This window comes from Candidatus Poriferisodalis sp. (assembly GCF_965198245.1).
Lineage (GTDB): Bacteria > Actinomycetota > Acidimicrobiia > Acidimicrobiales > Poriferisodalaceae > Poriferisodalis.
This window is the reverse complement of record NZ_OZ240249.1, coordinates 3,040,001-3,097,671: the sequence shown is the minus strand read 5'-3', so window position 1 is coordinate 3,097,671 and position 57,671 is coordinate 3,040,001. Positions and strand designations below refer to the sequence as shown.

48 protein-coding genes (2 of these 48 running past the window's edge) are annotated in these 57,671 nt (G+C 66.6%); 33 read left to right on the top strand and 15 right to left on the bottom strand.

What is annotated here, in order from left to right; genetic code table 11:
- Positions 1-5,214: the 3' portion of a choice-of-anchor R domain-containing protein gene (locus ACOCMM_RS13910; RefSeq protein ID WP_419553733.1), read on the top strand. Its footprint begins 1,062 nt before the window's first position; only the last 5,214 of its 6,276 coding nucleotides appear in the window; its start codon lies off the left edge, out of view; it ends in the stop codon at positions 5,212-5,214.
- Positions 5,215-5,326: 112 nt separating this feature from the next.
- Here ACOCMM_RS13910 and ACOCMM_RS13905 read toward each other — a convergent pair whose 3' ends face one another.
- Both ACOCMM_RS13905 and ACOCMM_RS13900 read right to left on the bottom strand, forming a co-directional pair.
- Complete coding sequence (locus ACOCMM_RS13905) at positions 5,327-5,596, bottom strand: hypothetical protein (protein ID WP_419553732.1); 270 nt, start codon at positions 5,594-5,596, stop codon at positions 5,327-5,329.
- The gene (locus ACOCMM_RS13900) at positions 5,593-6,273 is read right to left on the bottom strand and encodes a hypothetical protein (protein WP_419553731.1); all 681 of its coding nucleotides are present in this window, start codon (positions 6,271-6,273) and stop codon (positions 5,593-5,595) included. The genes ACOCMM_RS13905 and ACOCMM_RS13900 overlap by 4 nt, the downstream gene beginning before the upstream one ends.
- A gap of 280 nt (positions 6,274-6,553) precedes the next feature.
- On the opposite strand from ACOCMM_RS13900, the gene ACOCMM_RS13895 reads away from it, so the two are divergent.
- Positions 6,554-6,787, top strand: coding sequence for a hypothetical protein (locus ACOCMM_RS13895; protein ID WP_419553730.1), 234 nt, complete (start codon positions 6,554-6,556; stop codon positions 6,785-6,787).
- Between the two features lie 5 nt (positions 6,788-6,792).
- Positions 6,793-7,131 carry a hypothetical protein gene (locus ACOCMM_RS13890; RefSeq protein ID WP_419553729.1) on the top strand — a complete coding sequence of 113 codons (339 nt, stop codon included), beginning with the start codon at positions 6,793-6,795 and terminating at the stop codon, positions 7,129-7,131.
- A gap of 470 nt (positions 7,132-7,601) precedes the next feature.
- Here ACOCMM_RS13890 and ACOCMM_RS13885 read toward each other — a convergent pair whose 3' ends face one another.
- Together ACOCMM_RS13885 and ACOCMM_RS13880 are read right to left on the bottom strand one after the other, a co-directional pair.
- Complete coding sequence (locus ACOCMM_RS13885) at positions 7,602-8,018, bottom strand: hypothetical protein (RefSeq protein WP_419553728.1); 417 nt, start codon at positions 8,016-8,018, stop codon at positions 7,602-7,604.
- 90 nt (positions 8,019-8,108) lie between these two features.
- Entirely contained in the window at positions 8,109-9,272 is a 1,164-nt protein-coding gene (locus ACOCMM_RS13880) for an amidohydrolase family protein (protein ID WP_419553727.1), read from the bottom strand.
- Positions 9,273-9,366: 94 nt separating this feature from the next.
- Between ACOCMM_RS13880 and ACOCMM_RS13875 the strand changes: the two genes are divergently transcribed.
- The 5 genes from ACOCMM_RS13875 to ACOCMM_RS13855 all read left to right on the top strand — a co-directional run bounded on the left by ACOCMM_RS13875 (position 9,367) and on the right by ACOCMM_RS13855 (position 13,577).
- Positions 9,367-9,873: a hypothetical protein gene (locus tag ACOCMM_RS13875; RefSeq protein WP_419553726.1), complete on the top strand. Its 507-nt coding sequence runs from the start codon at positions 9,367-9,369 to the stop codon at positions 9,871-9,873.
- Positions 9,874-10,030: 157 nt separating this feature from the next.
- Complete coding sequence (locus tag ACOCMM_RS13870) at positions 10,031-10,552, top strand: MogA/MoaB family molybdenum cofactor biosynthesis protein (protein WP_419553725.1); 522 nt, start codon at positions 10,031-10,033, stop codon at positions 10,550-10,552.
- Complete coding sequence (ribD, locus tag ACOCMM_RS13865; protein ID WP_419553724.1) at positions 10,552-11,667, top strand: bifunctional diaminohydroxyphosphoribosylaminopyrimidine deaminase/5-amino-6-(5-phosphoribosylamino)uracil reductase RibD; 1,116 nt, start codon at positions 10,552-10,554, stop codon at positions 11,665-11,667. Before ACOCMM_RS13870 ends, ribD begins: the two co-directional genes overlap by 1 nt.
- A gap of 11 nt (positions 11,668-11,678) precedes the next feature.
- Positions 11,679-12,284 (top strand): riboflavin synthase, encoded by a 606-nt coding sequence (locus tag ACOCMM_RS13860; protein ID WP_419553723.1) that lies wholly within the window; start codon positions 11,679-11,681, stop codon positions 12,282-12,284.
- 6 nt (positions 12,285-12,290) lie between these two features.
- A complete protein-coding gene (locus tag ACOCMM_RS13855) occupies positions 12,291-13,577 on the top strand; it encodes a bifunctional 3,4-dihydroxy-2-butanone-4-phosphate synthase/GTP cyclohydrolase II (protein ID WP_419553722.1) in 1,287 nt (428 codons plus the stop codon).
- An 81-nt stretch (positions 13,578-13,658) separates the two neighbouring features.
- On the opposite strand, the gene hisG is transcribed toward ACOCMM_RS13855, so the two are convergent.
- Both hisG and ACOCMM_RS13845 read right to left on the bottom strand, forming a co-directional pair.
- Positions 13,659-14,534, bottom strand: coding sequence for an ATP phosphoribosyltransferase (gene hisG / locus ACOCMM_RS13850; protein ID WP_419553721.1), 876 nt, complete (start codon positions 14,532-14,534; stop codon positions 13,659-13,661).
- Between the two features lie 103 nt (positions 14,535-14,637).
- Entirely contained in the window at positions 14,638-15,123 is a 486-nt protein-coding gene (locus ACOCMM_RS13845; protein WP_419553720.1) for a hypothetical protein, read from the bottom strand.
- A gap of 205 nt (positions 15,124-15,328) precedes the next feature.
- On the opposite strand from ACOCMM_RS13845, the gene infC reads away from it, so the two are divergent.
- The 7 genes from infC to ACOCMM_RS13810 all read left to right on the top strand — a co-directional run bounded on the left by infC (position 15,329) and on the right by ACOCMM_RS13810 (position 22,899).
- Positions 15,329-15,937, top strand: a complete 609-nt coding sequence (gene infC / locus ACOCMM_RS13840) for a translation initiation factor IF-3 (RefSeq protein ID WP_419553719.1) — start codon at positions 15,329-15,331, stop codon at positions 15,935-15,937.
- Between the two features lie 106 nt (positions 15,938-16,043).
- On the top strand, positions 16,044-16,238 hold the full coding sequence (gene rpmI / locus ACOCMM_RS13835) for a 50S ribosomal protein L35 (RefSeq protein ID WP_419553718.1): 195 nt from the start codon (positions 16,044-16,046) through the stop codon (positions 16,236-16,238).
- A 45-nt stretch (positions 16,239-16,283) separates the two neighbouring features.
- Positions 16,284-16,682 (top strand): 50S ribosomal protein L20, encoded by a 399-nt coding sequence (gene rplT, locus ACOCMM_RS13830; RefSeq protein WP_419553717.1) that lies wholly within the window; start codon positions 16,284-16,286, stop codon positions 16,680-16,682.
- A gap of 56 nt (positions 16,683-16,738) precedes the next feature.
- Positions 16,739-17,500, top strand: a complete 762-nt coding sequence (locus tag ACOCMM_RS13825; protein ID WP_419553716.1) for a TrmH family RNA methyltransferase — start codon at positions 16,739-16,741, stop codon at positions 17,498-17,500.
- A 156-nt stretch (positions 17,501-17,656) separates the two neighbouring features.
- Positions 17,657-18,709 carry a phenylalanine--tRNA ligase subunit alpha gene (gene pheS, locus ACOCMM_RS13820; RefSeq protein WP_419554886.1) on the top strand — a complete coding sequence of 351 codons (1,053 nt, stop codon included), beginning with the start codon at positions 17,657-17,659 and terminating at the stop codon, positions 18,707-18,709.
- Between the two features lie 52 nt (positions 18,710-18,761).
- The gene (gene pheT, locus ACOCMM_RS13815) at positions 18,762-21,158 is read left to right on the top strand and encodes a phenylalanine--tRNA ligase subunit beta (protein ID WP_419553715.1); all 2,397 of its coding nucleotides are present in this window, start codon (positions 18,762-18,764) and stop codon (positions 21,156-21,158) included.
- A gap of 205 nt (positions 21,159-21,363) precedes the next feature.
- On the top strand, positions 21,364-22,899 hold the full coding sequence (locus ACOCMM_RS13810) for a Fic family protein (protein WP_419553714.1): 1,536 nt from the start codon (positions 21,364-21,366) through the stop codon (positions 22,897-22,899).
- A 61-nt stretch (positions 22,900-22,960) separates the two neighbouring features.
- Here ACOCMM_RS13810 and ACOCMM_RS13805 read toward each other — a convergent pair whose 3' ends face one another.
- The 3 genes from ACOCMM_RS13805 to ACOCMM_RS13795 form a co-directional block, all read right to left on the bottom strand.
- Positions 22,961-23,881: an NAD(P)-dependent oxidoreductase gene (locus ACOCMM_RS13805; protein ID WP_419553713.1), complete on the bottom strand. Its 921-nt coding sequence runs from the start codon at positions 23,879-23,881 to the stop codon at positions 22,961-22,963.
- A gap of 46 nt (positions 23,882-23,927) precedes the next feature.
- A complete protein-coding gene (locus ACOCMM_RS13800) occupies positions 23,928-24,797 on the bottom strand; it encodes an SDR family NAD(P)-dependent oxidoreductase (protein ID WP_419553712.1) in 870 nt (289 codons plus the stop codon).
- Between the two features lie 64 nt (positions 24,798-24,861).
- Complete coding sequence (locus ACOCMM_RS13795) at positions 24,862-25,671, bottom strand: SDR family NAD(P)-dependent oxidoreductase (protein ID WP_419553711.1); 810 nt, start codon at positions 25,669-25,671, stop codon at positions 24,862-24,864.
- Between the two features lie 17 nt (positions 25,672-25,688).
- Between ACOCMM_RS13795 and ACOCMM_RS13790 the strand changes: the two genes are divergently transcribed.
- Positions 25,689-25,970: a hypothetical protein gene (locus tag ACOCMM_RS13790; protein ID WP_419553710.1), complete on the top strand. Its 282-nt coding sequence runs from the start codon at positions 25,689-25,691 to the stop codon at positions 25,968-25,970.
- Between the two features lie 120 nt (positions 25,971-26,090).
- Here ACOCMM_RS13790 and ACOCMM_RS13785 read toward each other — a convergent pair whose 3' ends face one another.
- On the bottom strand, positions 26,091-29,099 hold the full coding sequence (locus ACOCMM_RS13785) for a cytochrome P450 (RefSeq protein ID WP_419553709.1): 3,009 nt from the start codon (positions 29,097-29,099) through the stop codon (positions 26,091-26,093).
- A gap of 81 nt (positions 29,100-29,180) precedes the next feature.
- Between ACOCMM_RS13785 and ACOCMM_RS13780 the strand changes: the two genes are divergently transcribed.
- Both ACOCMM_RS13780 and ACOCMM_RS13775 read left to right on the top strand, forming a co-directional pair.
- Positions 29,181-30,026, top strand: a complete 846-nt coding sequence (locus ACOCMM_RS13780; protein ID WP_419553708.1) for a DUF192 domain-containing protein — start codon at positions 29,181-29,183, stop codon at positions 30,024-30,026.
- A 142-nt stretch (positions 30,027-30,168) separates the two neighbouring features.
- The gene (locus ACOCMM_RS13775) at positions 30,169-30,825 is read left to right on the top strand and encodes a GOLPH3/VPS74 family protein (protein ID WP_419553707.1); all 657 of its coding nucleotides are present in this window, start codon (positions 30,169-30,171) and stop codon (positions 30,823-30,825) included.
- A 47-nt stretch (positions 30,826-30,872) separates the two neighbouring features.
- On the opposite strand, the gene ACOCMM_RS13770 is transcribed toward ACOCMM_RS13775, so the two are convergent.
- Positions 30,873-31,637 carry a nitroreductase family protein gene (locus tag ACOCMM_RS13770; RefSeq protein ID WP_419553706.1) on the bottom strand — a complete coding sequence of 255 codons (765 nt, stop codon included), beginning with the start codon at positions 31,635-31,637 and terminating at the stop codon, positions 30,873-30,875.
- Positions 31,638-31,679: 42 nt separating this feature from the next.
- Positions 31,680-38,324 carry a cell wall-binding repeat-containing protein gene (locus tag ACOCMM_RS13765; protein WP_419553705.1) on the bottom strand — a complete coding sequence of 2,215 codons (6,645 nt, stop codon included), beginning with the start codon at positions 38,322-38,324 and terminating at the stop codon, positions 31,680-31,682.
- Between the two features lie 315 nt (positions 38,325-38,639).
- Between ACOCMM_RS13765 and merB the strand changes: the two genes are divergently transcribed.
- The gene (gene merB / locus ACOCMM_RS13760) at positions 38,640-39,131 is read left to right on the top strand and encodes an organomercurial lyase (RefSeq protein WP_419553704.1); all 492 of its coding nucleotides are present in this window, start codon (positions 38,640-38,642) and stop codon (positions 39,129-39,131) included.
- Between the two features lie 6 nt (positions 39,132-39,137).
- A complete protein-coding gene (locus ACOCMM_RS13755) occupies positions 39,138-39,785 on the top strand; it encodes a hypothetical protein (protein WP_419553703.1) in 648 nt (215 codons plus the stop codon).
- A gap of 39 nt (positions 39,786-39,824) precedes the next feature.
- On the opposite strand, the gene ACOCMM_RS13750 is transcribed toward ACOCMM_RS13755, so the two are convergent.
- The 3 genes from ACOCMM_RS13750 to gltB all read right to left on the bottom strand — a co-directional run bounded on the left by ACOCMM_RS13750 (position 39,825) and on the right by gltB (position 47,406).
- Positions 39,825-41,129 (bottom strand): M20 family metallo-hydrolase, encoded by a 1,305-nt coding sequence (locus ACOCMM_RS13750; RefSeq protein ID WP_419553702.1) that lies wholly within the window; start codon positions 41,127-41,129, stop codon positions 39,825-39,827.
- A gap of 74 nt (positions 41,130-41,203) precedes the next feature.
- Positions 41,204-42,661 (bottom strand): glutamate synthase subunit beta, encoded by a 1,458-nt coding sequence (locus ACOCMM_RS13745; RefSeq protein ID WP_419553701.1) that lies wholly within the window; start codon positions 42,659-42,661, stop codon positions 41,204-41,206.
- Positions 42,662-42,717: 56 nt separating this feature from the next.
- Positions 42,718-47,406, bottom strand: coding sequence for a glutamate synthase large subunit (gltB, locus tag ACOCMM_RS13740; RefSeq protein WP_419553700.1), 4,689 nt, complete (start codon positions 47,404-47,406; stop codon positions 42,718-42,720).
- A gap of 261 nt (positions 47,407-47,667) precedes the next feature.
- On the opposite strand from gltB, the gene argC reads away from it, so the two are divergent.
- From argC to tyrS, 13 genes are all read left to right on the top strand, one after another.
- Positions 47,668-48,705: an N-acetyl-gamma-glutamyl-phosphate reductase gene (gene argC, locus ACOCMM_RS13735; protein WP_419553699.1), complete on the top strand. Its 1,038-nt coding sequence runs from the start codon at positions 47,668-47,670 to the stop codon at positions 48,703-48,705.
- Positions 48,702-49,667, top strand: a complete 966-nt coding sequence (gene argB / locus ACOCMM_RS13730) for an acetylglutamate kinase (protein WP_419553698.1) — start codon at positions 48,702-48,704, stop codon at positions 49,665-49,667. Before argC ends, argB begins: the two co-directional genes overlap by 4 nt.
- Before the next feature lie 46 nt (positions 49,668-49,713).
- On the top strand, positions 49,714-50,967 hold the full coding sequence (locus ACOCMM_RS13725) for an aspartate aminotransferase family protein (RefSeq protein ID WP_419553697.1): 1,254 nt from the start codon (positions 49,714-49,716) through the stop codon (positions 50,965-50,967).
- On the top strand, positions 50,967-51,884 hold the full coding sequence (argF, locus tag ACOCMM_RS13720; RefSeq protein ID WP_419553696.1) for an ornithine carbamoyltransferase: 918 nt from the start codon (positions 50,967-50,969) through the stop codon (positions 51,882-51,884). Before ACOCMM_RS13725 ends, argF begins: the two co-directional genes overlap by 1 nt.
- A complete protein-coding gene (argR, locus tag ACOCMM_RS13715; RefSeq protein WP_419553695.1) occupies positions 51,881-52,342 on the top strand; it encodes an arginine repressor in 462 nt (153 codons plus the stop codon). Before argF ends, argR begins: the two co-directional genes overlap by 4 nt.
- 11 nt (positions 52,343-52,353) lie before the next feature.
- The gene (argH, locus tag ACOCMM_RS13710) at positions 52,354-53,805 is read left to right on the top strand and encodes an argininosuccinate lyase (protein WP_419553694.1); all 1,452 of its coding nucleotides are present in this window, start codon (positions 52,354-52,356) and stop codon (positions 53,803-53,805) included.
- A complete protein-coding gene (locus ACOCMM_RS13705) occupies positions 53,805-54,404 on the top strand; it encodes a DNA-3-methyladenine glycosylase (protein ID WP_419553693.1) in 600 nt (199 codons plus the stop codon). The genes argH and ACOCMM_RS13705 overlap by 1 nt, the downstream gene beginning before the upstream one ends.
- A complete protein-coding gene (locus ACOCMM_RS13700; RefSeq protein WP_419553692.1) occupies positions 54,401-55,015 on the top strand; it encodes an NUDIX hydrolase in 615 nt (204 codons plus the stop codon). Before ACOCMM_RS13705 ends, ACOCMM_RS13700 begins: the two co-directional genes overlap by 4 nt.
- A 76-nt stretch (positions 55,016-55,091) precedes the next feature.
- Entirely contained in the window at positions 55,092-55,340 is a 249-nt protein-coding gene (locus ACOCMM_RS13695) for a hypothetical protein (RefSeq protein WP_419553691.1), read from the top strand.
- A 51-nt stretch (positions 55,341-55,391) separates the two neighbouring features.
- Positions 55,392-55,661: a hypothetical protein gene (locus tag ACOCMM_RS13690; RefSeq protein WP_419553690.1), complete on the top strand. Its 270-nt coding sequence runs from the start codon at positions 55,392-55,394 to the stop codon at positions 55,659-55,661.
- The gene (locus ACOCMM_RS13685; protein WP_419553689.1) at positions 55,661-56,623 is read left to right on the top strand and encodes an ABC transporter ATP-binding protein; all 963 of its coding nucleotides are present in this window, start codon (positions 55,661-55,663) and stop codon (positions 56,621-56,623) included. The genes ACOCMM_RS13690 and ACOCMM_RS13685 overlap by 1 nt, the downstream gene beginning before the upstream one ends.
- Complete coding sequence (locus ACOCMM_RS13680; protein WP_419553688.1) at positions 56,620-57,387, top strand: ABC transporter permease; 768 nt, start codon at positions 56,620-56,622, stop codon at positions 57,385-57,387. The genes ACOCMM_RS13685 and ACOCMM_RS13680 overlap by 4 nt, the downstream gene beginning before the upstream one ends.
- A gap of 83 nt (positions 57,388-57,470) precedes the next feature.
- On the top strand, positions 57,471-57,671 hold the 5' end (the start) of the coding sequence (gene tyrS, locus ACOCMM_RS13675) for a tyrosine--tRNA ligase (RefSeq protein WP_419553687.1). Its footprint extends 1,071 nt past the window's final position; only the first 201 of its 1,272 coding nucleotides appear in the window; the start codon lies at positions 57,471-57,473; the stop codon falls past the right edge of the window.

Here is a 57,671-nt window from a genome sequence, read left to right as displayed (position 1 = left end):
ACCCGCAACGGGGGCTTCACCAACCCGTGGCAGGTGCGCTCGGGAGGCGACGAGCTGTTCCGGCTGACCAGCACACGCCAGATATTCGGCGTCAACGAGTTCACCGCCCCCCAGGGCGCGACCGTTGCGGGAGGCGGCTCGTACGACTTGTTCCAGGACATCGGCACCGTCGAGCGGATGGGAGGCGTCATCCTGGGCCGCCACGCCTGTACCACCTCCGCCGCGGTGGACGAGCCGGCCGCAGCGGGGGTGAGCTTCGACGGCAACACCGGCGTGTTCGCATGCGACCCGCCGATCATGGCCGTCTTCGGGGAGCCCCTCGCCGCGATGGCCCAGAACCTCGCACAGACCGCCAACGGCTATTCCGCCGCCGACACCACCGACACAGTCCTCGCCCAGGGCTTCGCCACCGGCGCGGACTCCGACGGCTATGAGCTTTTGGGCGTCGGGGTCGGCATCGAGGGCTCGGGCAGTTCGTTTCCCGACGGGCCGTCGTCGGTGGCCGTGTCGGTGCACGCGGACGTGGGCGGGCTGCCGGGCGCGAAGCTGTTCGACCTGCTCAGCCCGGCCGAGTTCGCGGCGGGCCACAGCTTTTTTGAGGCGCCGCCGGGAACGACGCTGGACCCCGAGACGTCCTACGTGCTGGTGTGGACCCACCTGGGCGGCACCGCGCATCGGCTGGCCAAGACCGCCAGCAACAGCGCCGACGCCGGCGCGCTGGCCGGGTTCAGCCTGGCGGACGCGTTCCACCGCGGCGCCGACCTGGACAGCCTGACGGTCGACCCCGGCGGCGACGCGCTGAAGATCGCGGTGTACGGCAGGCACACCCAAAACGCCACCGGCGTGCCGCGGGTGGTGGCCTCGGCGGAGGATGCGGGCATCTTGGCTGTGGACGCGTCGCGTGTGGGCGATCCCGACGGGCTCCCCAATGTGGGCAGCGTGGACACCACCGGCATCCAGCCCGACTTCTCCTATCAGTGGATCCGCGTGGACGCTGATGACGGCACCGAGACTGTGGTGGGCGACGGGTCGGCGCGTTATCGGCGCGTGGCGGCCGATGTCGGCCATCTGGTCAAGGTGGTGGTGTCGTTCACCGATCTGGGCGGCACCCCCGAGGCGGTGGCCAGTCTGCCGTTCGGGCCGCTTGCCGCGTTGGCGCCGCGGCTGTCGGCGTCGGCGCTGGTGGCCAACACCGCCCAGACGCCCGTTGCCGCCAAGAACATCACCGGCGAGTACGCGATGGGTTTCGAGCTGGGCGCCCACGGGCAGGGCTATGAGATCTCGGGCGTGTCGATCGATCTGGCCGCGGCCCCCACGGATTTGACGGTGTCGCTGTGGGCGGGGCCCCCGCCCGGGTTCGGCCGCGCCGCGGCCGCGCACACCAAGCTGTTCGAGTTCGAGAACCCGGGCTCGTTCGCGGCAGGCCTCAACGAGTTCGCGGCCCCGCAGGGGACGTTCGCGTACCAGGGCGCCGACTACTTCGTGGTGCTGTCGGGCTTCGGCGCGTCTTTGTCGATCAACGAGACCTCATCGGACAGCGAGGACGCCGGCGGCGAGACCGGCGCGGCGCTGGCCGACAAGGGCTCGGGCAGCGGCGTGCTGCGCATGGCCGTCAACGGCGCCCGGCGCCCAAGCGGCATCCTGGTCTCGACCTATACCCAGTCAGGCGACGGCCAGGAGATCGTGTCGGTCGGCGACAAGATCGGTGTCGCGTTCAGTGTCGGCACCGCTGACCGCTACCTGGTGCGCGGCGTCACGTTCAGCCTCGACGACTCGACAACCCGCAACGGGGGCTTCACCAACCCGTGGCAGGTGCGCTCGGGAGGCGACGAGCTGTTCCGGCTGACCAGCACACGCCAGACATTCGGCGTCAACGAGTTCACCGCCCCCCAGGGCGCCACCGTCGCGGGAGACGGCTCGTACGACTTGTTCCAGGACATCGGCACCGTCGAGCGGATGGGCGGCGTCGTGCTGAGCCGCCACGCCTGCACCACCTCCACCGCGGTGGACGAGCCGGCCGCGTCGGGGGTGAGCTTCGACGGCAACACCGGCGTGTTCGCATGCGACCCGCCGATCATGGCCGTCTTCGGCGAGCCCCTCGCCGCGATGGCCCAGAACCTCGCCCAGACCGCCAACGGCTATTCCGCCGCCGACACCACCGACACAGTCCTCGCCCAGGGCTTCGCCACCGGCGCGGACTCCGACGGCTATGAGCTCTTGGGCGTCGGGGTCGGCATCGAGGGCTCGGGCAGTTCGTTTCCCGACGGGCCGTCGTCGGTGGCCGTGTCGGTGCACGCGGACGTCGGCGGGCTGCCGGGCGCGAAGCTGTTCGACCTGCTCAGCCCGGCCGAGTTCGCGGCGGGCCACAGCTTTTTTGAGGCGCCGCCGGGAACCACGCTGGACCCCGAGACGTCCTACGTGCTGGTGTGGACCCACCTGGGCGGCACCGCGCACCGGCTGGCCAAGACCGCCAGCAACAGCGCCGACGCCGGCGCGCTGGCCGGGTTCAGCCTGGCGGACGCGTTCCATCGGGGCGCGAGCCTTTCGGGCCTGACGGTCGACACCGGCGGCAATGCGCTGAAGATCGCGGTGTACGGCAGGCACACCCAAAACGCCACCGGCGCGCCGCGGGTGGTGGCCTCGGCAGAGGACCCGGGCATCTTGGCTGTGGACGCCTCGCGCGTGGGCGATCCCGACGGGCTCCCCAATATCGGCAGCGTGGACACCACCGGCATCCAGCCCGATTTCTCCTACCAGTGGGTGCGCGTCGACGCGGTGAGCGGCGCCGAGACCGAGGTGGGCGACGGGACGGCCCGTTATCGGCGCGTGGCCGCCGATGTCGGCCATCTGGTCAAGGTGGTGGTGTCGTTCACCGACCCCGGCGGCACCTCCGAGGCGGTGGCCAGCCTGCCGTTCGGGCCGCTTGCCGCGTTGGCGCCGCGGCTGGAGGCGTCGGCGCTGGTCGCCAACACCGCCCAGACGAGCTCGGCCACCAAGAACATCACCGCCCAGTACGCGATGGGCTTCAAGCTGGGCACCCACGGCCAGGGCTATGAGATCTCGGGCGTGTCGATCGACTTGGCCGCGGCCCCGTCGGACCTGACGGTGTCGTTGTGGGCGGGGCCCCCGCCCGGGTTCGGCCACAGCGCGGCCGCGCACACCAAGCTGTTCGACTTCGCCAACCCGCCCTCTTTCGCCGTGGGCCTCAACGACTTCGCCGCCCCGCCCGGCGCGTTCGCGTACCAGGGCGTCGACTACTTCGTCGTGCTGTCGGGCTTCGGCGCGTCGTTGTCGATCAAAGAGACCGCCTCCGACAACGAGGACGCGGGCGGCGAGACCGCAGCCACGCTCCAGAACAAGGGCTCGGACACCGGCGTGCTGCGCCTGTCCGTCAGCGGCGCCCAGCGCCCAAGCGGCATCCTGGCCTCCACCTACACCCAATCAAGCGACGGCCAGGACGTCGTGTCGGTCGGCGACGAGCCCCGCGTCGCGTTCACCGTCGGGACCGCGGACCGCTACCTCCTGCGCGGCGTCACCTTCACCGGCGACGACACCACAACCCGCAACGGGCTGTACACCAACCCGTGGCAGGTGCGCTCGGGAGGCGACGAGCTGTTCCGCATGACCAGCACACGCCAGATATTCGGCATCAACGAGTTCACCGCCCCCCAAGGCGCGACCGTGCCCGGAGGGTGTACGACGGACGAAATGACGATGGCAGAGACCTGCAACTCATACGTGCTCTTCCAGGACATCAGCTCGTTCGAACGCATGGGCGGCACCGTGGTGGGCCGCCACGCCTGCACCACCTCCACCGCGGTGGACATCCCGGCCGCGGCCGGGGTGAGCATCGACGGCACAACAGACGCAACCAAGTTCGCATGCGACCCGCCGATCATGGCCGTCTTCGGCGAGCCCCTCGCCGCCATGGCCCAGAACCTCGGACAAACCGACAACGGCCACGCCACCGCCGGCGGCGCCGACACAGTGCTCACCCAGGGCTTCACCACCGGTTGCTGCGAGACCGATGATTCCGAGTCCGATGCCGCGTTGTACGGGTACCGGCTTCAGGGGATCGGCGTCAACATCGAGGGCTCTGACGGCAGGCTCCCCGACGACCCGTCGTCGGTGTCGGTGTCTGTGTACGCCGACGCGGGCGGGCTGCCGGGCGCCAAGCTGTTCGACCTCCTCAGCCCCAGCGAGTTCGCGGCCGGCCACAGCTTCTTCGAGGCGCCGCCTGACACGCATCTGGCGCCTGACACCTCCTACGTGCTGGTGTGGCGCCACAACCGCGGCACCGCGCACCGGCTGGCGAAGACCTCCAGCAACAGCGAGGACCCGGGCGCGGTGTCGGGCGCCAGCTTGGCGGACGCGCTCTACCGGGGCAAGGGCCTCGACAGCCTGTCGGCGGACACAAACGGCGATGTGCTGGAGATCGCGGTGTACACCGTGGTCAACGACAATGCCCCCTTCGTGGCCCGCGGTGTCCCGGTGACCACGAGCTGGCTGCACATCCCCGACGGTGCCGAGGTGGGAGACCAGTTCAGGCTGGTATTCGTCACACAACGCGGAATACTGCCCACGTCGGGGGACATAGAGGACTACAACGCGTTTGTGCAAAAGGAAGCTGCGGGGACCCTTGTGCGGGGCGAAACAGTCGCCGTGCCGTACACCGATCCGGTCATCCACAGGGTCGCTTCGCAGTTCACAGCGGTGGTGTGCACTGCTGGGGTCGACGCGGTGACCAACACCAAGATCGCCGAAGCGGGCGCCCCAGGCGTGCCGGTCCACTGGCTCGACGGCGGCTGGGACGACCATCCCACCCCCACCCTCATCGTGGAGCAGTACGCCGACTTCTACGGCAACGGGTGGGAGAACACCACCTACGGCGCGTATGCCACCGGGAACTCCGCCCATTTCGAGAAGAATGCGATGGTGTGGACCGGATGCGACGCTCTTGGGGACGCGGACCCGCTGTTCCCCATGGGCAGCAGCATGGGGATGGTGGCCGCGGGCTCGCCGAGGAGCTATGACAGCCTGCTGAATAGGCATCCGCTCATCGTGAACGGGAATGAGCAAGAGCGAGAGCGAAAGTCGAATTCCAACTTTGGCCCTGTCGGCGCCGTCGATCTCGATGAGGGGCGTTTGACCGGCAACGACACTGAGTTCAGGCCGATCTACGCCATCTCGCCGATCTTCACCCTCGTCCGCTAGCACGGCGTTGGCCGGACGATCCCACGGTTCCCGATTTGATGTTCGATGCGCATGCTCTGAGTGGCGGAGTCTGTGCAGGTGTGCGTACACCTGCCGGTCTGCGGAGTTGGGCTCAGCGCTGCTCGGTGAGACCGGTGCTTTTCTCGGCGCACTCGATGGCGAGCGTGAACAGTGTGCTGACGGCGTCGTGGGGGCGGTAGACGAGGTAGCGCTGCACCCGCTGGGCCACCGGCCCGGCAGGCGATCTCCGAATCTCGGCGAAGATCGGCTGCCAGTCGGGCACCGTGCCCCGGTCGATGGCGGCCACCAGCGCCTCGTAGGGCCATGCGCCGACGGGGTCGGCAGGGTCGGCGTCGACATTGCGAAACCGCAGCGCGCTCACACCGCACCTGCCAAGTGCAAGGCCAACCCTTGGCAGGCCTCCACCACATCGTCCCAGCGGTGCCAGCGCCGGTCGAGTCCCTTGTAGCGAGGCAACTCGTCGATAACGTCGGTGTCTCGCGGCGACGGCTCAGCGAGTGCCATCACCAGCGAGGTCAGCACCGATGCCCGATCGCCCGACCGGTCGACATAGAAGTCGTCGATCGCCGACAGCACTCCGATCGCCGTGTCAGACCCGAGGTGGTCGGCCAGCGCCACCACATCGAGGTAGTCGCGCACCACGTTGCGCTGCACCACCAGGAACGCCTTCACCCGCAGCGCCTCCGGCTCGGTCGGCGCCACGACGACCGCGCCGGGGCCGACATCGATCTCGACGGTCTCGAGCGGCCGGCTGCGGCGCATCTGGCGCAGACCGGCCTCGACCCCGTCGAGGCTGCCCATGATCGTGAACGGCGGCTTCGATGCGCGCACCGAGGTCGCCCAGCCCTCAGTTGCCTCGACGGCGTCCAGGATCATCTCGTAACGATCGACCAGATCGGCCAAGACATGGTCATGGTCGAACGAGTCTCGATGCCCTGCATGCAGCGCCGCTGCCGAGCCTCCCACCAACACCGCATCGGGGACAACCGACTGCAAGCGAGCGGCCGACTGCAACACCCGTCGCAGCGTTTCGCTCATCTCGGCCACCTCCGAAATCCTAACGACAGCCTTGGCTTCGAGCGGCGAGGACATGCACATGTCCGAGCCGATGGCGCGGACCGCTCAATCAGGCACGTCAGAGGCGGGCCAGTGCCTCCTGCACCGCAGTGGCGACCAGTCGGCCGTCTTGCCAGAAGCGGGCCTCCGATACCGGGTGATAGCACTCGCCCGCACTGATCGGCTGTTGCGTCCGAGAAACCACTGGCGGCGCGAGTGCGCCGGGCCGTTCGCCCTCAACTGATGCACCTACACTGCCGTAGTGGATCCGGTCGTTCGGCACAGCGCGCGACGGCACGGCATCAGCGACGAGGACATGCTTCACGCCTACCGCAACCCCATGCGTGCTTTCCGTGACGAGGACGACGAGAACTTCATCATGTACATCGGCGGTGACCGCAGCGGTCAACCGCTCGAAGTCGGCGTCGTCGCCGACGAGGAAGGCCGCGAGACCGTCGTCCACGCTATGCCAGCGCGGCCTCGCTATCTGGAGTAGAACGCATGGGCTGGACGTCTGGGGAGATTGAGGAGCGAGCCGACGAGCTGGCGGATTGGTTCGAGAACGAGTTCCCGGAGCGGGCTCGCGAAGTGCCCGTGGCCGAACTGCTTCTCGAGCGCGCGGCGCGCGCCCGTGCGCAATGCGAGCAAGCGGTCGCCGATGCGGTGCGCTCGGCGCTCGCTGCCGGCATGCCCTGGTCTCGAGTCGGAGCGATACTTGGCATCGACGCTCTCGATGCGCGCCGCACGTACGGGCCTGGAATCGCGGGCGAGTCGATTGGCATTCCCGCAGAACTCGAAGTCTCCGCAGAAGACGACTCGGGCTTGGCGATCGACCTTTAGCAGGGTGCTGAAGTAGTCGGTGGTTGGTGCTCACGTTGGGCGGGCGGGCGCGGGACACTGTCGGCATGCGTGGAACCGTTGATGCCCAGATGGCGCACCGTGGGCGGCGACAAGAACCAACGACACCACAGGATTCGTCGCCGACGCCCGCACGGCGGGGTTCACGCCCCACGTCGGCCAGGTTCGCACCGCCCGCTTTCCGGCTCGGTTCGCCAAGACGCCCACACGACTGGAGCGCATGGCACCCGACAAGGGCGAGCACACCGATGAGATCCTCGCCGAGCTCGGCTATGACGAGGAGCAGATCCTCGAACTCAAGGCTGCCGGCGCCGTCTGGTAGGGGCTGTCGTCAGGCGAAGCGGCTGCGCCAAGCCTTCTCTGCGCAGATTTGCCGTCTGTGGCGGCAAATCTGCGCAGAGTCGAGGAGGACCGGGGCTGTCCGCTGATGCGCAGTCGAAATGAGCGGTCTCCTAGAGCATCACGCCGAACAGCAGCGCTGTCAGACCGAACAACAGCGACACACCGGCGCTGATGCCTCGCTTGGCCACGTTGTCGCCGGCGTTCTGATGCACCAGCGCGCCGACACCGGAGATGAGCACCAGCAGCATCTTGATGCCGAGCAGCATCGCCCAACCCGAGCTCGTCTCTTCGCTCGGAATGCTGAGCATCGACCACAGCCCGGTCGCGACCGCGATGCCGAACGCCGGCCACGCCACCCGCGAGAAGGCTTTCGCAGCGACCTTGCCGGAGCCCGGGTAGGCACGGCTGACGACGGGCACCACTGCGCCGACCACGATCTGACCGCCGATCCACACCGTCACGGCCAGCACGTGCAGCACGATGCGGACGGTGTCGAGATCAAAGGCGACTTCACGGACTTCGTTCATTGGCGGTCTCGATTCTGGGTCAGGTCGGGGGCAGGTCTCATCGCGGGGTTACCACGAATGGACCCATCAGTGGTGTCAGGGCTGAATTCGCTAGGACTGGGCTTCGAGCAGGTCCGCCATGTTGTCGGCGAAGAAGCGGTCGAGCACTCGGTCGTCGAACCCTTCCAACGACGAGTTGAACCGCCCGAGGGGATTGCGGCCGCCCTCGATGTGCGGGTAGTCGCTGGAGAACAGGTAGAGGTTCTCGTTCGAGTCGCGGATCATGGCGCCGACATCCTCGAACGGGTATGGCGTGAACGCCATCTGCCGGGTGATCTGGTCCGATGGCGCCTCGCCCAGCGCCGCAAGATCCGGCTCGGATCGCTTCCAGATCTCGACGATCTGATCCAGCCGGCGCAGCATCTGGGGCACCCAGGCGGCACCCAGCTCGATGACACCGCCACGCAGGCTCGGGTGCCGGGCCAGCACACCGTCAAGCACCATCACGCCGACGAAGGTCTCCGCAGCGTGATGGAGGGCAACCATGTCCTTGCCGCGAACGTTCTCGCCGCCGCCGAGCCAGTCTGTCGGCACTGGGCGGCCGGTGTCCATCCACTCGGGCTTGATCTGCAGCGGATCCCCGCCGACGTGCAGCACGAACGGCACGCCCGCATCGGCCATCTGCGCCCAGACCGGATCAAGGTCTGAGTGCCCGGGCGACGCACCGCCTGCGGGACGGTGGGGGATCCACATCGCGCCCAATCCCAGTTCGAGCGCGTGCTCCATTTCAGCTGCAGCCATCTGCGGATCGTCCAGCGGCAGCAGTGCCACGCCGATCAGCCGGTCGTCGTCGGCACAGAACTCGGCCATGCCCCGGTTGTGTGCCCGGGCTGCCCCGTAGCGCACGTCGAGATCGGTTCGGGGATCAAACGCCACGCCGACGCTGAACGTGGCGAAGACGAACTGCCGGGCAAACCCGAGCAAGTCCAGCGCCGTGGAGCGCTCCGCGGAGTTGAAGGCACCCAGCGCCTGATACCCCTTGGGCCCCGCGATCAGGTCGTCTCCCAGAGCCGTCAGCTCCGCGACGGTCTCGGACGGGTGGGCGCGGGTTCGCGCTGCGAGCTCCATGTCGTCGGTGAGACGCCCACCATTGGCGAAGTCAATGTCGGGGATGCGATCCCGGATGCCCGGGTCCGCATGAGCCCGCAGAAAGTCCGGCAGCTCCATGAGGTGGCTGTCGGCATCGAGGTAAGTCCGATTGCGCGCATAGGCCATGCCCGCAGGTTAGTGACGGGCTGCGCACAGTGACCGTTTCAGGTGGTCGGAAATTCCTGGCTGGCTGATTGGGCTGCCGAGTTAGGTTGCGTCCATGGTGGCTTTCGGGGACGCTGACGGATACAAGCTCGCCTACGAAGCGGGTCTCAACGCCGTGGGTGAGCAAGCATCAACACTTCGCGACACCCGCGATCGAGCGGGTGCGTTGCTGTCCATCGCGGCGGTGGCAGGTGGGCTAGCGGCGGGGCTCTTCTTCGTCGAAGGCCGGCCAGTTGGAATGAGTTGGCTCGGTTTGGCAGGAGCCGTCCTTGCCGTCGCGGGACTTGCTGGAGTTGTGGTGGCAACGGTCATGATCTGGCGTCCTGGCGAGAGTCAATTCGTCCACGACGCCGGTGTGATCGTAGGCTCATATGTCGAAGGAGATCCTCCGGCTGACTTGCCGGAACTGCACTGTGAGCTGGCCCTCTGGCTCGGTGACCAGACCAATTTCAATCGTCAGCAGCTGAGCGCCAGGTCGAAGTGGTTCGACCGAGGCTTGTTACTGTTGCCTGTAGAAGTTGTCGGCGTCATCATCGCTTTGGGAGATGCAGCCCGTGTTTAGGAAGAGACGACGGAACCGGAAGAAGGTACAGCAGCCACAAGCGGGGAGGCCGGCTGCGCCGCCCCGGCCGACTCGTCCCAATCCCGGTGTGTCGGAGAAGCGGGGGGCGCGCTAGTCGCCAGCGTCACGCTCTGCGGACCGTCGGTAGCCTGCCGCGATGGCCGGATCGCATGCGGGGCATCATCATGGCCACGATCAGCCCGACCCGGCGCACGGGCTCGCGGCGAAGGTGCTGACGGTCTCCGACGGCGTTGTCGCTGGCACTCGGCAGGACCGCAGCGGCGAAGCGCTCGGCGAGACGTTGGCTGCCGCGGGATACGAGGTGGTCGAACGCCGTGTGGTTGCCGACGGCATCGAGACGGTGGCCGAGGCGCTGCAGGCCCTGTCCGATGGGTTTGAAGGCCTGATCGTCACGACCGGCGGCACCGGCTTCACCGAACGAGATCTCACACCCGAAGGGACCCGCGCCGTCATCGAGCGCGAGGCGCCGGGGCTCGCCGAGGCGATGCGGCTGGTGAACCCCCTGGGCCGGCTGTCGCGGGGCGTCGCCGGCATCATCGGTCGCTCGGTCGTGCTGAACACGCCCGGCTCCACCAAGGGATGCGTGGAGTGCTTCGAGGCAGTGGCCGATGTGTTACCGCACGCGCTGGCCCTGCTGGCAGGCGAACGGCTTCACTGATGTGCCCGGATGACCCGGCTCCCCACAGCGAGCCGGTGAGCTTGGTGAACCCGGCGACGGAGTCTGACGCTGCGCAGATGGCGGCGGCCATCGATCTGGGCGAGAGCGTCCGGGGCACGACAGCGCCGAATCCGTGGGTGGGCGCCGTGCTCGTCACGGCGAACGGCGAGGCGTTTGACGGGGCCACCGAGCCGCCTCCGCGACGACACGCCGAGATCGTGGCGCTGGACGCGGCGCGCGAGGCCGGCACGGACCCCGCAGGGGCCACGCTGTACACGACGCTGGAGCCCTGCTCGCACACCGGACGCACGCCCCCGTGCGTCGAAGCGATCATCGACGCCGGAATCGCCCGCGTCTTCATCGGCGTCGCCGACCCCGATCCGCACGTGTCAGGCCGGGGAACGCTTGCGCTCCGGTCCGCAGGAATCGACGTCATCGAAGGTCTCGGCGATGTCGAGGCCTCGCTCGGTCCCTACCTGCAGCAGCGCCGCACCGGCAGGCCCTGGGTGGTGCTCAAGCTGGCCGCCACCCTGGACGGCCGCATCGGGGCGCCCGACGGTTCATCGCAGTGGATCACCTCGCCCGAAGCCCGTGCCGATGTCCACGCGCTGCGCGCACGCTGCGATGCGGTGCTGGTGGGTGCTCGCACTGTGCGTGCAGACAACCCGTCACTGACCGTCCGCGATGCACCGGGTACCAACCCGCGCCGCTTCGTGCTCGGCTTAGCGCCGGCTGGCGCAAACGTGCAACCCTGCACCGAGGTAAGCGGGCCGCTGCCCAGAGTGCTGAGGGATCTGGCCGCGGAAGGCGTCGTCGAGCTGCTGGTGGAGGGCGGTGCCCACGTCGCGGGGGAGTTTCACCGGTCTGGCTTGGTCGACGAATACGTCGTGTATCTCGCGCCTGCGCTCGCAGGCGGCGATGACGGGCTCCCGTTGCTCGCGGGCGCTGGCGCATCCACGATCAGCGAGTTCTGGCGTGGCCACATCGCTGAAGTCCGCCACGTCGGCGGGGACCTGCGCGTCAGATTGCACCCCGTCGGGCACCCCGTGCCGCAGTCCAGCGACGATCCCGCCAGTACCGTTACTCCCGATCCGCGCCCTAGCACGGCGCGCTGAAGGGACCAGCGATGTTCACCGGAATCGTCGAGGAACTCGGCAGCCTCGCCGGCAGCGGTAGTGAGCGATACCGATTCAATGCGGCCGTCGTGCTCGCTGACAGCGCCATCGACGATTCGATCGCCGTGAACGGCTGCTGCCTCACCGTCGTCGCAATGGGGGATGGCTGGTGGGAGGCCGACGTCACCGCCGAGACTGCCAGTCGCACTGCGCTCGGTTCGCTGGCAGCGGGCGATTCAGTGAACCTCGAGCGCGCAATGCGCTATGCAGACCGGCTCGGCGGCCACATCGTGCAGGGTCATGTGGACGGTGTGGCAACGATCACGCGACCTGGCCCTGACCTGCGCGTCGCTGTGGGTTCCGACGGGGGATTGCGCCGATACCTGGTGGAGAAGGGGTCGATCACGCTCGACGGCGTCAGCCTCACGTGTTTCGACATCGACGACGACGACACCGGTGGATGCGAGTTCTCGGTGGCACTCATCCCGCACACGATGGCGATGACCACCATCGGCACCGCGCAGCCCGGCGACCCCGTCAACGTTGAGGTTGACGTCCTCGCTCGTTACGTCGAGCGTCTGCTGGGGCAGAATGGTCCCGGAACCAACGATGACTAGTCCGGCATGACCGACCACAACACAGCCGAAGGGGCGCCCGCCCAATCGCCGTTCGCTGCCATTCCCGATGCGATCGACGCCATCGGACGCGGCGAGATCGTCGTGGTCGTCGACGACGAGGACCGTGAGAACGAGGGCGACCTCATCATGGCGGCTGAGCACGCCACGCAAGAGGCGATGGCGTTCTTCGTCCGTTACACATCGGGGGTCATCTGCGCTCCCTTGATGGGGGAACGACTCGACGAGCTGGCATTGCCGCTGATGGTGACCGTCAACACCGAGTCGATGCGCACTGCCTACACGGTCACCGTGGATGCAGCCGAAGGCACCACGACCGGAATTTCAGCGGGAGACCGGGCACAGACCCTGAGCCTGCTGGCCGATCCCAAGTCGAGCGCAAACGACTTCAACCGGCCTGGCCACGTGCTGCCGCTGCGCTATCGCCCCGGTGGCGTGCTCAAGCGGGCCGGACACACAGAAGCAGCGGTGGACCTTGCCCGGCTGGCGGGGTGCCATCCCGCCGGGGTGCTCTGCGAGGTGGTCAACGACGACGGGTCGATGGCCCGCCTGCCGGATCTCGTCGAGTTCCGCGATCAACACGGGTTGCTGCTCATTTCCATCGCCGATCTCATCCGCTACCGGCGCGCCAACGAGCGCCTCGTGGATCCGATCGCGCAAGCCCGCATCCCCACCATCTACGGCGAGTTCATGGGGCACGTCTTCCGCGACTTCGACGACACCGAGCACCTGGCGCTCACCTACGGGGTCGTCATGGGCTCCGAGCCGGTGCTGGTGCGCGTCCACAGCGAATGCCTGACCGGCGACATCCTGGCCTCGATGCGCTGCGATTGCGGGGCACAGCTGCACGGCAGCCTGGAGGCCATCGCCGAGTCGGGCGCCGGCGTGCTCGTGTACCTGCGCGGCCACGAGGGCCGCGGCATCGGCATCGGTCACAAGATCGCTGCGTATTCGCTGCAGGACCTGGGTCGCGACACCGTCGACGCCAACCTGGAGCTGGGCCTGCCGGTGGACAGCCGGGAATACGGCATCGGGGCGCAAATCCTGGCGGAGCTTGGCGTGCACCGGATGCGCCTCATGACGAACAACCCGAACAAGATCGGCGGTCTGTCCGGCTACGGACTCGAAATCGTCGAGCGGGTGCCGACCACGGCGCCAGCCAACCCGCACAACCAGGCCTACCTGCGCACGAAGAAGATGCGCATGGGCCACCTCATGGACGACGAGGCCCAGGGCGACCTGGATCTCGAACAGACGCCCCCGCTCGCGGACTAGAGGACAGGGTTCAGGGGACGATCACGGAGATCGGCATCTCGCCCGGCTTGATGTCGTCGAGATGCCCGAACTGCGGTGCGCTCAGGGGACGATCTTGGAGATCGGCATCTCGACGATGTCCGTCGCACCCCGTTCCAGCAGCTCCGGGATGAGCACGTTGATCTCGTGCTTCGGTGCCACGGTCTCGACTGCGTAAGCGTCGCCGCCCCACAGCTCGTTCACCGTCGGCGCCTTCATCGACGGCAGTACGTCCACCACCGCATCGAGGTGCTCGCGGGCCACATTTAGCTTCACCAGCACCTTGCCGCGGGCGTCGAGCACCCCGTCAAGGAGCGTCTTGATCTGCGTCATCGCTCGGCGCTTTGCCGGGTCGTCGTAGGCAGCGCGGTTGGTGAAGATCTCGGTGTAACTCGTGAGGATCTCGTCGATGATCCGAAGACCGGCTGCTCGCAGGGCCCGCCCCGTCTCGGTGAGGTCGACCACGGCGTCCACGATCTCGGGTGCCTTGGCCTCGGTTGCGCCGTAGCTCAGCCGCACATCGGCATCGACGCCGCGCTCGGCGAAGTGGCGACGGGTGAGTTCGGGATACTCGCTCGACACCCGTACCCCGTCAGGCAGGTCGGCGAGCGCCTGGTAGCTGCTGGCTTCGGGCACTGCCACCACGATGTGCACCGGTCGCGAAGTGGCCTTCGAGTAGCGCAACTCGCCTAGGGAGATGACGTCGCTGCCGGTCTCCTCGATCCAATCGCGTCCGGCGATGCCCAGATCGAACAGACCATCGGCAACGTAGGACGGGATTTCCTGGGGCCGCAGGATCCGCACGTCGTCGATGCGCGGGTCGTCAATCGTTGCGCGGTAGTCCACCGCTGAGCCCCTGCGAACTGGCAGGTCGGCATCAGCAAAAAGCTGCAGGGTCGCCTCTTCGAGCGAGCCCTTTGGGAGCACGAGCTTGAGCACGGGCGGTAACGGTACCCGCGCCACCGCTGCGAGCTGTGCTGGTTATTGCCGTGCTAGTTCTTGACGTGCCGTGCGGGCTGTCGCCGTGTGCCGACTCGACAGCTCAGGCTTCGGATTGGCGCTTGTGGATTTCCACGTATGCAAGGCGGATCTGCTGCAAGGCGCCCCGCAGCGTCTCACCGGCGGGCAGCTGGTCGGCCAGATGGTCCACGAGCAGTCCCAGCGCATCAATGGGCAGGCGCGCCTCGGTCAGGTCAGGCGGATCCCGCTGCAGGTGGAGTGCCGCCAGCTCGAACAGTCCCATCATGTGGTTCTGCACGATCTCGGCCGCCGGCACCGACACCAGCTGTTCCTGGGCCTCGCGCAGCCGCTCCTGCATCTCGGCCAGCTCTTCGGGATCGAAGGGCTCGCCGGTACGCGGATCGATCGGCAAACCCGTCTCGGGGTCTATGTCAAATGCGCCGCCGTCGTCATCAGCGGAGTACGCACCGCCATCGTCATCAGCCTCGCTGGGCGGAGCCTGCGACGGCTCGCCGGTGCCCTCGCGAGGTACGCGATGCTCACCCTCCGGTGTCCACAACGTGCTCATCGGCGACCTCTCCAGCTCGTATCACTGCGCTGGCCTGTAACGACCTCGCCTCGGCGCTGTGTCGGACTGCGCCGGTGTCTCCGCACCGCCACTGTGCCGCCCATAGCCAGCGCTGTTACCCTACGGCCCCTACAACTGAAACAAGCGGGGTCCTGACCCCCACCGAACCGCCGGAAGGCGCGTTCCGGTACCGGGTTCGCAACGGATGCCGCGTGGACGAGGAGCGTCCTTTGGACAAGCGAGTACGGCCATAGCACGCGCAAGTGATGGTGACGCCCGGATCAACGAGGACATCAGGGTCCGCGAGGTCCGTCTGGTTGCACCCGACGGCGAGCAGATCGGCATCAAGTCGGTGCCTGAGGCCCTGCAGATCGCACGAAACATGGACTTGGACCTCGTTGAGGTGGCTCCGAACGCTGCCCCTCCGGTCTGCCGGATCATGGATTACGGCAAGTACAAGTACGAGGCGGCACAGCGGGCGAAGGAGTCGCGGCGCAAGACGTCGCATGCGGGGCTGAAGGAGATGAAGTACCGGCCCAAGATCGGCTCCGGCGACTTCGGCACCAAGACAGCCAAGGTCTGCAAGTTCCTCGAAGACGGCCACAAGGTCAAGGTCACCGTCATGTTCAGAGGGCGTGAGGTGTTCCATCCCGAACTGGGCGGCCAGATCCTGGAGCGTGTCGCCGAGGCAGTTGCCGACATCGGGAAGGTCGACCAGTTCCCCCGGCTGGACGGGCGCAACATGACCATGTTGTTGAGCCCAGACCGCATCTCGCGCCAGCGCCGCAAGGCCGCAGACTCGCCCAGCGACTGACGCCCCGCCGGCCCGCGCTGCAGCCGTCGGACGCAGTTCCACAGACTCACGCACCTAGAACGTGTGAGCCAGACCGAGTGAGCCAAGAGAGCAAGGCACTGAAACCATGCCCAAGATGAAGACCCACAGCGGCGCCAAGAAGCGCTTCAAGACCACGGGCTCCGGCAAGCTCGTTCGCCGCAAGCGGAACCGCAATCACCTGCTCGAGAAGAAGTCGTCGGCGCGCAAGCGGCGCTTAGCACTCGAGGGCGAGGTGTCCAGCGCCGATCGCAAGCGAGTCAACCGGATGCTGGGCCGCTGAGCCCCGTTTCCGCAGACCCGATCCCAGAGAAGCGAGAGGATCCACATGGCACGAGTCAAGCGATCCGTGGCTAGTCGCACCCGTCGCAAGGCGACGCTCCAGAAGGCGAAGGGCTACTACGGCAACAAGAGCAGGTCATTCAGGGCCGCCAACGAGCAGGTCATGCATAGCGGGCAGTACGCGTTCCGCGACCGCAGGGCCCGTAAGGGCGAATTCCGCCGCCTGTGGATCCAGCGCATCAACGCTGCTGCACGCCAGAACGGCACCACCTACAGCAGGCTCATACACGGGCTGGATGTGGCAGGCATCGTCGTCGACCGCAAGAACCTGGCAGACCTCGCCGTGAGCGATCCCGCAGCATTCGCTGCGATCGCCGAGCGTGCCGAGGTTGCCCTCACCGACACAGCCGCCGGTAACGGCGGCCAAGTCGACTCAGCCGCCTGAGCACAGCCCACCCGCTGCCGCCTTCGAAGGCCGCGCTGTCGCGGCTGTCTCGGCTGGTGCGCGACCGGCGCCAGCGCGACGCAACGGGCTTGTCCGTCGTGGAGGGCCCCAGAGCCGTCGACGGGGCTTTGGCCAGCGGCGCGACGCTTGAAGCCGTCTTCGCGCGACCCGAGTTAGTCGACCGCTACGCGCCTTCCGGCGCGTCCGACGAACACCCGGATGCAACGCGCCTGGGGGCCGGGTTCCGGGAACGGATCGGTGCGGTCCACCCCGTTCCTGCCGAGATTCTCGACCCGCTCGCCGATGCGATGAACCCCCAAGGGGTCCTCGCGATCGCACGTTTCGCAGATTCGCCGCTCAAGGCGGCAGCGGCAGCCGCGCGGGTCGTGGTGCTCGAAGCGGTGCGCGACCCAGGCAATGCCGGCGCCGTGGTCCGCAGCGCAGTCGCAGCTGGTTTCGGCGCAGTCATCGCCACCGAGGGCACGACCGACCTGTGGAGCCCCAAGGCGCTGCGAGGCGCAGCGGGGCTCACATTCGGGCCCATCGTCTGCCGCGGGCGCTCCACAATCGACGTGCTCGATGCTCTGGGAGACGCCGGGCACGTGCGGGTGCGTGCGACCCCCAACGGCGATGTCTCAGTGGACGAGCTGCTGCGTGCTGAACGCATGACCCTCGTGATCGGCAACGAGGCGCACGGTCCGTCGGCCGAAGCGGTGGCAGGCACCGACGTTGCCGTCACGATTCCCATGCAGCATCCCGTCGACTCGCTCAACGTGGCCGTCGCCGCCGCCGTGCTGATGTATGCCCTGCGGCGGTGAGCCCGAGGGTGCGTCGTCCATGGCGGCTGACGCTCCCGCATGCACGTCGTTGGAGGTCGATGGCAAATTGAGTTCGCGATTGCACCGCGGACTCGTACCCTGCCTGCCGTGAACGGCCCAGCTTCCGCAGGGGGACTCGACACGCTGTTGGCGGATATCGACGCAGCGCGCGCCGAGGGTCTGGCAGCGGTGACCGCAGCGACGGAAGCCGAAAATCTGGCACGTGTGGAGTCGGGACTCTTCGGGCGCAAGTCGACGCTCGGCCAGATCAAACGAGCTTTCGGCTCGCTCGCGCCCGAGCTGCGCGCCCCAGCCGGCCGAGCGCTCAACGAGGCCCAGCAGGAGCTGCGTGCCGCGTACGACCGAGCCGCCGACGCAATCGCTGCCAGAGCACGTCGTGAGCAGCTGCAACGAGAGTGGCAGGACCTCACCGAGACGCCGCCGGGGCCAAACCGGGGGCACCTGCACTTGGTCACACAGACCACCGAGCGACTCGAGGACGTGTTCGTCGGCATGGGCTTCACGGTGTCCGAGGGTCCCCAAGCCGAGACCGACTGGTACAACTTCGAGGCGCTGAACCTGCCCGCTGCGCACCCCGCCCGTTCCATGTGGGACACGCTCTACCTGGACTTGGGCGAGCGAACCGAACTTGGCGACGGCGAGGGCGGCGAGGCGTCCAACGTGCTGCTGCGCACCCACACGTCGCCCGTGCAAATCCGGGTCATGGAGGTTCAGCCGCCGCCGATATACACAATCTGCCCAGGACGAGTGTTTCGTCGCGATACCGCAGATGCCAGCCACATGCCGGTGTTCCACCAGATCGAAGGCCTGGTGGTGGACCGGGGCATTTCGTTCACCGATCTTGCGGGCACGCTGGAAGAGTTCACCTCGGCCTATTTCGGCAAGTCGATCTCGTCACGGCTGCGCCCCTCGTACTTCCCGTTCACCGAGCCATCTGCCGAATTCGACATCACCTGCGTGCTCTGCGAGGGCTCTGGCTGCCAGACCTGTCAGCGAACCGGCTGGATTGAGCTGGGTGGCTGCGGCATGGTGCACCCCAACGTGCTCGCCAACTGCGGTATTGACTTCGAGGAATGGACCGGGTTCGCATTCGGCTTCGGCATTGACCGGTTGGCGCTGATGCGCCACGGCATCGACGATCTGCGAGACATGTACACCAACGACATTCGATTCCTCAGCCAGTTCTGATGCGGGAAGTCACACCGATGAGTGTTCGCGCACCCGTGGGAGGCATGTCGCGATGAAGGTGCTGCTGAGCTGGCTGCGCGAGTTCGCACCCATCGAGGGCGATCCCGCCGAGCTGGCCGATCACTTGAGCGATCTCGGCATGGCGGTCGAGGGCATGCGCATCCTGCCGCCGCTTGACGGTGTCGTGGTGGCGCGAGTGGCGGGTTTGCGACCGCATCCGGAAGCCGACCGCATCCAGTTGGTTGATGTAGAGCTGCCCGGCGCTACTGGGGAGGGCACCGACGGTGCGCTGCAGGTCTGCTGCGGTGCGTTCAACATGTCAGTCGGTGATCTGGTGCCGCTCGCGACGATCGGCACGAACATGCCGGGCGGCCTCGAGATTGGCAAGCGGCGCATGCGCGGCGAGGTGTCCGAAGGCATGTGCTGCTCGGCCGCCGAGCTCGGTCTGGGCGCCGACGCCGAAGGCATCATGATCCTTCCCGACGGGTTGGAGCTGGGCGCTCCGCTGATGGACCAGATCGGTCTTGCCGGCGATGTGCTGTACGACCTCGAGGTCAACCCGAACCGACCCGATGCCATGTCGGTAGCCGGCGTGGCTCGTGACCTGGCCGCACGCCTCGGCGTCCCGTTTCAGATACCGGAGCCGACCGTTGCCGAGACCGACGAGGACATCTCGACGGTGGCGTCAGTGGAGATCATCGACGCCGATCTGTGCGGCCGCTTCGGCGTCCGTGTCATCCGGGACACCTCGATCGGCCAGTCGCCGCTGTGGATGCAGTTGCGCCTCACCCTGTGTGGGATGCGGCCCATCAACTCGGTCGTGGACGTCTCCAACTACGTGATGCTCGAACTGGGCACGCCGAACCACACTTACGACCTGGCGCTCGTGCCCGAAGGTCACTTGGCGACGCGGCGCAGTACTGGTGGCGAGAGCTTGGTGACGCTCGACGGCACCGAACGCGAGATGCTCCGCGGAGAGGGCCTGATCGTCGATCGTCATAACCGACCCATCGGCATCTCGGGCGTCATGGGCGGCGAGAACACGGAGATCAGCGACGGCACCTCGGCGGTGCTGCTCGAGCTCGCTTGGTGGGATCGCCTGTCGATTGCCCGCACGTCCCAGCGGCTCGGTCTGCGCTCGGAAGCTTCAATGCGCTTCGAGCGAGGCACTGATCACGAGCTGGTGTCGATCGCGTTGGATCGGTTCTGCGAGCTGCTGGACGGTGTCACCCCCGGCGGGGTGTCGGTGTGCCGTGGTCGCCTCGACGGCCGAGGCGCCCTGCCCCCCATATCCCATGTCCATGTCCGCCCTGCCCGCATGGGCCACCTGCTGGGAAGGCCATTCACCGCAGCCGAGCTGCGGGATCTTCTCGATCCCATCGGCCTGCGCTGTGCCTCTGGCACTGACGGGGCGCTGGAGGTGACCATTCCGAGCTTCCGGCCTGACGTCGTCACCGAGACCGACGTGGCCGAGGAGGTCGCCCGCCACTACGGCTATGGAAGGCTCGGACGCACCGTCCCACGCTCACCCGAGCCAGGCAGGCTGACGCCAACCCAGCACCTGCGCAGGGATCTTCGTCGTGTGCTGGTCGGGGCCGGCCTGTCCGAGGCCATGCCCAACCCATTCCTGGCGCCCGATGCACTGCGCCGCGCCGGCATCGACAACGCCGAGCCCGTCCGCCTGCTGAATCCGCTCGCCACCGAGGAATCCGTGCTGCGCCCGTCGCTGCTCCCCGGACTGCTGACGGCAGCCGCATACAACACATCTCACCGCAACGACGCCGTGTCACTGTTCGAGATGGGCGTTGTGTTCGCATCTCCCCCCGGCGATTCGTCTCCCAGCACGCTGCCGACAGAAACTGAGCAGCTCGGCGCCATCTGGGCCGGGGGAGAGGCGGCAGAGGCCGTCCGCCTGTGGAATCTCATGTTGACGGCATTCGGGCTTGACGCGTCGTTAGCGAACGCCGGCGATCTCGAAGGCATGCATCCGGTGCGCGCAGCCCAGGTACTGCTGGGCGGGCAAGCCGTCGGCGTCGTCGCCGAGATCGACCCGATGGTGTGCGAGCGCCACGGTCTCGCCCAGCGCTGCGCTTGGCTGCAAGTCGACATGGAGCCGCTGCTCGAAGCGGCGGCCGCCATCGCAGACCACCCCTACCAACTCGTCTCCACCTACCCGTCAAGCGACATCGACCTGGCGTTCGCCGTCGCCGACGAGATTCAGGCATCGCAAGTACGAGACACACTGCAAGCCGCAGGCGGCGATGAGCTGCGCTCTGTAGAGCTCTTCGACGTCTACCGAGGGGATCAGATGACCCCGGGCACGCGATCGCTGGCATACCGCCTGCGACTGCAGGCCGACGACCGAACGCTCACCGACGACCAAGTAGCCCAGATCCGCCAACGCTGCATAGACGAAGTCGAAAGCACCCACAACGCCCATCTCCGCTAGCCGGGGCCGAACGTGTCACGAGACGAGGGGTGCATGGGGCGCGGGATACCCACGCGCAGTTCGCGGCGCCCCGATCCAATGTCTCCTACATGCGTCTAAACACGCGCAATACGCTAGTCAGCGCACAGCACAATATGCTAGTTGCAGCACGGGCACGGCGACATGCGCCGCGAGAGTGACAACCCCGATCATGCCCGGAGGAATTATGCCTGCCCCCAACGAGAAGTTGGCAGCTTCGATGGAGCAGTTGCAAAGCGTCCAAGGTGAGCGGCGTGTCCTGCGCTCCGCAGAGCTGTCGCGTACTCATCGAGACCGCTTGGTCCGAAGCGGTCTCCTGCGGCGTGCCACCAAGGGATGGCTCTTCGTCACGAACCCGGCCGACTCGCCTGACAACGCGACGGGATGGTATGCGTGCTTTTGGGAGTTCTGCGCCAGCCTATGCGAACACCGATTCGGCGATTCATGGCACCTCTCATCAGAAGCCTCGATCCTGCAACATGCCGGCGTTGATGCAATTCCCACCCAGGTGGTCGTCTGCTCACGTCTCGCTGGGAACCACGCTGTCCAACTGCCGCACGGCACGTCGCTGCTCGACCTGAGACTCAAAGAAGAGGTCAACCCTGACGATGTGACCGTCAACGAGGACGGGCTCCGAGTCCTGACCCCATCGGCAGCTCTCATCGGATCGTCGGCACACTCGTTCAAGACGCAACGCATCGCAGTGACAACGGTGCTGGCACGAATGGACGATCACCGCTATCTCCTGGGGCGGCTTCTCGACGGAGCGCACACGACGATCGCTGGGAGGTTGGCCGGGTCCTTCAGATCAATCGGCCGCGAAGACGTCGCTGACGACGTGATCCGCGGGATGAGGAGCGCAGGTTTCGATGTGCGCGAAACCTGCCCCTGGGAATACACCACAACAGTGGGACTGCACACACCCGTCGGGCATCCGGCTGCCATCAGGATTCGGATCATGTGGGAGAGCCTTCGGGATGTGGTCATCGCGATCATGCCGCAAGCAAGCGGGCCGCCTACCAACACCAGCGCCTACCTCTCTGCCGTCGACGACCAATACCGGCTCGACGCCTACCATTCGCTGTCGATAGAGGGGTATCGGGTTTCTACTGAGCTCATTGAGCGAGTCCGAATGGGAACATGGAGTCCGCGCTCCAACCCCGGCGACTCTTCAGATCGTGACGCGATGGCCGCACGGGGCTATTGGCAAGCATTCCAGCAGGTCCGTGACACCGTGGAAGAGGTCCTGTCAGGCGCCAACTCAGCTCGACTGGTGCGCGACCGGCATCAAGACTGGTACCGGGAACTGTTCGGTCCATCAGTGGACGTAGGGCTTGTCACGCCAAGCGATCTCAGCGGCTATCGAAGACATCCCACATATCTCAGGGGCTCGCGTCATGTGCCGATGCGATGGGAAGGGGTACCGAGCGCCATGAAGGAGCTCTTCGAACTGATGGACGAGGATGAGGAACCAGCTGTTCGAGCAGTCCTCGGGCACTTCTTGTTCGGGTTCATTCATCCCTACGCCGACGGCAACGGCCGCATGGCCCGTTTCATCATGAACACCATGCTCGCGTCAGGCGGCTACCCGTGGACAGCCATACGTGTCGCAGACAGGAAGATGTACATGGATTCGCTGGAAGCTGCGAGCCTGGACCAGATGATCGAGCCATTCGCAGAATTCATCGCTGCACGCATAGCGGCAACCCCGACCGGCAGGTAGCCGACATCCGCCAGTAGTGCATCAATGTGCAGCCCTTCATGCACCCCGGGGCAACGCCAGATCAGTAACCCAAGTCCAAGTACACCGGCCCGACCAACGGCTCGCCAGCGATCTTTCGGGCCACGTTGGTGGTGACACGTTCTGCGAGCAGCACTAAGCCCATCTCCGGTGTGTTGCCGATGTGCGGAGTGATGAGGCAGTTGGGCATGGCCCAGAGCGGATGATCGTCCGGCAGCGGCTCCGGATCGGTCACATCCAGCGCGGCGCCGCCGACCTGATCCGTGCTCAGGGCCTCCACAAGGTCGTCAGTGACGATGTGGCGGCCGCGGGCCACGTTGATGATCCAAGCGTGATCGGGCAGGGCCGCCAGCTCCACCGCGCCGATGATGCCGGCAGTGTCGGGTGTGAGTGCGAGCGCCAGCACCAGCACATCGGTGCCCACAAGGACGTCGGCGAGCGCATCGGGACCGACCACCTGCGCCGCACCGTGCATCGGTTGAGGACGATTGCGCAGCACGGTCACCTCGCAGCCGAACGGCGCGAGCAGGCGCAGCAACGAGTCGGTGATGCCGCCTCCGCCCAGCACCGTCACCGAAGCACCCAGCAGGTTGCGCCCCTCGGGTGCGCTCCACTGTCCCGCTCTTGCGTATGTGGCCATTCCGCGCATTCCGGCCAGCGCCAGCATCAGCGCGTGCTCGGCGACGGGTTCTGCATATACGCCCTTGCCGCAGTACCACTCAATGGCTGGCCGGGCAGTCACGACGTCAACCACCGGCTCGATACCGGCGTAGGGGAGCTGCACCCATTCGATGCCGGGATTGGCATCCACCATTTCCCCGATCAACTGGGCCTGGGTGGGTTCGGCCCACACGAGCGCTGATGCCCCATCCGGGGCGCTCACCGTGCCCCCGCCCCGCATGACAGCCTCAGCCAGCACTGGACGCCGCCAGCAGTCGGGCTCGACGGCGACGAGTACGCTCATCGTGTCGCCCTCCGTCCGCTTCTCATGCGACTCACGTCCAAATCCCTCAACGAATGTCGGCGGCCAGACCGCCGTCGGGAGCGATGATCTCGCCGGTCACGAAGCTGGCTTCGTCGCTGCACAGGTAGAGGCAGGCATTGGCGATGTCGGCGGGCTCGCCCAGGCGGCCCAACGGGGTCTCCCGCTCGCGTTCACGCACCCACTCGTCGCTGTCGGTCATGGAGGCCGTCATGGATGTACGGATGTACCCGGGTGCGACCGCGTTCACCCGGATGCCGTAGCGGCTGAGTTCAAGGGCTGCGCAGCGGGTCAGCATCCACACGCCGGCCTTGGACACGCAGTAGTCCGATCCGCCCTGCAGCGCCATCAAACCCGCCACCGAGGCGATGTTCACGATGGCACCGCCCCCGCTGTCACGCATGCGGCGCGCGACCGACTGGTTCGTGAGCATGACACCGGTCAGGTTCACATCGATTACTCGCTGCCACGATTCCAGTGACTTCTGGAGTAGCCACCGGTCGCCCCGTTCATAGAAATCCTGGCCGACTTGCTCGGGGATCTCCCGGCTGACGTAGCCGGCGTGGGAGATGCCCGCAGCGGCCACGCAAGCGTCGAGCCGCCCGAAAGCAGCCACTGCGGCTTGCGCCATTGCCTCGTTCTGTTCCTCATCGGCAGTGTCGACCTGGGTCCAGGTCGCCTGACGTCCACGGTTGGTGAGCTCGGCCGCCACGGCTTCGGCCCGGTCAGGGTTGAGGTCGGCCACCACGACCGAAGCACCCTGCTCGGAGAAGCGCAGCGCGCACTCACGGCCGATGCCGGAGGCGCCGCCAGTGATCACAGCGACCTTGCCTTCCATGCGACCCACTGCTTCGCCTGATGCCGCTCCATATGGCGCTGTGCCTTCGTTGTCTGCCATCTCCGTAGTCCTCTCGTCGTGCTCCGGTTGTGTTCTTGCCGGTCTGTGTCGCTGGAAGCGCCCCTCAGCGGCCGGCGGCCATGACGCCGCCGTCAGGAAAGATGATCTCGCCGGTCACGAAGCTGGCATCGTCGCTGCACAGGTACAGACACGCATTGGCGATGTCGTCAGGTAGGCCGAGCCGCCCCAGCGGCGTCTCGCGTTCACGTGCGGCCACCCACCGCTCATTGCCCAGCACGGCACCGCTCATCGACGTCTGGATGTAGCCGGGACCCACGGCGTTGACGCGGATGCCATAGCGACTGAGCTCCAGCGCCGCGCAGCGCGTCAGCATCCACACGCCGGCCTTGGAGACGCAGTAATCCGAGCTGCCCTTGAGCACATTGGTGCCGGCAATGGACGAGATGTTGACGATCGCGCCGCCGCCGTTGTCCTTCATCTTGCGGGCCACGGCCTGATTGGTGAGCATGACGCCGGTCAGGTTGACATCGAGCACTCGCTGCCACGATTCGAGCGATTTGTCGATGAAGAACATGTCCCCGCGGTCAAAGCGGTCCTGCCCCGCCTGCTCGTCGATCTCGCGGCTGACGTAGCCGGAATGAGAGATCCCTGCCGCAGCCACGCACGCGTCGATGCGCCCGAAGGCCTCAACGGCGGCGTCTGCCATCTCATCGTTCTGTTCTTGCTGCGAGGTGTCCACCTGCACGGCGATGGCGTCTTGGCCCAACGCGTTGATCTCGTCGACGACGGTCGCAGCGCGTTCGGGGTTCAGGTCGGCGACCACGATGGACGCGCCTTCGGCAGCAAAGCGCAGCCCACATGCTCGCCCGATCCCTGACGCTCCGCCGGTGATGACGGCCACCTTGCCCGCCATGCGACCCTCTGGGCTGCTTGACGCCGCTCCATGCGGCGCTGGGCTGCTTGATGCCGCTCCATGCGGCGCTGGGCTGCTTGATGCCGCTCCATGCGGCGCTGGGCTGCTTGATGCCGCTCCATGCGGCGCTGGGCTGCTTGATGCCGCTCCATGCGGCGCTGGGCTGCTTGATGCCGCTCCATGCGGCGCTGGGCTGCTTGATGCCGCTCCATGCGGCGCTGGGCTGCTTGATGCCGCTCCATGCGGCGCTGGGCTGCTTGACGCCGCTCCATGCGGCGCTGGGCTGCTTGATGCCATGATCCCTCCCGCTCTCGCGTTGATTGCGACGGTCCCGCTGCGGCATGGCTTCGAGGCCCTACCCGCGATGCGTCCAAGATCATGCCCCACCGGCACGCAGCAGGTCGTCTGAACGTAGCCGTTCAGTCGGCGTTGCTCACCCGGGACTTCAGACTCTCGCGTCGTCCCCGGATGAGCCGCCAGGTGACGCGTTCGTGACGGGGCGAGATGCCCATGGCTTGGCGGATGATGCGTTCGTCGACGGCGTCGGGGGCTGGCGAGAAGCCGATCTCGGTGGCCATCCGGACCCCATTGCGGGCGAAGAACGACGAGGCGATGCGCTCGAATTGGGCCAGCACCTCCATCTCGGGTTCCAGCTCGCCGGCCACCGAGCACAGGTAGGCGAAGTTCTTGATGAACAGCATCAGCTCTTTGGGGATGCGTGCGCCGTTGGCCAGCAGGCCCGAGATCAGCGCACGGAATTCGGAGGTGAACTCGTCCTCAGTGAGTTCGAGCGGGTCGAAGCCCGGCCGATCAAGGCGCAGGTCGGCGATGACTCGTTCGGGACTGCTGCCGGGTCCGAAGGCTCCCAAGTCGATCATCCCGGAAATCTGAGACTGCAAGTCGCCGGTGAGCAGCCCGACCACGTAGCGAAGGAAGGCAACCCGCTTGTGCCCTTCGAGCCGGCCGGTAATGCCGAAGTCGACCAGCCCGATGACGGGCGGCTCGCCGGGCGACGTCCCCTCGGTGTCGATGAACACGTTCCCGGCGTGGAAGTCGCCGTGGAAGACGCCCGTCATGCAGGCACCGTGGAGCAGGGCGTCGTTCATCTGGCGGAAGATGGCTGCAGCTTCGCCGTCGGCGAGGTCTTCGGGCCGCAACTCGCTGAGCGGGCGCCCGGCGACCGGGCTCATCACGATCACCCGCTCGGTGACAGCATCGAGGAGCGGTTCGGGCACCTCCCAGCGTCCGGTGGTGGTGGCGCGGAGCGCACGATCCACCTCGAAGAGGTTCGCCACCTCGACCCGGAAGTCGAGTTCCTCAGTGATGGTCTGGGCGAACAGTTCCACGAGCGCCGGCGGATTGGCCAGCGCGGTGATCGGGATGCGGCCGACCAGCTTCGGCGCGATCCACGCCAGCACCGCCAGGTCGCGTTCGACACGCCGGCGGATACCGGGTCGCTGCACCTTGACCATGACACGTGTGCCATCACCAAGCCAGCCCTCGTGCACCTGGGCGACGGAGGCTGCTGCGGTCGCCTCGGTGTCGAAGTGAGAGAAACGCTCGTCGAGCGGGCCCAATTCGGCCTCGATGACCTCGCGGATCGCGGCCCACGGCTCGGCAGGCACTTGGTCACGGCACAGCCGGCACTCGGCCACGAGCGCATCGGGGAAGACACCCTCGCCGGCGGCGATGAGCTGGGCCAGCTTGATGTAGGCAGGGCCGAGCTTGGTTGCCGCCACCCGCAGCCGCCGGTAGATCTGCTCTCGCCGCTCCTCGGGATCAAGCCGTCGGTCGAGCAATCGACCGGCGTAGGTGGCCCAGCCGATACGAGCTGCAGTGACCATCAGTCGAAACACGGGCGGGAAGCGCGGCTGTGCGATCAGCTCGGGAACGCTGTCGTGGATCGCGCGGCGCAGCGGTGCCACCGTGGCCAAGTAGCGATCGCGCTCCGGCGAGGTCCCGACGTCGGCGTGAGCGCTGGCCGGCGGCAGCGTTCTCGCCGGTATCCGTGTCGCCAATGGCGCCGTGTTGAGTCGCAGGCGCATGCGGGACGGTCCCCAGATCCCCAGCGAGAGCGGCTTCCACTCGACCGGCTCGTCCAACTCGAAACTCTCGACGTGCTCGACGAAGACCCGCAGTGCTTCCTGCAGCTCTGCCCGGGCCAGGAATGCCCCGAGGCAGTGGTGCGCACCGCTGCCGAAGGCCAGGTGCGGATGTTCGTGGGGGACAGCTGGATTGAACTCGTAGGGATCGAAGCTGTGCTCGTCGGGGGGAGACTCTTGCGAGGCTGGGCGATTGGCGTCGGGCGGTGTCCCAGCGTGGGCCGGGCAACCGCCCGAAAGGCTGGCCGCGTGCAGGCCGATCATGACGACGGTGCCTGCGGGGAACAGCAGACCATTGACGACCACGTCGGTGGTGGCGATGCGCATCGCCGTGCGCACTGCCCCGATGTAGCGCAGCGATTCCTCGACGTATGCCGGTATCCGGTCGGGATCGGACCGCAGCGCCGCATATTGCTCCGGCCTGTCGGCGAGCACCGCCAAGGTGGCCCCGAGCTGGTTGCGTGTGGTGTCGGTCCCGGCGATCAGCAGTGCCTCGACCATGCCGATGAGCTCGTCTTCGCTCAGCCGGTCACCCTCATCAGACACAGTGATGAGTTCCGACAGCAGATCGTCGGCTGGTTCGAGGCGTCGGCGCTCGATCAGGTCGACCACATACGCGCCCAACTCAGCCTGTGCTGCGGCGATGTCGCCGAGCCTGCGGACCACGGCCTCGGTATCGCCGTCGAAGAGTCCGAATATGGTTTCGGCCCACCGGCCGAACTGACCCCAGTCATCGTCGGTCACACCGAGCAAGCGGCAGATGACCGGCACCGGATACGGGTCGCACAGGCCCGAGACGACTTCGCCGCCACCTGCAGACACCAACGGATCGATCAGCCTTGCTGCGTGGGCTGCCATGAACGGTCGCAGCCGGTCCGCCGCCGCGGGCGTGAAGGCACGGCCGAAGAGCCTCCTCAGGCGGCGGTGATCATCACCTTCGAGTGACAGCACGTTCGGTCGGGCCCTCATCGCCTCGTCGCCAGCGCTGACGGGTGCATCCCGGCGGGCCCGCACCATGAAGGCGTTGAAGTTCACCGGTGTGCGCCCGGCGCCATCGAGCGCTGCTCCGTCGAGCATCGCAACGCCGGCCAGCATCGAGATCCATGCCGGGCCGCGCAGGATCGCGCGCGCTTCGTCGTATCCGTGAACGAACAGTCCGAATGGCGTGCGGACTACCCAGTCGCCGGTGCGGCTCAGCTCGCGGCTCATCGCAACCAAGTCGGCGAATTCCCCGATAGCGAAGTCTGCGAACGGCACCGCACCCTCGTCATCGATGGATCGGGTCGGCGCATCAGGTTTCTCGAGCGCGGTTGCGCTGCTGTTCACACCCCTATCTCATCACGCGTGCCACCGGGTTCCACCGCGCGTCGCGTCGGCATCGGTCAGCCGGCACGACAGACTGCGTTGATGCGCCACCGCCGCCGGTTGAGGGCGACCATCGTCATCGTGCTGGTGCTCGGCGCATGCTCGGTGCATGAGTCGACCCGGTCAGGGGGCTTGGTCCCCCCGGCCAATCCTTCGCCTACTACTTCGCCGTCACCGACTGTCGTGACGATTGCCGTCGACGACGACCTCAGTACCGCCACAGGTGATACCTCGCGGGCAACCGTGCCACCTTCGACCGCTGCCACGCTCGTGGCACCCGTTGCCACGCTCGCGGCACCCGCTACAGAGTCGCCGAGTGCCACCAGTACCGCCGCCGGGGACCCCGCGGTGACGCAAACGACCGCTCAGCCGTCGCCGACGGCTGAGCCCGGTACCCCTGCTGATGCGAACCAGGTGCTTGTGACGGCTCAGCCCGACTCTCGTGCTGATGCGAATCAGGTGCTTGGAACCGCCGAGCCTCTCGACGGCTTCGGTGAGGGCGTGCTGGCGGTCAGCGGCCCAGCCGGTACGCACGTGTGGCCGGTCATCGTCGCCGACACCCCCTTGGCGCGCCAGCGGGGCCTCATGGGCGTCACTGACTTCGCGGCACTCGGCGGCTACGCAGCGATGGTGTTCGTCTTCGACGGCGACACGAGCGGTGCCTTCTGGATGCGCGATACACCCCTGCCGCTGCGGATCACGTACGTGGATGCGGGCGGCGCCGTGGTCTCGTCAACTGACATGGTTCCGTGCTTGTCGCCGACGCCTTCTGACGAGTGCGACCGGTATTTCCCCGACGGCCCGTATCGCATCGCGGTCGAACATCCCGGGGGCCCCGACTACGACCTCGGTCTCGACAGCGCCACGTCCATCACACTGGAGCGCTGACGGTCTCGATGTCTGCCGGGCGCACCTTGCATCGGAGCGTCCAGATACGGGCTGCAAGGCCACAAGGCCCACTACGCTGCGGGCACGTGGCCGCACGACGTGAGCCGGGTCGAGACAGACGCACGGGAGCTGAACACACACCATGCTGAGATTCGCTGAAGAAATTCTCCTCCTGCTGCTGCGAGACGACGACGGCAAGCTGATCCATGTGCCTGAGCGCACTCTCGACCGGGTCATCGCCGGTGCGGTGCTCATGGACCTGGCCATGGAGAACCGGATCGACACCGATCTGGAGAAGCTCATGCTGATCGATTCGACGCCGATCGGCGACGGCTTGCTTGACCCTACCCTCGCCCAGATTGCGGCCCAGCAGGCCGAGAGCGACTCGCGCTATTGGGTGGAGTTCGTGGCTGCCCGGGCCGAGGGCATCCGCGAGGAGGCGTTTGCGCGGCTGGTCGACAAGGGCATTCTCGAGCGCAAGGACGACCGTCACCTGTGGGTGTTCCGGTCTCGCCGCTACCCATCGGTTGACGGCAAGGCTGAGCGCGAGGTGAAGCTGCGCATCATGGGCGTGCTGTTCAGCGACGAGATCCCCAGCCCCCGTGACATCGTGATCATCGCGCTCGTGGACGCCTGCGGCATCTTCGGCGAGTTGCTCCCCAAGTCCGAGCTGGAGCTCGCTGCGCCGCGCATCGAGCAGGTACGCAAGCTGGACCTCATCGGCCAGGCCATGACGCAGGCCATCCGTGACATCGAGATGTGGCTGGCCAGCTCCACGGTCAGCCGCTTCATGCTGTAGACGCTTCGGCGCAGCCCCGGCTGCGAGCGGGTTCTTGGGGCACCTGCTCAGTCTTCGAGCGTCTCGCTGCCTCGGTACATGGCCTGACGGCGGACACCGCTCACGTAGGTCGCCACGGCGTCGTCTGCGGGCGTGCGCTCGGGGTCCCAGCGTCCCCAGTGGATGAGCTGGTCGAGCGGGTGGCGGTAACGCGACTCGGCGCGCCGGTGCGGCCAGCCGATGGGAATCGTGGCGATCGGGGTGAGCGGCTCGGGCACGCTGAGCAGCTCCCTCAGTTCCCGAGCGGTCGTGTCCTCGCCGCCCCCGCTCAGCCACGCTGTCGTGAGACCGTATGCAGCGGCCGCGAGATGCATGTTCTGGGCTGCAGCGCCGACCGAGGCCAGCAGGATCTTCTCGTTATTGGCGTCGTACTCACGAGCCCAGCCGTCGTGGTCGCTGACGGGGTACGAGTCGACCCAGCGGGGATCACAGAACAGCAGCACGATGGCCAGCGAGTTGTGGAGCCAGTGCTTCTTGTGGACGTGGGGGAAGCCCCGGCAGTGCGCCACGAGCCGATCGGCCTGCCGCACGAACACGTCCGAGACTGCCAGCACGTCGGCCCGCTGCGCCGCGACGACGAAGTGCCAAGGCTGGGTGTTCGCTCCCGACGGTGCCCAGCGGCCGGCCTCGCAAATCCCGCGCAGCACGTCGGTGGGCAATGGCTCGGGCGGCGGTTCGAAGCTGCGAACAGAACGCCGCAGCCGGATGACCTCCATGAGCGACTCGAAGCGCGGGGCTGTCAGATCGTTGTAGGACGGGGCAGGGGCAACCATGATCGCAAGCTAGTTGCGAGGTGCAGTCGGAGAGGAACGGACTCAGCGCCGCAGACCACGCTTGGCCGACTCCCTGGCCATGCCGACCACCTCGTAGGAAATCGCAGCAGGGCCGCCGAACACCGTCAGCGTTAGGTCGGTGTGATCGAGGCGGTGCCATGCCAAGAAGTTGTCGACGAGGTGCGGTACCTCGTTGGGCTTCACGAGGATGGTGGCGCCGTCCAAGCGGGCGATGAGCGGGCCGCCTGACAGACCGTCTGCGTACACCAGACCGGTGGCGAGAGCGACGCGGTTGTTGTCGAGGCACGTGCCCGCGCCGTTGACACCAGACCGGAGTGCGAATCGAGCCATGCGTACTGAGGTGTCATAACGATCGACACCGCCGACGCGGACGACGGTAAGACCAAGATTGGTCAGCTCGTTGACGACGTCTTCAGAAACGGCGCCCGGCCCGCCGGCCACAATGATCTGCTCGATGCTGCCGTCAGCGAGCGCAGCGGTGAAGAATGCGCGCACGCTGTCGGGCAGTCCGTCGGTGTGGGTCAGCAGGAGCGGATGCGGCCCTGTGGCTGCGATGGGCGCGAGCGCAAGCGCATCCGCGAAGTCCCTGCCGGTCGCCAGCAGGGCGGTGCGAAGCGAAGACCCGCAGAATTGCGCGGCGCCGCCTGAGGTAGCGATCACTTCCGCGGCGATTTCGACGGAGGTCTCGTAGCGATCAGCGCCGCCGAAGCGGATCACGCTGACCACCGACGGCAACGCGGCAATCGCAGCCTCGACGTCGGTCGACACGGCCGCGGGCCCGCCGACGATGTACACATGCGCTATCTCGAACTCAACCAGGAATTCCTTGGTGAGCTCGGGCAGCTCGTGTGGCTCGGTGAGCAGCAGCGGGGCATTCTTCGATCCGGCGAGCGCTGGGCTGGAGAGCACGATCGAGCTGAGCGGTGTGCTAGTCAGCGCCGATGCAGTCAGCGCATCGGGGAAGGCACGACCCGAAGCGATGATGACAGTGGTGATCTTGCGCTCGTTGACGGGCAGCGACTTGTCACGCGCTATCTCGCGGGCGTACCGCTCAGCGATGAGCTGGGCTGTTTCGAAGCGGTCGATGCCACCGATGCGCTCGACGCGTATGCCCGGGTTACCTTCGCCGCTGTCACTGTCGTCAGAGGCGGAGAATCTGTCGCCACCGTCGTCGCCTCCGTTGTTCCCGTTCCCGGGCGGGTTCGTCGTGCGAGGCCCACCGTCGACCTTGTGCCCGATGTTGTCCGGCATTCCCTCGTGATCACGGTCGGCGGGATTGTCGACGAGGTCCGTGATGGTCCCGGACAGCTTGTTCGCTGCGATGCTGACGCCATTGTCGTCCAAGTCGCCGGGTTGGACCGTGTAGCTGAACGTCAGGGTGGTGGCGCCGACGGCGGGATCGATGTTCGAGGGGCCGGCCAAGCGGGCCTGCTTCGGCGACGTGCCGATGGTGAGCGTGACCAGTGGTGTGCCACTGACCAGCACGGGCTCGTCGAAGTCGATGCTGACTTCAATCGTGTCGCCCTTGCCGTAGGTGTCGTCACTGTTGGGCGGCGGTGTGCTGGTGATACGGGGACTGCCGCTGTTGACGCTTGGCGCCACGCCATCGACTTGGTGGGCCGATTGGTGGGTGAGTTCCGGCACGGTGAGGACGGCTTCCTTGCCACCCGTCTCCGCAACAATGTTGCCGCCGTTCTTGTTGATGCTCACGGCGTTCACGCTGACGCCGTCACCGTCCATCACGTCCGCCGGGCCTGCATCGGTGTCCCCGACGGTGTATTGGAATCGAATCTTGTCCGTCCTGGAGCCCGAGAGATACCTGGCCTCGACAGTCTCGGTGCCGACTACCAACGACAAGTACGGCCGGCCGCTGACGGTGACATCCTCGCTGAACATCACTTCCAGGACGATGTGCTCGCCCTTGCTGTAGGTATCGAGCTTGTCTGGGCTGCTGGTGATCGTGGGGGCTTGCATGACCCACGGGCCGCGTGGCTGCAGGCTGCCATTCACCTTGTGATTGGCATCGTCAGGCACCGCGGTGTGATCGAGTTCTGCGATGTTGCCCGGCAGGTCGGTGATGGTGCCGCCGTCCAGGAAGAGGCTGTTCTGAGTGATGCCGACGCCATCACTGTCCATGTCGGCGGCGACGACGCGATACGTAAATACCAAGGCACTCGTGCCGGAGCCGGACTGGTAGGACGCGTTTTGGTCCCCGCTGGCGATGTCGAGGGTGATCTTCGGCGTGCCGCTGACGATGACCTTCTCGTCAAACGTGACGGTGACCATGATCGCGTCGCCGAGGTGATACGTCTGATCGCCGCCGGGGGAGGGCGAGGTGATGGCGACGCTGAAAACGGTTGGGGCCGTCGTCTCGACCTCATGGCCGCTCGCGTTCGTGATGCCGCGGTGCTCCAGCTTGCTCTGCGCATTCACCTCTGGCCCATTGCCCACCAGGTCAGTGATGCTGCCACTCAAGGTGTCTGCGACGATGCTGATGCCGTCAGTGTCTTCGTCGCCGCCGATGACGGTGTACTCGAAGGTCGCGGTCTCGACACCGACCTCGCTGTTGTAACCCTGCGGAGCCACCCACAAAGCAGCGGGTGTGTCCGTTCCGATGCTCAGGGGGATGTTTGCCGACGTGATGTGCGCCGGTTCATTGAATGTGACGGTGACGACGATCTTCGAGTCCTCGCCGTACGCGTCGTTGTTGTGCGGCGAGCCACTGTTGGGCGGCGAACTGGTGATCGTGGGACCGCTCGTGATGTACGGCTGCACGCCGTCCACCTTTTGGTTGTCTGGGTCGTCGTCAAGGCCTATGTGGGTGATGATCGCAGGGTTGTCTTGTGGGTCGGCAAGAGTCGCGTCCCTCAGTTGAATTGCGTTGGAGGGGATGCCGATGCCGTCCGTGTCCAGATCGTCGTTCTCGACCGCGTACTCGAAGACCATGGTGTTGTCGCCGTCGAGCCTGATGTAGTCGGCGTACTCGGTGCCCGAGCGCATCCGCAGGGCGATGCGCGGATCATCATCCAACTCGGCGTCGGTGTCGTCGAGCGTCACCTCGATTGGGTCGTCGAATGTCACCTCGACCGTGATGATGTCCCCGAGCTTGTAGTAGGTGTTGTTGAGCTGCGGGGCAGTAGAAGTGATCTCGACCTTGCTGACGCGCGGCGGCTGCGCGTCCACCTTGTGGCCGCCGTCGTCACCGAGTGCGCTGTGACCCAAGTCAGCCGGATTGCCCGTTCGGTCCTTGATGGTGCCGGAGATTGCGGTGGTTTCACCGGCACCGGTATCCAGATCAACGCTGATGCCGTCGTTGTCATCGTCGTTGGAGCCGACGGTGTAGCTGAACGTCAATGTGCAGGTGTTGGTGGTATCGGCATCGGTGCATTCAGGGGACGATTCCTTGTACCGGGCGTTGCGGTTATTGCCCGCTGGATTGACTTGGTCGTCGCCGATCTGGAACCGCAACAGCGGCGTGCCTGAGCGCTCCACGTCTTCGCTGAAGTCGACTTCGAAGGTGATTTCGTCGCCATCGCCGTAGGTGTCGTTGTTGTCTGGGGGGCCGCTGTTCGGCGGATCGCTCGAGATACGCGGCCCGCCGGTGATTTCGGGCACCACCGAGTCGACGTTCGGGCCGTCGGCGTCGCCGATGGCATCGTGCTGTCGCAGGGTCTCGTTGCCCGCGGTGTCGGTGATGACACCGCCGCTGAGCTCGATGTCGCCCGCGTCAATGCTGACACCGTCACTGTCGGTGAGTCCGGATTCGACCTGGTACCTGAATACCAGCCGGTTGCCGCTGCCGGAGCCGCTGTGGTAGGTCGCGTCCTTGGGAGCGCCACCGACGTCTAGTTCGATCGATGGTGTCCCGTTTGTCGTGTCAACCCAGATGGCGCGGTCCCGGGTCGATCCCGTCAGCGGGACGTCGCCGTCATCGTTGGAGTCGTTTGCGTCGTCATCTGTGTCGAAGGTGACGGCGACGCAGATGTACTCGCCGACAAGCAACGTGGATGCGTCGCAGTCCGATCCGCTCGTGACGAACGCGATGGCGTCCACGGACGGCGCAATCGTCTCGACCCGATGCCCCGATTGGGTCCGCAGCTCGTGCTCGTCGAAGTCTCGGTCGGCCGGGATCGGATTCTGACTGGTGCTCTGGATGGTGCCGCCGCTGATGCCGCCTGCTGGCACTCGCACGCCGTCCGGGTCGGCGTCTGGAGCGACGACGATGTAACCGAAGACGATGGTCCGGGGGTTGTTGTCTTCGCCGCTCGCCTGCTGGTCGTAGTCGGCAGTCCTGTGGTCCGGCTGAGTACTCGAGCCGAAGTCGATCTCGAGCGACGGGCTGCCCGTGACCGCCACCGGGTCGTCGTACGTCACCGTGATGTCGATGTGGGAGCCGACGCCATAGTAATTCCCGTTGTTCGGCGGATCGCTGGTGATGCTGAGGCCCGTGATGGTCGGCGCCATGGCATCGACCTTGTGCCCCCCCTGCGTTCCGAGCGCGCTGTGATCCAGTGATGCATCTTCTCCGTCGTCGTCGGCCACGATCGTGCCGTTGGTGTTGTCATTCGACTTCAAGCTGTTCATGTCGATGCTGATGCCGTTTCCATCGAGATCGCCGGCCTCGACGGCGTAGTGGAAGATCAGCAGCTTCGAGTCGTCGCCCGAGTCGTAGGCGGCGTCCGTGGGTCCACTTTGGAGGTTGAGGGTCAGTTTCGGCGTTCCAGTCACCCGTACGGCCTGGTTGAACGTCACCTTGACTTTGATGGTCTCGCCGAAGCCGTAGGTGTCAGGGGGGTCGCTGCCGCCGGACAACGGCATGCTCGTGACCTCGAGCGCCTGGATGATGGGCGGGCCTGCAACAGCCTTGCCATCGACCCGTTGGTACTTCAGCGGTTTCTCGAAGACATCGGAGTAGTGGGTGTAGAGCGTTCCGCCGTCGGCGGCTCGGAAGATGTTCTGGTTGGACTCGTCGATCGGCTTGCCGCCGTCGTAGCTGAAACGGCCAGAGGGCACGATGATGCCATCGCGGTCCTTGTCATCGTTCGTGACTTGGTAGTAAAAGAGCAGCCGCGTGTGCCCCGAACCTGAGAGGTACTTGGCGTACTTCAACGTGGGACTGGCCCGATTCCGATCTTGGAGGTTGTCAAGGCAGCCGAGCTCTACAAGACCGGTGTCGTAGGTATCCAAGTCAGTGCCGCTCAATTGATCGCGGTGCCTGAAGTCGTCCTTGTGACAGTTGAAAATCTGGATCGGCAATTCGAGCCGGGTGTCGTCGACGAACACGGCCTCGTTGAAGTCGGCCCGCACCACCACGTATTCGCCCTCATGGAGAGTTGTGCCTGTGGCGGGCTCGCTGACGACACGGGTGGCGTAGCTCGAGACGAAGGCCGGGTTGGACGGGTCCTGCAATTCCTGCGACGTGAGCGGGCCGCGACTGCCATCGATGAGGTGCTTGGCCACTGTGGGGTCGCCGCCGTCGACTTTGCCATCCATATTCCGGTCGACCGCACGTAGATCAGCCTGCGCCTCAAGTTCATCGTGGTGGAGCGTGGCTCGCACTCCGTTGTCCATGGCGCGGATGGTGCCGCCGCTCAGGCTGCCCCAAGCGACGCTGATGCCTTCAATGTCGTCAGGGTCAGTGGTTGACGTCGAATCACTGGCCGTGACTGTGTAAGCGAAGAGCACTCGAGTCATGCTGGAGCGCCGCCGCGGGTCGTTGTTCGGCGGGTCGTTGCTCAGCGGGACGTTGTTGCTGTCAGCACAGTTTGTGTCTCTGTGACCGGTGCATACGAATCTGGCTTCCTTGTTCGACCCGCCCACGTCGAGCGTGAGTGTCGGCGTGCCGGTCACGGTGACCGGCTCGCTGTACTCGATCCGGACCCAGATCTCCTCGCCTTCGTAGTAGGTGTCGCCGTCGAGCGGCTCGCTCATGATCTTTGGCCTGCTGACGATCGTCGGCGAGCCCGTCGACCGAGGATGGAACACCGCTGGGTGTTCCAGGCTTGCGCCGCCGCACGGGCCGCTGATGTACTGATGCGGCACCCCACGGCCCACGGTGTTGATACCGCTGACACCGCCGAACGTGCGCGCGTAGTCGTTGGCCCTGACCGAGTTCTCGGGGATCCAAAGGTCTCCGGTGTTCTGGTGCGTGTCACTCGATTGCACCGTGTATTCGAAGGTCAGCCGGTTCGTGCCTTCGCCCTCTGTCGGCGTCGCCACTGCCTTCCTCAGGTTGGCTGGAGCGTTCCCTCCGAGCATGAAGTCGACCGACAACGGATCCGCATCTGGATTGAGGTCCGTTCGAACGTCGAATCTGACGTTCAGACTGAGTTCTACCACGATGCTGATCGTCTCGCCGGTCGTGTAACGGTTGTCCGAACCCGGGTCCGACACGAATCGGACGCCCCTGCCGACGATGTGGGCGTCTGTCGGGCGTCCGACCATCGCGTTCAGCTGGGAGCATGTGGCGTCGAGCGGTACTACTTGTGCCGCCGCGGGCTCGGTCGCCGGGGGCGACACCACGGCGAGGGACGCCGCCGCAATGACGACGGTTGCAACCGCACCTGAACGACGGAACCGTCGGCGGCTCGCGTCGCGGCGAAGCACTGCGACGCGAGTTCCGAGACCGTGGCGGTGGCGCCGGCTCAGCACGCGAAGGATGGGCAACGACTACTCCGGGAACTGTCTGCGTGAGCGGGCGCGCTCACGGCGTTAGCGGCGCGCCACAGAAACCTGCCGACAACGAACCGCGTGGGTACAACTCTGAGCCCGCCGAAGTGGCGGGGCATCTGTGCGGTCGCCTCGGGCAACGGAGCCTCCTGAGGTCAGCAATGCGTGCCGTCGCCGACGGCGTCCGAACAGCAATAAATACCGCATTTCGGAGCCGAATTGGTGGACCCTTTACATCGAAATTCCAGATAATTAGAGCTATTGCCTCTTACGGGTTCGACGCATTCGGAGTAGGCGTCCTACAGTCGCGTTGTGGCAGGCAAAGCAGTGGAACCCGAACAGATCCCGCTCGAAGAACTTGACGCTGCGTACGCCGCGATCATGCGCGAGATCGTGGCCAGCGGCGTGGCCCCGCACTACGCCGAACTTGCCCGGACATTGGGCGTCGAGCCGATGCGTACAAAGGCCGTGATCGCCCGGATCATCGACCTCACACCGGGCTGGATGCATCCCGGCACCGACTGGATCGCGTCGTTCCCGCCGTTCAACAACCAGCCCACCCAATATCGAGTGAGCGTCGACGGCGAGCAACGATGGTTTGCCCAGTGCGGCTTCGAGGCATTGGCATGCCGCTGGCTGTTCGGTGGCCGCACCGTGAGGGTGGATGCGCCATGCCTGCTGGGTGGCGAGCCGCTGCGTATCGAGATGCAAGACGAAGAGATCCTCTCGATCGATCCGCCGACGATGGTCGGCTACACCCGCAGCCCTGTCGGGGGAGACGCCGCCAACCGGCCGTTCCGCTGAGCGGGCATGAACCTCTTCCGGTCGGAAGAGCACGCCCGCAGTTGGGAGGAGTTCGATCCCCGGATGGCGGCCATGCTGCGGCCGGTGGAATGGTGGGCCGAGACGTTCGCTGCGCCGATGTTCCGTGCTCGCGCCCGCAGCGACTTCATCTCGTGGATGTCAGGTCCCGACGGCGCAGGAGCATTCGCCGAGCTGCGCGCCAGGCTCACGCCGCCTCGACCCGACGTGCGGGCCACGACAGCGGCGGCGACCGCGCTCAGCAAGGTCGACATCAGCGTGGTCGAAGGGGCCTCGGCCGACGACCGCAGCGTCGAGCACAACCTGATGGGCACATGGCCCGCCGCAGTGCCGACCGAGATTGCCCGCCACTGGCGCAACACCGCCAGGGCGATGATTGTGGCCATACCCGCCGACCCGCTGCCAGGTGCGGACCCGCAATTGTGGACCGAAACCCGAAGATCGGCGGTACGCGACGTCCAGGCTGCCACCGGCTGGATCGCTCGGGCCGATGTGGGTGTCGGCGACGTGCGGCTCACCGAGCGGCTGGGACAGATGGGCTGGCGGGGCGAGGTGGCCGATCAGCCCGCCTGGACTGCCATGGAGCAGTCCGCCCGGGCGATCCTCAAGTGCCGAGCGCTGTCGCTGCTGGGCTGAGCGACGCCGCCGGCCGCCCCTTGGCCTCGCTGCCCCCGTCTAGCCCGCGAGCGTCAAGACAGCGTTGAACGTGGCCTGTGCGCCCGCGGTCGCGTGCTCGGGCAAGATCGACTCGGCCTCGTTGTGCGACAAGCCGTCGGCGCACGGGATGAACAGCATCCCGGTCGGGGCGACCTGTGACACGTAGCACGCGTCGTGGCCTGCCCCTGAGGTGATGTCGACCGGCTCGAAGCCGGCTGCGACCGCTCCCGAGCGCAGCGCCTCGAGGACAGCGTGGTCGAAGACGATCGGCGGCGAGCACCAGATCGGGGTGATCTGCGGGCGGGGGAGCGAACGCCCGCTGTGCTGGCTCACGCCGCTCGATGCGGCGCTGGACTCCTGAGGGCCGAAATTCGGACCGTCGGCGAATGCCAGCAGCTCATCATGCATTGCCTCTAGCTCGGCGGCGTCGGGATGACGCAGATCGACCGTGAGGTTCACCGAGCCCGCGACCGTGTTGCGCGAACCGGTGCCGACTGCGAGCGTGCCCACCGTGGCACGGCCCTGCGGCGCCCGACGGCCTGCGATCTCATCGGCCTCGCACACCAGCCGGGCCGCAGCCACCATCGCATCGCAACGGTGCTCCATCGGCGTGCTGCCTGCATGCGCCGATTGCCCCTCGATCGACACGTCGTACCAGCGGATGCCCTGCACCCCGGTCACCGCGCCGAGCGTCACGCCTGCAGCTTCCAGGATCGGGCCCTGCTCGATGTGAGGCTCGACGTAACAGCCGACGGGACGACGGCCGGCACCGTCGGGTGCGCCGCACGGCTCGTCGCCTGCGTAGCCGATGCGCGCCAGCTCGTCGCCGAGCGTGGTGCCGTCAACACCGGGCGCTGCAAGACCCTCGTCCAGGCTGAACGCGCCAGCAAACACTCCTGAGCCGATCATCGCCGGGGGAAAGCGCGCCCCTTCCTCGTTCGTCCACGACACGACTTCGACCGGCGCTGCAGTGCTCACGTCGCTGTCGTGCAGCACCCGCAGCACCTCGAGGCCGACCATCACGCCGTAGGCGCCGTCGTACTTGCCGCCGGTGGGTTGGCTGTCGAGGTGGCTGCCGATCACCACCGGTGCACGCTGCGCATCAGTGCCCTCACGGCGCGCGAACAGGTTGCCCATCTGGTCAACGTGGACAGTGCAGCCCAGCTCCTGCACCCAGGCCACGAACTGGTCACGCCCCGCCCGGTCCACGTCGGTGAGCGCCACACGGGCCACTCCGCCTGCAGGCGTTGCGCCGATCTCGGCCAACTCTGCAAGCGTCCTCCAAAGGCGCTCGCCGTCCACTGGGTACTGGCTCGAATTCACCGTGTCGCCTCCGTCGCTCGACCAACGGTTTGCCGCTGCTCAGACGAAGTGTCGCCGCGCCAACCGGCGGTCGCTCAGTTGAGCGGGCGAGCCGACGGCGGTATCGGACGCGGCAAGGCGGTATGGCCCATGAGAGATTCGTCCACCGCAGCCGCGCACGCCCGGCCCTCTGCAATGGCCCACACGATCAGGCTCTGGCCGCGGCCCATGTCGCCGCACACCCACACACCGTCGACGCTCGTGCGGTAATCGTCGTCTCGCGCAACGTTGGAGCGAGCATCGGTCTCGACGCCGAGCTGAGCCAGCAGGCCCTCCTGCTGCGGTCCCAGAAAGCCCATCGCCAGGAGCACGAGTTCGCATTCCAGCTCAAAGTCCGATCCTTCGACTTTGACGAATCGGCCGTCGGCGAACACCACTTCGTTTGCCCGGAGCGCTCGGACAGCGCCCGAGCCGTCCCCAAGGAACTTCTCGGTGTTCACCGAGTACACGCGGTCGCCGCCCTCCTCATGTGCCGACGACGTCCGGTAGACCATCGGATAGGTCGGCCAGGGATTGGCAGAGGACCGCTCGTCAGGCGGCCGCGGCAGAATCTCGAATTGATGCACCGACGCTGCACCCTGGCGGTGCGTGGTGCCCAAGCAGTCGGCGCCGGTGTCGCCGCCGCCGATGATCACCACCCGCTTGCCCTCGGCGCTGATCGGCACCTCGGCCGGATCAAGATCGCCTTCTTGGGCCTTGTTCGCCCACGGCAGGTACTCCATCGCCTGGTGGATGCCGTCGAGTTCGCGCCCCGGGATCGGCAGGTCACGCCACTGGGTGGCGCCGCCGGCGAGCACCAGCGCATCGAAGTCGGCTTGCAAGTCCGCCACCGGTATGTCCACGCCCACGTCCACGCCGGTTCGGAACTTCGTCCCCTCCGCGCTCATCTGGTCCAGCCGCCGCTCGATGTGGCGCTTCTCCATCTTGAACTCGGGAATCCCATACCGCAGGAGTCCGCCGAGCCGGTCGGCACGCTCGAACACCGTCACGTCGTGGCCGGCTCGGGTGAGCTGCTGCGCCGCAGCCAGCCCGGCGGGCCCGGAGCCGACGACGGCCACGCTTCGCGCCGTGCGCACCGCTGGCAACTCGGGACGGACCCAATCCATCTCGAACGCCTTGTCGATGATCGCGACCTCGACCTGCTTGATCGTGACCGGATCGGCGTTGATGCCCAGCACGCAGGCGCCCTCGCACGGGGCAGGGCACAACCGGCCGGTGAATTCGGGGAAGTTGTTGGTGGCATGCAGCCGCTCGATGGCGTCGTGCCAGCGGTCTCGATAGACGAGGTCATTCCAGTCCGGGATGATGTTGCCCAGCGGGCAGCCCGAGTTGCAGAACGGCACGCCGCAGTCCATGCAGCGGCTGGCTTGCGTGCGCAGATCCTCGTCGGCGAACGGCTCGTAGACCTCACGCCAGTCGCGCAGGCGCACCGGCACCGAGCGTCGCGTCGGCAGCTCCCGGTCGTGCCGCATGAATCCCCGGATATCACCCATGCGCAGCCCCTGTGCCGGCTTGCTGGCGGCTGCGCTGCGCCCGCGAGACGTCGTGCCTAGCCATGCGCAGCCGCCATGACGGCCTCATCGGGGTCTTGGCCGAGCTCGGCGGCTGCCGCCCGGGCCTCGAGCACCCGCCGGTAGTCCTTGGGCATGACCTTGCGGAAGCAGCGCACCTCGCTGTGCCAGCGCCCCAGGATGCGCTCGGCGGGCGTCGACTCGGTTTCTGCGAGGTGCTGGCGCAGCAGCGACCGCACTGTTTCCGCCTCGGCGTCGTCGAGCTGTGGTTCCAGCTCGACCATTTCGGTGTTCAGGTTCCGCCAGAACACATCATCGGGGTCGTACACGAACGCTGCGCCGCCTGACATGCCCGCGCCGAAGTTGCGACCGACCGTGCCCAACACCACCACGGTGCCCCCGGTCATGTACTCGCACGCGTGATCGCCGACGCCTTCGACGACGGCCGTGGCGCCCGAGTTGCGCACGCAAAAGCGCTCGCCGACAGTCCCACGTATGTAGGCCTCACCGCTGGTGGCCCCATACAGGATCACGTTCCCGGCGATGATGTTGTCCTCGGCCACGAAGTCCGGATTCGTCGCCCGCGGCGGCCGCACCACCAATCGTCCGCCCGACAGGCCCTTGCCCAAATAGTCGTTGGCGTCGCCGTACAACCGCATTGTCAGTCCGCTTGGCACGAATGCGCCGAAGCTTTGTCCGGCTGAGCCGTTGAACGTCAGGTCGATGGTGTCGTCGGGCAGTCCTGCGCCGCCGTGTGCAGCAGTGATGCGGTGGCCGAGCATGGTTCCGACCGTGCGGTTCACGTTGCTGATCGGCAACTCCGCCCGCACGAGTTCGCGCCGCTCCAGCGCAGGCGCAGCCAGCTCGATGAGCTGCTGGTCGAGCGCCCGTTCCAGACCGTGGTCTTGGCTCTGCGTGCAGTAACGGTCCTGCGGCCAGGGCGTCTGCGGCTCAACCAGGATCGGTGAGAGATCCAAGCCGCGCGCCTTCCAGTGCGCCACTGCTGCGGTGGTATCGAGGCGATCCACACGCCCGATGGCTTCAGGCAGCGAGCGGAACCCCAGCATCGCCAGGTACTCGCGGACCTCCTGAGCGATGTACTCGAAGAAGTTCACGACGAACTCGGGCCGACCCCCGAAGCGCTTGCGCAGTTCCCGGTTCTGCGTCGCGACGCCCACCGGGCAGGTGTCGAGGTGGCAGACCCGCATCATGATGCAGCCCGACACCACCAGCGGAGCAGTTGCGAAGCCGAACTCCTCGGCTCCCAGCATTGCTGCGACGATCACGTCGCGGCCGGTCTTGAGCTGCCCGTCGGTCTGCACGACGATGCGGTCGCGAAGGCCGTTCAGCAGCAACGTCTGTTGCGTCTCGGCGAGGCCCAGCTCCCATGGTGCGCCGGCGTGCTTCAGCGAGGTCAAGGGCGAGGCCCCGGTGCCGCCGTCGTGCCCTGAGATCAGCACGACATCGGCTTTGGCCTTGGACACGCCGGCAGCCACCGTGCCCACGCCCACCTCGGCCACGAGCTTCACGTGGACACGGGCTTGCGGGTTCGAGTTCTTCAGATCGTGAATGAGTTGCTTGAGATCCTCGATCGAGTAGATGTCGTGGTGCGGCGGCGGGCTGATGAGACCGACTCCCGGTGTGGAATGGCGGGTCCTCGCGATCCAGGGCCACACCTTGGGACCCGGCAGCTGCCCGCCCTCGCCGGGCTTTGCGCCCTGGGCCATCTTGATCTGCAGGTCGTCGGCATTGGTGAGGTACTCCGAGGTGACACCGAACCTCCCCGAGGCCACCTGCTTGATTGCAGAGCGCCGCAGGTCGCCGTTCGGATCGGGCACGTACCGCTCAGGGTCCTCGCCGCCCTCGCCGGTGTTGGACTTGCCCCCGATGCGGTTCATGGCGATGGCCAGGGTCTCGTGCGCCTCTGCCGAGATCGAGCCGTAGCTCATTGCCCCGGTCGAGAACCGCTTCACGATCTCGGTGACTGGCTCGACTTCGTCGATCGGTATCGGCCCGCCGGGTGCCGGGTGAAGCTCGAACAGACCTCGCAGCGTTGCCAACTCGGTGGACTGGTCGTCCACCAGCCTGGTGTATTCCTTGAAGACCTCGTAGCGGCCGGCGCGGGTGGAGTGCTGCAGCTTGTAGACGGTCTCAGGGTTGAACAGGTGGTATTCACCCTCGCGCCGCCATTGGTACTCGCCGCCGGCCCACAGGTCGCGGTGCGCCGCCTCAGTGGGATTGTCCAGATAGGCGAATCGATGGCGTTCGGCGACCTCACGGGCGAGCACGTCGAGGCCGACGCCGCCGAGCTTGGAGGTTGTCCCGGTGAAGAATCGGTCGATGAGGTCGACCCCCAGACCGACCGCCTCGAATACCTGCGCGCCCGTGTAGCTGGCCACCGTGGAGATGCCCATCTTCGACATCACCTTCAGCACGCCCTTGGTGCACGCCTTGACGTAGTTGCGTTTCGCGGTGCGCTCGTCGACCTCAGTTATGACGCCGTGGCGCACCATGTCGTCGATCGACTCGAAGGCGAGGTACGGGTTCACGGCGCTGGCGCCGTAGCCGAGCAGCAGCGCCATGTGGTGCACCTCGCGTGCATCGCCGCACTCGGTCACCAGCCCCACCATCGTGCGGGTCTTGTTGCGCACGAGATGGTGGTGCACTGCGCCCGTGAGCAGCAGCGAGGGGATGGGCGCGTACTCCGGGTCGCTGTAACGGTCTGACAGGACGATGATCTGTGCGCCGTCGGCGATGGCCTCGTCGACCCGTCGGCAGACATCGGTGATGGCGCGCTCCATGCCCCCGCCGCCTTCGGCCACGGGGTACAGGCCGTCCACTGCGAACGGCCGGAACTGCGGCGCTGCGCTGCTTGTCGCGGCGCCGTTCGATAGGGCTGTGCTTGTTGACGTCGCTGCATGCGGCGCTGTGCGCGAGTCCTCGTCGATGTAAAGGATCTTCGCCAGATCCTCATTCGACAGGATCGGGGAGGGCAGCACGATCTGCTTGCATGACTCCGGGCCGGGCATCAGCAGGTTCCCCTCGGGGCCGATCTTGGCCTTTGTCGAGGTGACCAGCTCCTCACGGATCGCATCAAGGGGCGGATTCGTGACCTGCGCAAAGAGCTGACTGAAGTAGTCGAAGAGCAGGCGCGGGCGCTTTGACAGCACCGCAATCGGGGTGTCGGTGCCCATCGAACCGATCGGCTCGATGCCGGTACGGGACATCGGCGCGACCAGGATCCGCAGCTCCTCGGTGGTGTAGCCGAACGTGCGCTGGCGCAGCGTCACGGAAGCGTGCTGGGGAGTGAGGTTGAAGCGAGGCGGCAGATCTTCGAGGTGCCCAAGCCCGTCAGCCAGCCAGTCGCCGTACGGCTCGGCAGTCACCAGGTCGCGTTTGATCTCGTCGTCGCCCACGATGCGGCTCTGGGAAGTGTCGACCAAGAACATGCGGCCTGGCTGGAGGCGGCCTTTCTGGATGATGCGCGTCTGATCAATGTCAGCAACGCCGACCTCCGACGCCATCACCACCAGGCCGTCGGAGGTCACCCAGTAACGGGAGGGTCGCAGGCCGTTGCGGTCGAGCACGGCTCCGACGACGGTCCCATCGGTGAAGGCGATGCTGGCAGGACCGTCCCACGGCTCCATCAGTGAAGCGTGGAATTCGTAGAAGTCGTGCTTGTCTTGGGGCATGCGGGCGTGGTTCTCCCACGCCTCGGGGATCATCATCAACACCGCATGCGGCAGTGTCCTGCCGCCGAGGTGCAGCAGCTCGAGGACCTCGTCGAAGCTGGCCGTGTCCGACGCACCCGGCGTGCAGATGGGGTAGGTGCGTTCGAGCAAGTTGGTGCCGTCTGCAGCGGTGAACAGCGGGCTCGACAGCGTGCCTTCGCGTGCCCGCATCCAGTTGCGGTTGCCCATCACGGTGTTGATCTCACCGTTGTGGGCGAGCATGCGGTACGGGTGTGCGAGCGGCCACGAGGGGAAGGTGTTGGTGCTGAATCGCGAGTGCAGCAGCGCGAGCGCTGATTCCATGCGGGGGTCGACCAGGTCGGGATAGAACTCCGCGAACTGGCTGCAGGTCAGCATCCCCTTGTAGACGAGCGTCCGGCACGACAGGGAGCCGAAGTACGGGGCAGGGTCGATCTCGTGCTCGGTGCGCTTGCGCGCGACATAGACCCGGCGCTCGAGGTCGAGTCCTTCGAGCCCTTCGCCCTCAGGTGCGGCCACGAACAGCATGCGGAAGGCCGGCATGGGATCGGTGGCGAACTTGCCGAGCGAGGAGGGATCGGTCGGGACGTCACGCCAACCGAGCACCTCGAGCCCTTCGTCGACCATGATCGCTTCGATGGCCTCAGCAGCTGTTTCGGGATCTTGGCGAGGCAGGAACGCCGTGCCGACGGCGTAGCGGCCCGCATGCGGTAGCTCGAAATCGCAGACCGCTCGCAGGAATTGATCGGGGACTTGAACGGTGATGCCGATGCCGTCGCCGACGTTGGCCTCCGCCCCGGTGGCGCTGCGATGGTCGAGGTTGACGAGGCACTGCAGGGCTTGATCGACGACGGCGCGGCTGGGAACGCCGGACATGTCGGCGACGAAGCCCACACCGCACGAGTCGTGCTCGTACGCGGGGTCATAGAGCCCTTGCGCGAGCGGGGGAGCGGTGTACGGGCCGGAGCGCACGGCAGGGCGGCCTTCGACGCCTGGCGCAGATTCGGCAGTCGGCATTGGCGACGTCCCAGTGAGATAACTGAAGTGGCGTACTGCCACTTCGCGGCCCCAGGGACGTCGTTGGCCCTGTGGGGAGCGAGTCTACCGACGCTTTACCGGACGGCGGCCCCGCACATGGTTGAATAAATTTGCAAATGCGTGAATAAACATCTGTGAGGCTGGTAAGGTGGTCTGCGAAGCGCGGCGTCGCACTTGGCGTGCCGCGACCGGACAGCACGAATTCCCAGCGAAACGGACCAAGAGATGGACTCGGCGGCGATGGACACAAACACGGGGTCACATGTGCGAGTCGGAATCGTGGGCGCCTCGGGCTTTACCGGGGCGGAACTGCTGCGACTGGCGGCCGCGCATCGGTCATTCGACGTAGTGGCAGTGGCCGGGGATACACAAGCAGGCGCTGCAGTGCGCGACCTGTACCCCAGCCTGGCGGCTCACTACGGCGACCTTCGTTACTGCGCCTACGACCCTGAGATCTTCGTCGGGCTCGACGCGGTCTTCTTGGGGTTGCCGCACATGGCCAGTGCACCGGTGGTTGCCGACCTGTATAAGCGCGTGGGCTGCGTGATCGACCTGGGTTCGGATTTCCGCCTGACCGATGCGGCGTTGTACCCGCAGTGGTACGGCGCCGAGCATCCGATGCCGGAACTGCTGAGCGAATTCCCCTACGGCCTCCCCGAGATCGACCGTGAGTCATTGCGCGGCGCATCGGGCATAGCGGTGCCCGGCTGCTACCCGACCGCGGCGGCGCTGGCGCTGGTCCCGTTCGCACGCGGCGGACACATCTCGACGAGCGGGGTCGTCGTCGATGCCGCATCGGGAGTCAGCGGCGCTGGCCGCGCTCCTCAGCCCAGCACGACGTTCTCGACCGTCGACGAGGACTTCGTGGCCTACGGCTTGCTGGATCACCGCCACACGCCCGAGATCGAGCAGGCAACCGGTTGCCAGGTGCTGTTTACGCCCCATCTGGCACCGATGGTGCGCGGCATTCTGGCCACGTGTTATGCGAGGCCCACCGAGGGCATGACCACCGACGACGCGCTCGGCGTTCTGGCTGAGTTCTACGCGGACGAACCCTTCGTGGTCGTGCATCGAGACGCCCCGCACACCAAGGCCACGCTCGGCGCGAATACCTGCCATCTCAGTGCCCGGGTGGATCCCCGCACCGGCTGGCTGGTCGTTCTGAGCGCAATCGACAACCTGGTGAAGGGCGCGTCGGGCGGGGCGGTGCAATGCGCAAACGTGGCGCTTGGCCTTCCCGAGACGGCCGGGCTGTCGACGACAGGGCTGATGCCATGAATGCTGCCGGCGACAATCATTCCGATCAGACTCAGGTCGCCGGCGGCGACGATCATTCCGATCAGTCACCCGACGCCGACGAAGAACATGCCAAGCAGGTCGAGCGGGCCGAGTTGCTCGTCGAGATGCTGCCGTATATCAGTCGTTGGAGGGGCAAGGTCGTTGTCGTCAAGCTCGGCGGCAACGCCATGGTCGACACGGCGCTGACCGACGGCTTTGCTGCCGACATCGTGCTGCTGCGCCAGATCGGCCTGGCACCGGTGGTCGTTCACGGCGGCGGGCCGCAGATCGGCGATCTCATGGCGCGCCTGGGCAAGACGTCAGAGTTCCGCGACGGGCTGAGGGTCACCGATGCGGAGACCCTCGACATTGCACGCATGGTGCTGGTGGGCAAAGTCAACCGCGACATCGTCGGTGCCATCAATGCGCACGGCCCCCTGGCAGTGGGCATCTCGGGCGAGGACGGCCGAGTCATCACCGCGACCGCTCGGAACCCCGATCTGGGCTTCGTAGGCGAGGTCACCGACGTGAACACCGACCTGCTCGAGCGTCTTCTCGCCGAAGGGCTGATCCCGGTCATCTCCACGATCGGGGCTGACGCCACGGGGCAGGCGTACAACATCAACGCGGACACCGTGGCCGGAGCCGTGGCGGCTGCTCTCGAAGCCGAGAAGGTCGTCTACCTCACCGATGTAGCGGGCTTGCTCGACGATGTCCAAGATCCGGACTCGCTGATCCGTCGCGCCACGGCCGACACGCTCGCTGCCCGTTTGGCCGGCGGGAAGATCGTCGGCGGGATGATCCCGAAGATCGAGGCCTGCATCAGCGCCGTGCGCAACGGCGTCAACAGCGCGCACCTGCTCGATGGCCGCGTTCCCCACGTGGTGCTCGTCGAGCTATTCACCGATGCCGGCGTCGGCACGATGATCACGCGCGACCGGCCGCACCTGGTGGCGAGCTGACCGACCGAATCATCGACCAGACCATCGACACAAGGGCCAGAACGACATGACACAGACCACGGCGGAGACATCTTCGAACGCTGCGCACGCCGCCGCCATGGGCGGCGCGGGGCTGGATTCCTGCCCGCTCATGCCGACTTATGGACCGCCGCCCGTCCAGTTCGTGCGGGGCAGCGGCTGCGAGCTCTTTGACCGCGACGGCAAGCGCTACCTGGACTTCTTGGCAGGGCTGGCCGTCACTTCGCTCGGCCACTCCCACCCGGCGGTCGCCGATGCGCTCAACGAGCAGGCGCGCACGCTGCTGCACGTGTCGAACCTCTTCGGCACCGAACCCCAGGTCGAAGTGGCTCAGACCATCGACCGGCTGCAGGGCGGCGGCGGACAGGTCTTCTTCTGCAACAGCGGCGCCGAGTCGCTCGAAGGGGCGATCAAGCTGGCGCGCAAGTACGGCGGGCGCGGGCGCCATGTTGTGGTGAGTGCGCTGAGGTCGTTTCACGGGCGAACCCTGGCGACTCTGCACGCCACCGGCCAGCCCGAAAAGCACGAGACGTTCCAGCCGCTGCCTGAGGGCTTCCGCCATGTGCCCTACAACGACGCGGAGGCTCTCGAGGCGGCCCTCGATCCGAGCTGTTGCGCGGTCCTGCTGGAAGTTGTCCAAGGCGAGGGCGGCGTGAACGTCGGCGACGGCGATTACCTGCGCCGCGTCCGGGAGATCTGCGACGAACGCGGCATGGCGCTGATCATCGACGAGGTACAGACCGGCTTGGCGCGCACGGGCAAGTGGTTCGCCTGGCACTACCACTTCGATCCGGCCGGCGGCCCGACTGGCGCGGCGCGCCCTGACATCGTCACGATGGCCAAGGCGCTGGGCAACGGCGTGCCGATCGGCGCTGTCTGGGCCCGCCGAGAGGTCGCCAGTGCCTTCCAGCCCGGCGACCACGCCACCACCTTCGGCGGCCAGCCACTGGCCGCGAGCGCTGCCCGAGCGGTTCTGCGCACGATGGAGGCGATCGACGCGCCTGGGTTGGCGGCAGCCCGCGGCGAGGAACTGGCCGGAAAGCTCATGGGCGTCCCGGGTGTCGTCGACACCCGTGGCCTGGGTCTGCTCATTGCCGCCGAACTCGACACCGACGCCATCGGCCGCAGCGGCCCCGAGATTGCAGCGGCGTGCCTGGAGGCCGGGCTCGTCGTCAATGGCATCTCGCCGACCGCAGTGCGGTTTGCGCCGCCGCTGGTGGTGTCGAGCGAGCAGATCGATGAATGCCTGGCGATCTTCGCGAACGTGCTCGGGGGCGGCTGATGAGGCACTTCTTGGCAGTCGACGATCTGTCTGCTGACGAACTGCGCTGGGTCCTCGATCTGTCGGCGCGCCCCGCCGCAGCTGTGCCTGCCGCACTGGAGGGCAGCGGGGTGGCACTGGTGTTCGAGAAGGCCTCGAACCGCACCCGCAATTCGATGGAGATGGCCGTGCGACAGCTCGGCGGGCACCCCGTCTACATCCGCCCCGAAGAGGTGGGCATGGACGTGCGCGAGACCGCCGAAGACATCGTCCGTACGTTGGCCTGCTATCACGCGATGATCGCTGCTCGCGTCTATCGGCACGGCCACCTTGAGCGGATGGCGGCCTGTGAGGTCGCGCCAGTCGTCAATCTGCTGTCCGATGATGCCCATCCCTGCCAAGCGCTTGCGGATCTGCTCACCATCTCGCAGTGCATCGGCTTGGATCGCACCGAGCGGGTGGCCTTCGTCGGCGATGCGAACAACGTGTGGCGATCGCTGGCCATCGGCTGCGCCCTGGCCGGCATTCCGAGCACGCTGGCTGTTCCGTCGGGCTACGGGCCGTCATCGGAGACGCTCGACCGTCTTGGGGCGCTGGGCGGTGAGTGCACGGTCACCGACGACCCGGCTGCAGCCGTCGTGGGCGCCGATGCGGTCTGCACGGACGTGTGGACGTCGATGGGCCAAGAGGATGAACAAGCCGAACGGCTCGTCGCATTCGGCGCGTACCAAGTCACCCCTGAACTCATGTCGCTGGCTGCCGACGATGCAATCTTCTTGCACTGCTTGCCGGCGCACCGGGGCGAGGAGGTGGCCGCCGAGGTCATCGACGGCCCGGCGAGCAGGGTCTGGCAGCAGGCCGAGAACCGGATGCATGCCGCACGGGGCCTGCTGGCCTTCCTGGCCGGACAGGCGGCGGCCCAAGGGGAGGCGTCGTGACCACCAAGGCGCAGCGACAGCACCTCATCCGCGAGCTGCTCGCCAGTCGCGAGATCGGCAGCCAGGCACAGCTGGTCGGATTGCTGGGAGAGCACTCAGTGGAGGTCACCCAGGCCACGGTCAGCCGCGACCTCGACGAGATGGGTGTGGCCAAGATGCGTACCGCAGGCCGCACGGTGTATGCAGTGCCAGAGGCCGATGCACCCGAGACCCTGCCCGAGAACACCCTGCGCCGGGTCTTCGGCGACTGGGTGCTCGACGTGCGTTGGTCGCAGAACATCGTCGTGCTGAGCACCCCACCGGGGTCTGCGCACGTGGTGGCCTCGGCCATCGACCGAAGCGACTTCGACGGCGTGATCGGCACCGTGGCTGGCGACGACACACTGCTCATCGTGGCCGTTGAGGAAATGGGCGGCGCAGCGGTCGCCGGCCGCTGCCGTGAACTCGCCGATTTGTGAGCCCCCCGATCATGTCTGCTGACGACACTGCCAAGGACCAACCGTCAGGACCCGGCCCGACCACGCTGTGGCACGGCCGGTTCGCCAACGCGCCCGCGGACGCGCTGGCGGCGCTGAACGACTCGCTTCCGTTCGACAAGCGAATGTTCGCCGAGGACATCGCAGCGTCGCGTGCCCACGTCTCGATGCTGGCTGATGTCGGCCTGCTCACTGACGACGAGCACGATGGCATAGTTGCCGCGCTCGAACAGGTCGAAGCCGAGATTGCCGAGGGCCACATGGTGTGGGCCCCGACCGACGAGGACATTCATACGGCGGTCGAGCGTCGAGCCACCGAGCTCTGCGAGGCCGCGGCAAAGATACACACCGGCCGCAGCCGCAACGATCAGGTCGCAACTGACCTGAGACTTTGGACCCGCGGCGCCATCGACGAGCTGACACCGTTGGTGCGGGGCTTGGCGAGCACACTGGCCGACCGGGCGCGCGAGGCGCACGATGCCGGCGTGCGGCTGCCCGGCTATACCCACTTGCAGCAGGCCCAGCCAGTTGGGCTCGCTCACCACCTGGCTGCGCACGCTTGGGCCATCCTGCGCGATGTCGAGCGGCTCGGCGAGGCCAGGATCCGAACCGACGTGTCGCCGCTCGGCGCAGGCGCGCTGGCCGGTTCGTCGCTGCCGCTGGACCCGGCCGCGACCGCGGCCGAGTTGGGATTTGCAGCAGTCTTCGAGAACTCGCTTGACGCAGTCAGCGACCGCGACTTCGTGGCCGACACGCTGTATGGCCTGGCAATGACCGGGGTGCACCTGTCGCGCCTCGGCGAGGAACTGGTGCTGTGGTCGAGCGCCGAATTCGGCTTTGTGACGCTTGACGACGCGTTCGCCACCGGCTCGTCGATGATGCCGCAGAAGAAGAACCCTGACGTCGCCGAGTTGGCACGTGGCAAATCGGGACGATTGATCGGTCACCTGACCGGGTTCTTGGCGACGCTCAAGGGTCTGCCGCTCGCCTACAACAAGGATCTTCAAGAAGACAAGGAGCCGCTGTTCGACGCAGTCGACACGGTGCGCCTCGTAACCTTGGCGCTCGACGGGCTGCTGAGCACGGCGAGCTTCAACGCCCCTGCGATGGCTGCAGGCGCTGATGACCCGTTCGTCGCAGCGACCGACCTGGCGGAGTGGCTGGTAGCCCGCGGCACACCCTTTCGGGAGGCACATGCCGTCATTGCTGCGCTCGTGCGCGAGGCGCTGTCAGACTCGGAGGCGTCTCCCAGCGCGGACCGGCTGACCGAACTCGTAGCTGCTCATCCGGACCTGGGACACGAGGCCGCGCAGCGGCTTGCGCCTGGGGCGGCACACCGCAGCCGCACATCCCCAGGCGCTGGCGGACCCGATTCCGTGGCCGTCCAATTGGACCGCCTCGACGCCGCCCTCGCGGCCGCCGGCGGCGCGCCGGGCGGATGCTGATGGAGTCGGCGGCCTCGCCGTTGCCGCCGGAGTTCTACGAGCGACCGGCACCCGAAGTCGCGCCAGATCTGGTCGGCAAGCTGCTCGTGCACAACGACGGATCGCTTCGCGCAGGCCGCATTGTGGAAGTGGAGGCCTATTGCGGCGATGGCGATCCTGCCGCCCACTCACGAAACGGGCCGACGGCGCGTAATGCCTCGATGTTCGGTCCGCCCGGGCGCCTGTACGTGTACCGGATCTACGGATTGCATTGGTGCGCGAACACGGTGTGCGCCCCGGCCGGAGTGGGTGACGCTGTGCTTCTGCGCGCACTTGAACCCCTGGGCGGTTGCGAGCTGATGACTGTTCGCCGGGGCGAATCCGGCAAGCGGATCGTCAGCCGTGACCTCTGTTCGGGTCCGGCGAAGCTGACCGAGGCGTTCGATATCGACGGCACTCACGACGGCTGCGACCTCACGACCGCCGATGGCCTGAGCATCCGCGACGACGGCTGGACGCCGGCCAACTTGCAGAGTGCGTGCCGTATCGGCATCAACCGTGGCACCGAGGTGCCATGGCGTTGGTTCGACGGCAGCAGCCCACACGTGAGCGTGCGATGACGGGGCGTTTCGTCCGGCGACCCGAGTACCCCGATGCAGCAGGCGACCTTGCAGCCGCGATTGCGGTGGTCGAATGCTTGGTCCCTCGCGACCGCACCCAGGCAATGCACCGCCGGCGCCTGCTCGACTTTGCCGCCCGTCATCGGGACGCGCTGCATCGCTCCTGCGCGCCAGGACACCTCACCGCGTCCGCCTGGGTGGTGAACCACGAGGCAACCCACGGCTTGGTGCTCTTGCACGCGAAGATCGGTCGCTGGCTGCAGCCTGGTGGTCACGCCGACGGCGAGTCCTCGTTGGCCTCCGTCGCACTGCGTGAGGCCACCGAGGAAACCGGCATCGAGGGCCTTGAGGTTTGGAGCGACCCCGTCGACATCGACGTGCACTTGTTCGTCAACCGCAAGCGCACTGAGCCCGATCACCTGCACTTCGACGTGCGGTTCCTTGTTTGCGCACCGCGAGGCGCGGTGGCACGGGGCAATCACGAGTCTGAGGGACTGCGCTGGATTACTGAGAGCCAGCTCGTCAATCCTGTGCTGAACCTCGACGCCAGCACCCGTCGGCTGGCCCGTTACGGCTTCGAACTGGCACGCGACGTGAGTTCTCGTAGCTGACCACCGCCACACGACCAGGGCCGCTCCTCAAGACGGACCGTGCCCTCAGGCATCTGCCGGAGCGTACGTTGAGAGCGTGCGCAGCGTCCTTCGGCTGGTCGAAGACACCGTCCTGTTCCTGTGCGGTCTGGTGGCGGGCTGGATCGCCATTACGTACCTGCCAGGGGCAGTGCTCGGAGCGGTTGCGGTGACCGTGGTGCTCGCGGCCGGTGGTCGGCTCCTGTTCAACGGCACCGTGTGGTCGGCGGGTGCAGGACTCGTCATTGCGGGCATCGCTGGCGCCGGGCTCTATGTGTCCGAAGCCGTCTCGACGCTCGGGGCTTGAGTGGCCTCTTCCACGGCCGGGTGCGCAAAACCTCCCCGGTAGCGTGACCGCGTGGACTTCGGCACGGTGCTGATCATCGTTGTTGCGGTGGCCGCAGTGATCATGATCCTGGGAATTGCAGATGTTCTGCGGCTGGGCAGGCAGCGATTCTCCGCAGCCGGCCGGCGCCGCATGGATTGGATCCTGCTCATCATCTTCATCGGTCCGCCTGCCGTCCTGCTGTACGCGGCCGCCGTCCGGCCGCAGGTGGCGCGTCCCGAGCGTTACGACGACGACACAGCCGACGCCCCCGGCAGCGCTGCGGTCGGTGGACACGCGTGATGAACGGCGGCGCGGACCTCGCCATAGAGGTCGCACAGCTCTATAAGCACTACGGCGATGTCGAGGCAGTGGCGGGCGTCGATCTGACGGTCGCGACCGGCGAGGTCTTGGCCTTCCTTGGGCCGAATGGGGCTGGCAAGACCACCACGGTCGAGATCCTGGAGGGCTTGCGCACCCGGACTTCGGGCGACGTGCAGGTGCTGGGCGTCGATCCGGCCGACGCCACCGCTGCGTGGCGCGAGCGCATCGGCGTCGTGCTGCAAGGCGCCCAGCACCCCGGCGACCTCACCGCGTCGGAAATCGTGACGATGTGGTCCGCGTACTACCGCTCGCCGCGCCCGACTGCTGAAGTGCTCGAGTGGGTCGGGCTCTCCGATGCTGCCCGGACTCGAACACGACGGCTGTCGGGCGGCCAGAAGCAGCGACTGGCCGTGGCCCTGGCACTGGTCGGCGATCCGGAGCTGGTCTTCCTGGACGAACCGACGACCGGCTTCGATCCTGCCGCTCGCCGTGAGGCTTGGAACACCATCGGCGGGTTGCGAACGCTGGGCGTGACCGTGTTGCTCACCACCCACTACATGGACGAGGCGGAACACCTCGCCGACCGGATCGTGGTGATCTCCCGAGGACGCGTCGTGGCAAACGGCACCGCATCCGACCTGGCTGCCCATGCCGCCATAGGGGCGCGCATCAGCTGGGATGCGGACGAACTGGCACCGAGCCGCCTGCCGGACAAGCTGCGTGAATTGCTGAACGGCGACGGCTCCTCGATGCCGCCGGGTGCTGCCGCCACAGGAGCAGCGGGCGGATTGCGCCACGAACTGGTCACCGCCGATGTGGGAGGCGTGGTGCGGGAGCTGCTGTCGGCGGCCGACGCGGCTGGGACGCGGCTGGACTCGCTGGCGGTCCGGCCGCCCACGTTGGAAGACACGTACCTGGCCCTAACTGGCTCAGACTCATGAGGGCCCTTCGACAGCTCCGCAGTGAGACCTCGTTCAACTTGCTGGGCTTCTGGCGCAGCCCCGCCGCCACGTTCTTCACGGTGGTGCTGCCGCTCGTGTTCCTGGTGATCTTCACGTCAATCTTCGGCAACGAGATCATGAGCTCTACCGGGGCACGCGTCGCAACGGTGTACGTCCCGGGAATCCTGGCGCTGGCGCTGGTCTCTGCGAACTTCATGAACGCGGCCATCGTCACGGTCATCAAGCGCGAGAACGGAGTGCTCAAGGCCATGCGGGCGACGCCGCTGCGGCCTTGGGTCTACGTGGGCGGGCAGGTCGGTTCGTCGCTGGTCCTGACGGCGCTGATGACCGTGCTGGTGATAGGCATCGGCTGGCTCGGCTACAGCGTCGAAATCCAGCTCGCCGCCCTGCCGAGCCTGTTCATCTCCCTGCTAGTAGGGGCGGCTGCGTTCTCGGCCCTGGGCTTGGCCATCACCTGCGTCTGCCCGAGCGAGCAGGCGGCGCCTGCGATCACCAACATGTGTGTGCTGCCGCTGTACTTCGTGTCCGACGTCTTCATTCCCTCGGACACAGCGCCGCGCTGGATGACTGTTATCGGCGACATCTTCCCGATCAAGCACCTCGCCCATGCGCTGGGGCGCACCTTTGACCCCTTCGGTGAGGGCGTGCCGATGCCGGCGTGGCGCTGGGTGATCATCGGTGCGTGGGGAGTGTTCGGCGTGCTGGTCACGGTGCGGGCCTTTCGTTGGACGCCTCGCAGTTAGCCAGACGTCGGGACCCCTCGGGCGCGTGCCAGTCGTGACTTCGCTGTGTCCTCATGGCGCGACCTGTCAGGCAGACTGGCGGCGTGGACGTCCTGGCTGACCTCGATGCGCGCGGTCTGATCCATCAGACGACCGACCGTCGGGCGCTCGCGCAGCGTTTGGAGTCCGGCCCGATCACTGTGTACTGCGGATTCGACCCCACCGCCGCCAGCCTCCATGTGGGCAATCTCATGGGACTGCTGACGCTGCGTCGGCTGCAACTGGGCGGGCACCGTCCGATAGCC

Excerpts from the sequence above, each read along its gene's own strand:
- ACOCMM_RS13860 (WP_419553723.1), top strand. The coding sequence starts at position 11,679 with ATGTTCACCGGAATCGTCGAGGAACTCGGCAGCCTCGCCGGCAGCGGT.
- ACOCMM_RS13700 (WP_419553692.1), top strand. The coding sequence starts at position 54,401 with ATGACGGGGCGTTTCGTCCGGCGACCCGAGTACCCCGATGCAGCAGGC.
- argC (WP_419553699.1), top strand. The coding sequence starts at position 47,668 with ATGGACACAAACACGGGGTCACATGTGCGAGTCGGAATCGTGGGCGCC.
- ACOCMM_RS13755 (WP_419553703.1), top strand. The coding sequence starts at position 39,138 with ATGAACCTCTTCCGGTCGGAAGAGCACGCCCGCAGTTGGGAGGAGTTC.
- ACOCMM_RS13745 (WP_419553701.1), bottom strand. The coding sequence starts at position 42,661 with ATGGGTGATATCCGGGGATTCATGCGGCACGACCGGGAGCTGCCGACG.
- ACOCMM_RS13890 (WP_419553729.1), top strand. The coding sequence starts at position 6,793 with ATGGGCTGGACGTCTGGGGAGATTGAGGAGCGAGCCGACGAGCTGGCG.
- ACOCMM_RS13880 (WP_419553727.1), bottom strand. The coding sequence starts at position 9,272 with ATGGCCTATGCGCGCAATCGGACTTACCTCGATGCCGACAGCCACCTC.
- ACOCMM_RS13775 (WP_419553707.1), top strand. The coding sequence starts at position 30,169 with ATGCTGAGATTCGCTGAAGAAATTCTCCTCCTGCTGCTGCGAGACGAC.
- ACOCMM_RS13855 (WP_419553722.1), top strand. The coding sequence starts at position 12,291 with ATGACCGACCACAACACAGCCGAAGGGGCGCCCGCCCAATCGCCGTTC.
- argH (WP_419553694.1), top strand. The coding sequence starts at position 52,354 with ATGTCTGCTGACGACACTGCCAAGGACCAACCGTCAGGACCCGGCCCG.
- ACOCMM_RS13770 (WP_419553706.1), bottom strand. The coding sequence starts at position 31,637 with ATGGTTGCCCCTGCCCCGTCCTACAACGATCTGACAGCCCCGCGCTTC.
- rplT (WP_419553717.1), top strand. The coding sequence starts at position 16,284 with ATGGCACGAGTCAAGCGATCCGTGGCTAGTCGCACCCGTCGCAAGGCG.
- ACOCMM_RS13805 (WP_419553713.1), bottom strand. The coding sequence starts at position 23,881 with ATGAGCGTACTCGTCGCCGTCGAGCCCGACTGCTGGCGGCGTCCAGTG.
- ACOCMM_RS13685 (WP_419553689.1), top strand. The coding sequence starts at position 55,661 with ATGAACGGCGGCGCGGACCTCGCCATAGAGGTCGCACAGCTCTATAAG.
- ACOCMM_RS13845 (WP_419553720.1), bottom strand. The coding sequence starts at position 15,123 with ATGAGCACGTTGTGGACACCGGAGGGTGAGCATCGCGTACCTCGCGAG.
- ACOCMM_RS13800 (WP_419553712.1), bottom strand. The coding sequence starts at position 24,797 with ATGGCAGACAACGAAGGCACAGCGCCATATGGAGCGGCATCAGGCGAA.
- ACOCMM_RS13875 (WP_419553726.1), top strand. The coding sequence starts at position 9,367 with ATGGTGGCTTTCGGGGACGCTGACGGATACAAGCTCGCCTACGAAGCG.
- gltB (WP_419553700.1), bottom strand. The coding sequence starts at position 47,406 with ATGCCGACTGCCGAATCTGCGCCAGGCGTCGAAGGCCGCCCTGCCGTG.
- ACOCMM_RS13780 (WP_419553708.1), top strand. The coding sequence starts at position 29,181 with ATGCGCCACCGCCGCCGGTTGAGGGCGACCATCGTCATCGTGCTGGTG.
- ribD (WP_419553724.1), top strand. The coding sequence starts at position 10,552 with ATGTGCCCGGATGACCCGGCTCCCCACAGCGAGCCGGTGAGCTTGGTG.
- ACOCMM_RS13705 (WP_419553693.1), top strand. The coding sequence starts at position 53,805 with ATGGAGTCGGCGGCCTCGCCGTTGCCGCCGGAGTTCTACGAGCGACCG.
- ACOCMM_RS13870 (WP_419553725.1), top strand. The coding sequence starts at position 10,031 with ATGGCCGGATCGCATGCGGGGCATCATCATGGCCACGATCAGCCCGAC.
- ACOCMM_RS13725 (WP_419553697.1), top strand. The coding sequence starts at position 49,714 with ATGACACAGACCACGGCGGAGACATCTTCGAACGCTGCGCACGCCGCC.
- ACOCMM_RS13885 (WP_419553728.1), bottom strand. The coding sequence starts at position 8,018 with ATGAACGAAGTCCGTGAAGTCGCCTTTGATCTCGACACCGTCCGCATC.
- argF (WP_419553696.1), top strand. The coding sequence starts at position 50,967 with ATGAGGCACTTCTTGGCAGTCGACGATCTGTCTGCTGACGAACTGCGC.
- ACOCMM_RS13900 (WP_419553731.1), bottom strand. The coding sequence starts at position 6,273 with ATGAGCGAAACGCTGCGACGGGTGTTGCAGTCGGCCGCTCGCTTGCAG.
- ACOCMM_RS13680 (WP_419553688.1), top strand. The coding sequence starts at position 56,620 with ATGAGGGCCCTTCGACAGCTCCGCAGTGAGACCTCGTTCAACTTGCTG.
- ACOCMM_RS13810 (WP_419553714.1), top strand. The coding sequence starts at position 21,364 with ATGCCTGCCCCCAACGAGAAGTTGGCAGCTTCGATGGAGCAGTTGCAA.
- pheT (WP_419553715.1), top strand. The coding sequence starts at position 18,762 with ATGAAGGTGCTGCTGAGCTGGCTGCGCGAGTTCGCACCCATCGAGGGC.
- ACOCMM_RS13795 (WP_419553711.1), bottom strand. The coding sequence starts at position 25,671 with ATGGCGGGCAAGGTGGCCGTCATCACCGGCGGAGCGTCAGGGATCGGG.
- rpmI (WP_419553718.1), top strand. The coding sequence starts at position 16,044 with ATGCCCAAGATGAAGACCCACAGCGGCGCCAAGAAGCGCTTCAAGACC.
- argB (WP_419553698.1), top strand. The coding sequence starts at position 48,702 with ATGAATGCTGCCGGCGACAATCATTCCGATCAGACTCAGGTCGCCGGC.
- infC (WP_419553719.1), top strand. The coding sequence starts at position 15,329 with ATGCCGCGTGGACGAGGAGCGTCCTTTGGACAAGCGAGTACGGCCATA.